Source organism: Clostridium sp. ATCC BAA-442 (assembly GCF_964239415.1).
GTDB lineage: Bacteria > Bacillota > Clostridia > Oscillospirales > Oscillospiraceae > Flavonifractor > Flavonifractor plautii.
The window spans coordinates 25,533-82,355 of sequence record NZ_CAXSQB010000012.1 but is presented as its reverse complement, the minus strand read 5'-3'; the positions used below and the strand labels follow the sequence as shown (position 1 = coordinate 82,355).

Genomic DNA, 56,823 nt, shown 5'->3' with positions numbered 1-56,823 from the left:
CCACTGTCTCATGACTGGCCCGGCCCTGTATGTCCACCACGGCGCCAATGCCGCAGGCGTCATGCTCGAATTCCGGGCGGTACAGCCCTCTCCCTTCAGCCGCTTTTTCCCTCATGCGTCTCGCCTCTTTCCATAAAAACGGCGGCGGTCCGTCTCCCGACCGTCGCCGTGAGACCACCTCGTCTCCGCCTCTATTCCATCGTTTTGCTGTCCAGCACCAGCCGGGCGGTCTGGGCCAATTTTGTCCTGCTGTCCATACTTTTTTTCTGCAAATAGTAATGGGCCTGCTCCTCTGTTATGCCATGGCGGTCCATGAGCAGGGCCTTAGCCCGGTCGATGAGTCTCCGATCCTCCCCACTGTGACAGGGGCGCCCGTACCGCTCCAGCCTGCGCCCCACTTGCAGCAGCAGCCGCACCGCAGCCAGCAGATCCCCACGGCTTACCGGGGATGGCAGGCGGAAGATGTCGTCATTCCCCAGAAGATCCAATCGGTCCTGGTGAGCCAGCACCAGCATGGCGCAGGAGGGGGGCAGGTCCTCAAAGAACAGCTCCGCCGTCTGATCCCCCAGCTTGTAGCCGCACACCACCGCCGGCACTGGCAGCTTGTTTATGGCCCGCCGCACCTGGTCGGCGGTGCGGCACACCAAGCAGGCGGCCGCGCCGCCCCCCTCCAGCAGTTCCTTTACACGCAGGGCGGTCTTTTCGCTCTCAAAGGCCACAATGATCTTTTCCATGTGCGTTCACTCCCCTGTTGGGATGGGATCGCTTTAATAATTGATGATGTACTTCTCCCGTTCCCAGGAGGAGACGCGGGTGCGGTACTCCTCCCATTCCTTCCGCTTGCCCTCAATATAGTTGGCTGCCACATGCTCTCCCAGGGTGTCCAGCACCAAGGGATCGGCCTCCAGAGCGTGGATGGCCTCCTCCAGGGAGTCGGGCAGAGAGTCGATGCCGTGAGCTTTTCGGGCGGCGGCATTCATGTCGAAGATGTTCTCGGTGACCTCCGGGGGCGGGGTGAGGCCCTTCTCGATGCCGTCCAGCCCGGCGGCCAGACAGACAGCCAGCTCCAGGTAGGGGTTGCAGGCCGGGTCGGGAGAGCGGAGCTCCACCCGGGTGGACTGCCCCCGGGCGGCGGGGATACGGATAAGGGCGGAGCGGTTGGAGGCAGACCAGGCCAGGTAGCAGGGAGCCTCGTAGCCGGGCACCAGCCGCTTATAGGAGTTCACCAGGGGGTTGGTCACCGCCGCCATGCCCTTCACGTGGGCCAGCAGACCGGCGATGAATGAATATGCCTCTTTAGACAGGCCCTTTGGGTCATCCGGGTCGTAGAAGGCATTTTTCCCGCCCTGGAACAGGGACATGTTAGTGTGCATCCCCGAGCCATTGATGCCGAAGATGGGCTTGGGCATAAAGGTGGCGTGGAGGCCATTTTTCTGGGCTAGGGTCTTGACTGCCAGCTTGAAGGTCATAATGTTGTCCGCGGTACGCAGGGCGTCGGCGTACTTGAAGTCGATCTCGTGCTGGCCCTGGGCTACCTCGTGGTGGCTGGCCTCGATCTCAAAGCCCATCTGCTCTAGGGCCATGCAGATCTCCCGCCGGGTGCCCTCCCCGTGGTCCAGGGGGCCCAGATCGAAGTAGCCCGCCTCGTCGTTGGTACGGGTGGTGGGCTTGCCCTCGTCATCAGTCTGGAAGAGGAAGAATTCCGCCTCTGGACCTACGTTGAAGGCATCAAAGCCCATCTCCTCCGCCCTTTTCAGAGCCCGCTTGAGGACGTGCCGGGGGTCGCCCACGAAGGGTTTTCCGTCCGGGTCATGGACGTCACAGATGAGCCGGGCTACCCTGCCGTGGCTGGGCCGCCAGGGGAAGATGGCGAAGGAGTCCAGGTCGGGGTACAGGTACTGATCCGACTCGTCGATGCGGACAAAACCCTCGATGGAGGAGCCGTCGAACATGACCTGGTCATTCACCGCCTTCTCAATCTGAGATGCGGTGATGGCCACGTTCTTGAGCTGACCGAAAATGTCGGTGAATTGAAGGCGGATGAACTCCACATCCTCTTCTTTTACCATACGGATGATGTCTTCCTTGCTGTACGACATGCAGGACACTCCTCTCATTCTTTCAAGTAAAGTTAAAATAAAAAGAGGACAAAGGCAGGCCGACCTGTTGGTTCGGAACGCCTTTGTCCTAAACTATGGGCAAATTATACGCGAACCGCAATTCCATGTCAAGATGTTTTTGCAAGTTCAACTCAATTTTGCTTCGCCACTAAGACAAATAGCCAGACGGCTCTCCATATTTGTGCAGGAAGTATAAAATAGACTTTCATAAATGAGCTATCTGCACCGCCGGTATGGGGAGCTCTTGACAAAGGGGCGGCAGGCACATTTATTTCGCCCGGCCGGACTCCATGCTCTGCGGTCAGTCCGTCTATGAGGCCCGGCGGCGGGCAGGCCGGCTGCTGGCTCAGACCTGGCCGGTGGAGGCGGATGTAGTCATCGGCATCCCAGATTCCGGTCTGGACGCAGCCATGGGTTATGCGGAGGAGTCGAGGATTCCCCTATGGAGTGGGTCTGGTCAAAAACCGCTATATCGGCTGCACTTTCATTACCCCGGATCAGCGCAGCCGGGAGCAGGCGGTGCGCATTAAGTTGGGGGCGCTGCGCAGCTGTGTGGAGGGGAGGCGGGTGGTGATGATCGACGACTCCATCGTCCGGGGCACCACCTCCCGCCAGATCGTAGTCCTGCTGCGGGAGGCCGGCGCCGTGCAGGTCCACCTGCGCATCTCCGCACCGCCCTTCATCGCCCCCTGCTACTTCGGGACGGACATTCCGGACAGTGAGCACCTGATCGCTCATGACCGCTCCCCGGAGGAGATTTGCGCCCTCACCGGCGCGGACAGCCTAGGCTTTCTGCCGCTGAAGATCCTACATCAGATCGCCCCGGACGCTGGCTGCGGCTTTTGCGACGGATGCTTCACTGGCAACTATCCCATCCGCCTCTGAGGGAAATTGGGGACGCCCGCCGAAAGTTTTTCTTGACAATGGGGGCGGCGGTCACTATAATATCCCATAACAGCAAGGGCGCTGTGGCATGGACCACAGCGCCCTTGTCCGTTTTTTCAGGCAATACCGTTAAACGCAATGAGGGAGAAGAGTACTGCGGGGACTCAGTCCCAGCGAGCGGGGGATGGTGAAAGCCCCGCACAGGAGGCCGCGGGAAGAACACTCCGGAGCGGAAACCCGAACGCACCGCGCCAGTAGGGGGAACGGGCTGCGACCGTTACATCGCGCCGACTTGTCAGAGCCGGAAAAGGGGCCGCCGTCCGGCGGCAAATTAGGTGGCACCGCGGAGCGCAGCATTCGTCCTAATCAAGAGGACGAGGGCTGCGCAAACATTTTTGGAGGTGCTTTCTATGTGCGTGATCGTGGGATTTACCCAAAAGACCAGGGGGCGGGAAGAGGTCTTGGCCTGTCTGGACCGGGCCTATACCAGGGGCCCTGACATGGCCCGGGTGGCGGAAACCGCCTCCGGCTGGCTGGGCTTTCGCCGTCTGTCCATTATGGGGCTGGACGAGCGTGGGATGCAGCCCTTCGCCCTGGGGCCTGACCAGGTGGTGTGCAACGGGGAGCTCTACGGCTGGCGGAGGCAGCGCGCAGAGCTGGAGCAGAGGGGCTACACCTTCCGCAGCGGCAGCGACTGCGAGCTCCTGCTGCCCATGTACCGGGAGTACGGGCTGGACATGTTTGCCCGGCTGGACGCGGAGTTCGCCCTGATCCTCTACGATGGGGAGGCGGACGAATACGTTGCCGCCCGGGACCCCATTGGCATCCGGCCCCTCTTCTATGGCTGCGATCCTGACGGCGGCATTCTCTTCGCCAGCGAGGCCAAGCAGCTGGTGGGCCTGTGTGAGCAGATCCTCCCTTTCCCTCCGGGACACTACTGGTACCGGGGACGGTTTGTCCGCTACGCCAACCCCGCCCGTCCCGGCCTCAGCCGGTCCGACGACATGGACACCGTCTGCCAGAACATCCATGACAAGCTTATCGCCGCGGTGGACAAGCGGCTGGACGCCGATGCCCCCCTGGGCTTTCTTCTCTCTGGCGGACTGGACTCCAGCCTGGTGTGTGCCATCGCCGCCCGGCTGCTTGGAAAGCCTATCCGCACCTTCGCTATCGGCATGGACACCGACGCCATCGATCTGAAGTACGCTCGGAAGGCAGCGCAGTTCATCGGGGCGGACCACACGGAGGTGATCATCACCCGGGACGACGTGATAGCCGCTCTGCCCAAAGTGGTGGCCGCCCTGGGCACCTGGGACATTACCACCATCCGGGCCAGCGTAGGCATGTACCTGTGCTGCAAGGCCATCCGCGAGACTACCGACATCCGGGTGCTCCTCACCGGGGAGATCTCCGACGAGCTCTTCGGCTATAAGTACACCGACTTTGCCCCCTCTCCCGCTGCCTTCCAGGCTGAGGCGGAAAAGCGGGTGGAGGAGCTCTACATGTACGATGTGCTCCGGGCGGATCGGTGTATCAGCGGCTGGTCCATGGAGGCCCGGGTGCCCTTCGGGGACCTGGACTTTGTGGAGTATGTCATGTCGGTGGACCCGGCGTTGAAGGTCAACCGTTGCGGCAAGGGCAAGTATCTGCTCCGCCGGGCCTTCCAGTCCGATGCTCTGCTGCCTGACGAGATCCTGTGGCGGGAGAAGGCGGCCTTCTCCGACGCGGTGGGCCACTCTATGGTGGATGATCTGAAGGAATATGCCAGAGCGCAGTACAGCGACCTAGCTTTCACTCGGGGCTGCGCCCAATACCAGTACCGCCCGCCCTTCACCCGGGAGAGCCTGCTCTATCGGGACCTGTTCGAGCGGTACTACCCCGGCCAGGCCCGGATGATCAAGGACTTCTGGATGCCAAATCGGGCCTGGGAGGGCTGCAACGTGGATGACCCCTCCGCCCGGGCACTGAAAAATTACGGGGCCAGCGGGTTCTGACGCGTCAAAATTTGAACTTCCAACTTACCCAAGGGAGGGATCGGTATGGCAAAGTATATCTTCATCACCGGCGGGGTGGTATCCGGCCTGGGGAAAGGAATAGCGGCGGCCTCTCTGGGACGGCTACTGAAGGCCCGGGGGCTGAAGGTGGCCCTCCAGAAGTTCGACCCCTACCTGAACATTGACCCGGGCACTATGAACCCCTATCAGCACGGGGAGGTGTTCGTTACCGAGGACGGGGCGGAGACCGACCTGGACTTGGGCCATTACGAGAGGTTCACCGACGAAGATTTGACGGTGGACTCCTCCATCACCTCCGGAAAGGTCTACTGGTCCGTCCTCAGCCGGGAGCGTGAGGGGGCCTTCTTGGGGGGCACGGTCCAGGTCATCCCACACATCACCGGTGAGATCAAGGAGCGCATCTACCGGGTTGGCCGCCGGGAGGAGGTGGACGTGGTCATCACCGAGATCGGCGGCACGGTGGGAGACATCGAGTCCCAGCCCTTCCTGGAGGCCATCCGTCAGGTGGCCGCTGAGGTGGGGCGGCAGAATGTGCTTTACCTCCACGTCTCCCTCATCGTCTCCATTCCCGGCACCGGGGAGCCCAAGAGCAAGCCCACCCAGCATTCTGTAAAGGAGCTGCTGGGCCTGGGCATCCAGCCGGATGTGATCCTCTGCCGCTGCGACGGGCCGGTGTCCCAGAAGGTGCGGGACAAGATCGCCCTGTTCTGCAATGTGCCGCCGGAGCGGGTCATCTCCAACGAGACCGCCCCCATCCTCTACGAAGTGCCGCTGATGCTGGAGGAGGCCGGGTTGGCAAAAGCGGTGTGCGAGGTATTGGGACTTCCCGTCAGTAAGCCCCACCTGGAGGAGTGGCGTGCCATGGTGGAGCGAGCCAAACGCCCGGCGGGCCGGTTGGAGATCGCCCTGGTGGGGAAATATGTGGCCCTCCACGACGCCTATATCTCCGTGGTGGAGGCGCTGACCCACGGTGGGATCGAAAACGGGGTGCAGGTGGATGTCCGTTGGGTGGACTCCGAGGACATCAACGACAGCAATGCCGCGGAACTGCTGGCTGGGTGCGCTGGGATCATCGTGCCCGGCGGTTTTGGGAACCGGGGAATCGAGGGGATGATCTCCGCCGTCTGTTGGGCCCGCGAGAATCAGGTTCCCTATCTCGGCATCTGCCTGGGGATGCAGATGGCGGTGGTGGAGTTCGCCCGCCATGTGGCCGGTCTGACCGATGCTCATTCCAGTGAACTGGCAGCCACCGCCCATCCGGTCATTGACCTGATGCCCGACCAGCAAGGCATCACTGACAAGGGCGGGACCATGCGTCTGGGTGCTTACCCCTGTTATATCACGACGCATGACACCAGAGCCTATCAGGCCTACGGTGCGGAGGATATCTCCGAGCGCCACCGCCACCGCTATGAGTTTAACAACGACTTCCGTTCCCTGCTGACGGAGAAGGGGTTGGTCCTGTCCGGCCTGTCCCCCGACGGGAAGCTAGTGGAGATGGTGGAGCTGCCGGATCATCCCTGGTTCCTGGCCGTCCAGTTCCACCCGGAGTTCAAGTCCCGGCCGAATAGGGCCCATCCCCTGTTCCGGGACTTCGTCGCCGCGGCAAAGGATTACAGCGGGGGTGGGGCCAGAAAAGAGATGAATAGCTCAAATTCTGCGGGGGGATAAAATAAAGAGAACGGCTTTCTCCCCGGGTGGAAAGTGATACGCCGTAACCTAGGGTGACTCTGACCATGAGGCACGCCGACAGTGAAAAACTGCTGGGCTATGAGATCCGCCGTAACGGCAAGGCCATCGGCTTTACCACCTCGGATACCTACACGGATGATCTGGGCGCGGCCAACAACCTGACCTATAGGTATAGCGTGGTACCCGTAGACAAGCTGGGCAACCTGGGTGTTGAGGCCAGTAGCAATGAGGTCCGTGTGTCCTATGACAAGACCATCAGTGCCGACCTGTACGACCAGAAGTGGGAGGACGGGACCATTACCATCACCATGAAGCGAGGTGCCTCCGTCCCCGTCATCATCATCAAGGTCACCGGCGCCGAACTAACCGGCAGCTATACCCTGAGCGTGAAGGCCGATGCCGGAGCAGCGGAGTGGAGCGCCGCCAAGACGGGCGAGCTCTCCGGCGACAGTGTGGTGGCATACTTCACCAAGCCCGGCGCGGAGCCCTTCTTTGTGGACGTGGTATCCGGGGCCTGGTATGAGAGCGCAGTGCGCTACGCCGCCGAAGCGGGCCTCATGGCCGGCACCGGCGACGGACGATTTTCCCCGGAGGTGACTACCACCCGGGGGATGATCGTGACCATCCTCCACCGTATGGAGACGGGCGTTTCGGACCAAGGGACACCATCACCCGGGAGCAGATGGCCGCCATCCTTTACCGCTACGCCCGCAGCCAGGGCCGCGATGTGTCAGCTAGGGCAGATTTGTCCGCCTATGCGGATGCAGAGAAGATCAGCCCCTATGCCGTGGGCCTATGCCGGCGGCCTCATCAGCGGGGCCGGTCCCGCTGCCCTGAAGCCCGGCGGTGGGGCGACCCGGGCCCAGGCGGCCGCCATTCTGGTGCGCTTCTGCACAGGTGCGGCCTGACCACTGACAACGCAAGCCCGGACGCAGAGACGGGGGGGGGGGGGGGGGGCCCGTCTTTCAGTATGAGAGCTCCCGTGCATTTCTTTCGGCAAACTGCTGCGCAGGCTGGGGCGGCCGTTTACCGGGCGTCCCAGCCCATCAGGAGACAGAGGACGGCCTTCTGGGCGTGGAGGCGGTTCTCCGCCTCGTCGAAGATCTCGCCGGCGTGGGCCTCAAAGACCTCGGCGGTGATCTCCTCCCCCCGGTGGGCGGGCAGGCAGTGCTGCACCATGCAGCCGGGATCGGTGACGGCCATCAGGGCCTCGTTGACCTGGTAGCCCCGGAAGGCGGCCCGCCGCTGGGCGGCCTCCTCCTCCTGGCCCATGGAGGCCCACACGTCGGTGAACACCACGTCGACCCCCGCCGCGGCCTCCAGGGGATCCCGCACCAGGGAGAACCCGTGGCCCGCCTCCCGGGCGAAGGCCAGCACATCGGGGTGGGGGTCATAGCCCTCGGGGCAGGCCACGGACACCTCCATGCCCACCTTCAGGCAGCCCACGATGAGGGAGTTGACCATGTTGTTGCCGTCGCCGATGAAGCACATCTTCAGCCCCTCCAGCCTGGCCTTGCGCTCCCGGATGGTCATGAGGTCGGCCAGCACCTGGCAGGGGTGGGCGAAGTCGGTGAGGCCGTTGATGACGGGGATGTCGGCATACCGGGCCAGCTTCTCCACCTCCTCCTGGGAGTAGGTGCGGATCATGATGCCGTCGCAGTAGCGGGAGAGCACCCGGGCGGTGTCCTCCACCGGCTCGCCCCGGCCGATCTGGCTCTCCCTGCCGGAGAGGAAGAGGGCGTGGCCCCCCAGCTGGAACATGCCGGTCTCAAAGGAGACCCGGGTGCGGGTGGAGTTCTTCTCGAAGATCATGGCCAGGGTCTTGCCCTGGAGGCGGGGGTGGGGCAGGCGGTGCTTCTGGTCGTACTTCATCTGGTCAGCCACGTCCAGGATGCGGACGATCTCCTCTCTGGAGAGATCCAGCAGCTTCAGCAGGTCTTTCATCTCGTTCACCTCATACAAAAATGGCGGGCGCAACCCGGGGTCACTCCAGGCCCCGGTCCAGGATGGCCAGGCCCTGGTCCATCTCGCCCTTCGTGATGGTCAGGGGGGGCAACAGCCGCAGGGCGGGGCCGGCGGTGAGCACCAGCAGGCCGTGTCCGGCCAACCGGGCGGCCAGCTCCCTGCTGCTCCAGCCGGGGCGGACCTCCACCCCGATCATGAGGCCCAGGCCCCGGGTGGCACCCAGGCATTGCTTGCCCATTGCCTCGATGTGTTCCCGAAGATAGGCCCCCTTCTCCCTGACCCGGTTCAGGGCCGCCTCGTCCAGGATGTCCAGCACCGCCAGGGCGGCCGCGGAGCAGACGGGGTTGCCCCCAAAGGTGGAGGCGTGGCTGCCGGGGCCCAGCACCGGCCGGCACTTCTCGTTCACAAGGAAGCCGCCCATGGGCAGGCCGCCGGCGATGCCCTTGGCAAAGGAGACGGCATCGGGCCGGATGCCGTACTGCTGGAAGGCGAAGAGGGTGCCGGTGCGGCCGATGCCGGTCTGCACCTCGTCCACCAGCAGCAGCCAGTCCCGCTGCTCGCACAGGCCGGCCAGGGCGCGGACGAAGTCCCGGTCCATAGGGAGCACGCCGCCCTCGCCCTGGACCAGCTCCAGCAGCACGGCGCACACGTCCTCCCCGGCCTGGGCCTCCACGTCGGCCAGATCGTTGGCGCCGGTGTGGCGGAAGCCCTCCGGGAAGGGGAAGAAGTGTTGGTGGAACACGTCCTGGCCGGTAGCGGCAAGGGTGGCGAGGGTGCGGCCGTGAAAGGAGTTGCGCAGGGTCAGGATGGTGCCGCGGCCGGCGCCGTACTTGTCGTGGCTGTATTTGCGGGCCAGCTTGAGAAGCCCCTCGTTGGCCTCCGCGCCCGAGTTGCCGAAGAAGGCCGCCGCCATGCCCGACCGGGCGCAGAGGGCGCCGGCCAGCCGGGCGTAGGGCTGGGAGTAGAACAGGTTGGAGATGTGGCCCAGGGTGAGGGCCTGGTCGTAGATGGCCCGGGCCCACTTCTCGTTCCCGTAGCCCACCGAGCACACCCCGATGCCCGAGGTGAAGTCGATGTATGTCCTGCCGGCCAGGTCCCAGAGGGTGGCCCCCTGTCCGTGGTCCACGTCCACGTCGAAGCGGCCGTAGGTCTGGAGGGTGTGGGCGTGGTCCAGCGCCTTGAGTTCGTCAAAGGTCATGTCTGCGCCTCCTTACAGGATCATGGTGCCGATGCCCTCGTCGGAGAGCAGCTCGATGAGAATGGAGTGGGGGATGCGGCCGTCCAGGATGTGGGTGCGCTCCACGCCAGAGCGCACCGCCTCCACGCAGCACTCCACCTTGGGAATCATGCCTCCCTGGATGACCCCCTCCCGCACCAGCAGGGGCACCTCGGACAGGCCCACCTTCTGGAGAAGGGTGCTCTCGTCCGCCGGATCCCGCAGCAGGCCGTGCACGTCGGTGAGGAGGATGAGCTTCTCTGCCCCCAGAGCCACCGCCAGCCTGGCGGCAGCCGTGTCGGCGTTGATGTTGTAGGCGTTTTCGCCGTCCACCCCCTGAGCCACGGTGGACACCACGGGGATGTAGCCAGCCGTCAGGCAGTCCCGGACCGGGGCGGGGTCCACCCTGGCGAGCTCGCCCACCAGACCGTACTTCGCGTCCAGCAGTCTGGCCTGGAACAGACCGGCGTCCAAGCCGCACAGGCCGATGGCCCGCCCGCCCCGGCGGTTGAGGGTGGCCGCCAGGTTCTTGTTCACCTTGCCGCAGAGCACCTGCTGCACCACGTCCATGGTCTCGGTGTCGGTACAGCGCAGGCCGTCCACGAAGCGGGACTCCTTGCCCAGCTTCTTCAACATGGCGGAGATCTCCGGCCCGCCGCCGTGGACCACCACCACATGGATGCCCACTAGGCTGAGGAGAATGACGTCGCCGATGACGGCTTCCCGCAGCTCCCGGGAGATCATGGCGCTGCCGCCATATTTGATGACGATGGTCTTTCCGTAATACTTCTGGATGTAGGGCAGGGCCTCGGCCAGCACCTGGGCCCGCAGGGTCACGTCGGACATGGGGTTCGCCTCCTTGGGGAGAGGGGCGCGGGCTGCGCCTCTCATGTTCTGTAATCGCCGTTGATCTTCACATATTCGTACGTCAGGTCGCAGCCCCAGCAGGTGGCCTCGTGCTCTCCCTCGTGGAGGTGGACGTCGATGACCACCTCGTCCTGGGAGAGGATGCTCCGGGCGGCCTCCTCGTCGAAGTCCAGACCCATGCCGCCCCGGCAGACGGCCACAGCACCCACGGCGGAGGAGAAGGAAATGTCCACATACTCGGGGCGGAAGGGGGCCTTGGAGTAGCCCATGGCACACAGCACCCGGCCCCAGTTTGCGTCGGCGCCGAACATGGCGGCCTTCACCAGGGGGGAGCCCACCACCGCCTTGGCCAGGCGCTCGGCGCTCTCCTCGCTGCGGGCCTCCCGCACGGCGCAGGTGATGAGGCGGCTGGCCCCTTCGCCGTCCCCGGCGATGGCCCGGGCCAGCTCCTGGCAGAGCTGGCGGAGGGCCTTCAGAAAGACGGTGTAGCCGTCATCCTTCCACTCGATGAGGGGATTGCCCGCCATGCCGTTGGCCAGCACCGCGCACATGTCGTTGGTGGAGGTGTCCCCGTCCACCGTCACCCGGTTGAAGGTGCGGGGGACCACCTCGTGGAGGGCCTCGGCCAGCATCTCCCGGGTGATGGCGCAGTCGGTGGTGACGAAGCACAGCATGGTGCCCATGTTGGGGTGGATCATGCCGGAGCCCTTGGCGATGGCGCCGAGTGTCACGGTCCTGCCGCCGATAGAGCAGGCGAGGGCAAGCTCCTTCTTCACCGTGTCGGTGGTCATGATGGCGCGGGCCGCCGCGTCGGAGCCTTCCGGCCCGGCGGTGAGGCCCGCCGCCGCCTCCGGCATCCCCGCCCGGATGGCGGCGATGTTGAGGGTCTGGCCGATGACGCCGGTGGAGGCCACCACGAAGTCGGCGGGTGCGCGGCCGGTGGCCCGGGCGGCCAGCCGGGCCATCTCCTCGGCGTACTCGTGGCTCATGGGGCAGCAGGCGTTGGCGTTGCCGCTGTTGGCCGCCACGCCCCAGGCGGTGCCGTCCTCCAGGTGTTCCATGGTGACATAGAGGGGGGCGGCCTTGACCCGGTTCATGGTGTACACGGCCGCCGCCGCGCACTCCTGGTCGGAGAGGATGAGGGTCAGGTCCTTCTTGTCTGCCTTTTTGCTCTTGACGCCGCAGTGGACCCCCCAGGCCCGGAAGCCCTTGGGGGCGGTGACGCCGCCGGGTATCTGCTTCATGTTCGCTCACTCCTTGCTGAGGCGGGACTGCCCGCCGGTGGGGTTTCCAGGGCCAGGCCCGCCGTCATCTCAAAGCCCAGCATCAGGTTCATGTTCTGCACCGCCGCGCCAGAGGCGCCTTTGCCCAGGTTATCGAAGAGGGCGGTGACGATGGTCTGCTCCTCGTGGCCGCACACCACCAGCTCCAGCCGGTCGGTGCCCGCCAGAGCGTTGGCGGGGAGGGTGGGGGCATCCCCGCCCCAGCGCACCGAGACCAGGGGCTGGCCGGCGTAGTAGGCCGCCAGGATGTGGCAGATCTCCCGGGCGGTGGGCTGGCCCCGCAGATAGCGGTTGTGGAGTTGGATGGTGGTAGCCATGCCCTTGTAGTAGTCGTCCACCACGGGGCAGAACACCGGGGGCTGCTCCAGCCCGGCCACCTTCTGCATCTCGGTCAGGTGCTTGTGGCGCAGGCCGGTGCCGTAGAGCCGGGGACTGAACAGCTCGGCCGGCTTGTCGGGGGCCTCATACTGGGCGATCATCTTTCTGCCTCCGCCGGAGTAGCCAGTGAGGGAGAAGCAGGTGAGGGGGCAGTCCCGGAGCAGAATATGGAGGGCGGACAGGGGGGCTGCCGAGGCCAGGAAGCCGGTGGCGTGGCAGCCGGGATTAGCCACCCGACGGGCCTGTCCGATGATGCGCTCTGGGTCCTTGTACAGCTCCGGGAAGCCATAGACCCAGCCGGAGGCGGTACGGTGGGCGGTTGAGGCATCGATGATCCGGGTGTGCCCGTTCTCAATGAGCCCCACCGCCTCCCAGGCGGCGGCATCGGGCAGGCAGAGAAACACCAGGTCGGCCGCGTTGAGGTATTTTTTCCGCTCCGCCGGGTCCTTGCGCCTGGCCTCGCCGATGCGCAGCAGTTCGAGATCGGTCCGCCGGGAGAGCCGCTCCCAGAGCTGAAGGCCAGTGGTGCCCTCCCGGCCGTCGATAAAGACCTTCGGCTTATCCATGTCTGCGTGTCTCCACGAATTCCCTGATATGTCCGATCTGCACCCGGACGCTGTCCGCCGCCGGGCCGCCGCAGACCTTGCGGCCGTTGACGCAGGTCCTGAGCTCCAGGGCCTGGTACACATCCTCGTCAAAGGCCTTGGATACGGCCTTGAAGTCCTTGAGGGACAGGGTGTCCAGGGTCTCACCGGCTCTGATGCACTGGCTGACCAGTCGGCCCACGATCAGGTAGGCCTCCCGGAAGGGCATCCCCTTCTTCACCAGGTAGTCAGCGCAGTCGGTGGCGTTGATGAAGCCGCCGGCGGCCGCCCGGCGCATGTTCTCCTTCCGCACGGTGAGGGTGTCCAGCATGGCGGTGAACACAGGTAGGCAGAGCTCCACCGTGTCGATGGCGTCAAAGACGCACTCCTTGTCCTCCTGCATGTCCTTGTTGTAGGCCAGGGGGAGCCCCTTCATGACGGTGAGCAGGGTGATGAGGGAGCCGTACACCCGCCCCGTCTTGCCCCGCAGCAGCTCGGCCACATCGGGGTTCTTCTTCTGGGGCATGATGGACGAGCCGGTGGAGTAGGCGTCGTCCAGCTCCACGAACTTGAATTCCCAGGAGCACCATAGAATGATCTCCTCGGAGAAGCGGGACAGATGCATCATCAGAATGGAGCAGGCCGAGAGAAACTCCAGGGCGAAATCCCGATCGGACACCGAGTCCAGCGAGTTGTCGGTGGGCTTGGAAAAGCCCAGAGCCTGTGCGGTCTGGAACCGGTCTACCGGGTAGGTGGAGGTAGCCAGGGCCCCCGCCCCCAGGGGGCACTCGTCCATCCGCGCCAGACAGTCCTCCAGCCTTGTCACGTCCCGCTTGAACATGTTGGCGTAGGCCATCATGGCGTGGGCGAAGGTGGTGGGCTGGGCCCGCTGGAGGTGGGTGTAGCCGGGCATGACCGTGTCCAGATTGGCCTCGGCCTTCCTGACCAGCACCTTCTCCAGGTCCAGGATCAGGCCGATGATGGCCTGGATCTCCTTGCGGACATACATCCGGAAGTCCACCGCCACCTGATCGTTCCGGCTGCGGGCGGTGTGCAGCCGCTTGCCCGTGTCCCCGATGCGTTGGGTGAGGATGGTCTCGATATTCATGTGGATATCCTCGTTCTCCAGGGAGAACTCCACCTGTCCGGCCTCAATGTCGGCCAGGATGGCCTTGAGGCCGTCGATGATCTTCTCGGCCTCGTACTCCTTGATGATCCCCTGCCTGCCCAGCATGGCCGCGTGGGCGATGGACCCGGTGATGTCCTCCCGGTACATCCGGGCGTCAAAGGAAATGGAGGAGTTGAAGTCGTTGACCAGGGCATCCGTCTCCTTTTGGAACCGTCCGGCCCACAGTTTCATAGTATCGCTCCTTTTGCCTCGCGGAGTTTTGCCGTCCGCAGGCGGAAAAAGATATCAGACAGGGTCTCCGCTCAGAGCTTTCCCTGCTCCCGCAGGGCCTGGACCTTGTCGGGCAGGCCCCACAGGTTGATAAAGCCCTGGGAGTCCGTCTGGTCGTAGTCGCTCTCCCCGAAGGTGACCAGATCCTCGGAGTACAGGGTGCAGGGGGAGGAGATGGAGGCGGTGATAAGGTTGCCCTTGTAGAGCTTGAGCTTCACGGTGCCGGTGACGTACTTCTGAGTGTCCGTGGCGAAGGCGGTGAGGGCCTCCCGCAGGGGGGTGAACCACTTGCCGTTGTAGACCAGGTCGGCGAAGTCTACCGCCAGCTTCTGCTTCATGTGCTTGGTGTCCTTGTCCAGGGTGATCTGCTCCAGCACCTCGTGGGCCCGGTAGAGGATGGTGCCGCCGGGGGTCTCGTACACGCCCCGGTCCTTCATGCCTACCAGCCGGTTCTCCACGATGTCCAGCAGGCCGATGCCGTTGGCGCCGCCCAGCTCGTTGAGCCTGCGGATGAGGTCGCTGGCCTTCATCTTCACTCCGTCCACGGCCGCGGGCCAGCCCTTCTCAAAGTCGATGGTGACATAGGCGGGGGCGTCGGGGGCCATGGCGGGGGAGACCCCCATCTCCAGGAAGCCGGGCTTGTCGTACTGGGGCTCGTTGGCGGGGTCCTCCAGGTCCAGGCCCTCGTGGGACAGGTGCCACAGGTTCTTGTCCTTGGAGTAGCTGGTCTCCCGGCTGATCTTCAGGGGGACGTTATGGGCCTCGGCGTAGTCGACCTCCTCGTCCCGGCTCTTGATGTCCCACTCCCGCCAGGGGGCAATGATCTTCATTTCGGGGGCAAAGCGCTTGATGGCCAGTTCGAAGCGGACCTGATCGTTACCCTTTCCGGTGCAGCCGTGGCAGATGGCGTCGGCGCCCTCCTGCTTGGCGATCTCCACCAGCCGCTTGGCGATGATGGGCCGGGCAAAGGCGGTGCCCAGCAGATAGTCCTCGTACTTGGCCCCCATCATCATGGAGGGGATGATGACCTCGTCCACCATCTGGTCGGTCAGGTCCTCGACGTACAGCTTGGACGCACCGGTCTTGATGGCCTTCTCCTCCAGGCCGTCCAGCTCGGCCCCCTGTCCCACGTCGCCGGAGACGGCGATGATCTCGGGGTCGTTGTAGTTCTCCTTCAGCCAGGGGATGATGATGGACGTATCCAGACCGCCGGAGTAGGCCAGGACGACTTTCTTGATCTCAGACATGTTGATGACCTCCTGTGGGGCGGCGAGGCCGGCCGCCCAGCTGATGTGTTCCCAGTATAATACAACCCGTATAAAAATGCAATAGTCATTCTGTATAAATATTCATAATATCGGATCCATAACAGTTAATAATTTTTATATATTCGTTATAAGAATAGCATAGTGAATAAATAGCCAATTTAAACAGACGGAACAGGAGCCGGAAGCATTCCGCAGGCGGAACGGCAGGGGGGGGGGGGGGGGGGGGGGGGGGGGGGGGGATGAGCGGCGCTCATCCCGGTCCGCTCTGCGGTATTTACTTCAGCAGGGGATCCTCAAGATCCCGGAGCATCCGGTCCAGCGCGGTGATGCCGCCCTCGGCGGTGTACCACACGGCGGGATGGGCCAGGTAGACGATCCTGCCGTCCCGGTAGGCGGCGGTGCCCTTCATCAGCTCGTTCTCCACCACTTCCTGGGCCAGCTTGGCCCCGTCGGTGCCAATGGCGGCATCCCGGTCCAGAACAAAGAGATAGTCGGGGTCCTTGTCCACGAGGAACTCGAAGCTGGCCTCGTTGCCGTGGGTGGAGGTGCCGGGCTGGGCGTCCGCCCCCACGTTGGCAAAGCCCGCTTCCCGGCCGATGAGGGAGCAGCGGCCGTCGTTGCCCAGCACATTGAAGCCGCCGCTGGTAACCAGGCCCACACAATGGCGGTTCGGCCTTCGGAAAAGGAGGCCAGGGCCGCCACGCGGCTGTCAAAGCCGGTCATGAGTTCCCCGGCCGTGTCCTCCAGGCCGGCCTCTTTGATGGTGCCCAGGCAGGACACCTCGCCGCCGACGTAGTTTGGAGATAGTCCAGGCTGGTGTCGGCGGCGCCCACCACCCGGCCGCCCACCCCCAGGGCATCCAGGATGTCCAGGGTGGCCATATCCAGAACGGCGATGCGCTGGGGATCATAGGGGACCGCTACCTCGGCGGGCTCCTTTTGGGCGTTGAGGGCGGTAAGGGTCACCGTATCCCCCTGGGGCTGTGGAGCGGCTCCTGTGCCGCAGTCCGCCAGAGACAGGGCCAGGGCAAGGACCAGTGAGAGCGCGCGCGGGGTTTTCTTCTTCATGTGGTGGTTCTCCTTTTCGACAAAAGTACTGAAAACTCGGAGGCTTCAATAGTAGATGGACAGAGGCCGGCCCGCGATGGTCATGATCTTGAAGTCCACCTGGTAGAGCTCCGACAGGGTTTCTTTGGTCATTACCTCCTCCACAGTGCCGAACTTGGCGACCCTGCCGTCCTGAAGAGCGCAGATGTAGCCGGAGTAGAAGGCGGCCTAGTTGATCTCGTGGAGAACCAGGATTACCGTCTTGCCCAGCTCGTCGCACAGCCGCCGGACGATCTTCATGAGATTGGTGGCGTGGTGGATGTCCAGGTCGTTGGTGGGCTCGTCCAGCAAGACATACTCGGTGTCCTGGGCAATGACCATATTCAGGGCAACGGGACTTTCCCTTTCCGGGGCCAGCACCTGCGTCACCTCCCAGGGAAGCATGACAGCCTCATACCGGATGTTGGCCGTGCCCAAGTCCAGGCCGGACTGCTGTATGCCGCGCTTGAGCTACTGCTCAGAACAGGGCAGGGTCAGCCATGTGGTCTCGCTTGATCCCTCCGGCGCATTCTTCGGGAAAATACCCACCACCAGCATGGCGGGCTGACAGAGATAGCATGGGAAGTGCTGGCCATCGTAGTGGTGTTCCAGCTTCATGTCGTTGTCATAGACCACGCCGCAGGGGGTGACGCAGGTGCTTTCACTGTTGAGGATCAGATCCAGCGCCGCCTTGCGGGCATCCAGCCGTTCCAGCTCCTCAGTGCTGCAGCTCCCGCCGTTCAGGGGCATATAGTGCCGGCGGCCAATGTCCTCCAAATCGGAAAAGTCTGTGATGATCGTGGCCTGCTGACACCAGAAGGTCAGGTTGATTAGGTCAGTCATCTCGAACAGGCCCCATTTCACTGTCATCGCCTGGAATTTGGCGGCTTCATTGATGTCAGAGCTGTCCAGCCGCTTGGCCAGATAGTCCAGCTCGTCCACGTTGACCGCTACCTTCTCCAGCCGCTTCAGGATGAGAAAACTGCTGTTGAGCTCATCCACCCGGCAGTCCCGGCCGACCGGGTCACCGATACCCAAAGAGGCCAGGGCTGCCACCGTGTCGTCATAGGCGCCCCGGGAGATGGGAAAAGGGACTGTGAGCTGGCCGTACTCCGGGTGCCGCGAATTACTCAGGACTGCGTGCGTCATCCGTTTTCCCTCCCGTATGGATTTTTTCATCCTAGTCCGCATGCATTCCCCGGCGGTGCTCCAGCAGAGGAAGCCATGGGCTGGGTAGGGGCAGCCCAGGCACAGGTCTGAGCGGGTGCACACCGGCACGGGCGGAGCGTCCGCCGGATGATCCGGGGCGTACAGCTTGTGGGTACAGGAGGCAAATAAATGCCGGGCATAGTAAAAGGGGGCGCCTTTGTCGGCGCCGCCTTCACATAGACTGTTCAATGCTTGGTCCCTCTTTTTGTATTTGATTTTGCTTCGGTTCGGGTAACTGGTATCGAATCTGGTCCAGAATGCGCTGGCACCGGAATTCCTGCCGGTAGGAGGCGGGGCCCTCGCCGCATAGGAAGCCCTGTGCCGCCTGGCGCAGCTCCTCCAACCGCTCCCGGTCAAAAACCTGCTCCCTGGCCATCAGCCCGGAGCGGAAGGTGAAGTCCTCCTTGGCGGTTTGGTAGTCCTCCATGTAGTAGTGGCCGTTGCTGACGCCTCTCCGGTCATAGTCCCAGGCCCAGGTGACGAATTGAGCCCCCAGCAGGGTCTTTTCCCCGGCCAGTACCGTACCGTTGAATTCTGCCAGCACCCGGTAGCCGTCTGCCAGGCTCTCCGCCTTCAGCGGCGGGGCCGTCTCCAGGAGCTTCATGTACTTCATTATCGTCCCCGCCGCCTCCGTGACCTAGGCCAGGGTGGCCTTTGCCCCGTCTGTGTCCACCTAGTTGGGGTCATACCGGGCAGCACCGCGCTCCGTGACCCGGCACAGGGCGCGGCCGTTCCACTCCACTGGGAGCAGGCCGTCCTCCTCCACCGGCCGGGGTAGCAGCTCCCGCCGCCGCAGGGCGAAGGACAGCTCCTCAAAATAGGTTTCTTTGGTCATGCGCTTTTACCTCCTTCTCCGTGCAAAACGCCCTTTTTCAATGGCCGCTCCTGAGCTGCTGCTTGTGAACGCCATCATGCCATCTTATCCACGAAAAAGCTATTCAGCAAAGCGGACATAAAAGTGTGTGCCCTTTTTGAATTCGCCGGGCAGCAAAAAAGCGCCGGCCTACTGGTTGACGAAACCAACAAACCGGCGCACTAATTTTTGTATATCATTTTTTCGGATTTTTGTGCCCTGACTGTGTTCAAATAGGGCGCTGATTCCTGTTGGGGGCTCGGAAACTGGGACAAGCCAGGGGAAGGTCCCTCCGAGGCCCCGGAATACCTCGAAAATATCTTTTTTAGAACACAAATTTCAGGAAAATAAAAAAGCCGCACCCTCTGATACTCTAAGCGTCCCGCTTAAAATATCCAGATTGGTGTGGCTTTATGGAGCTGGAAACGTGACTTGAACACGCGACCTGCTGATTACGAAGTGTGCAAAAGACCTCCAACCGGCCCTAAACCGGCCTTTTTAACCGTTTCCGCTACCTCTTCACATTGTCTATGACACTTTCTTTTCCACTGTTTCCGTCCACGCTTTTCCCCATGTGGGTCAGGGTGTGGGTCAACTAAGAAACACTTTCATGGGATGTGGCAGACATCTTTTGTGATCCGCTCAGATTTTGCATATCAGTAAACAAGAAAAACAAACTGCGATAAAGCGTCAACAAAACAAGTGCCGCACACATGGTAACCGCATTTTCTTAAATTGAATTTGTGAAAGTATTCTGGTAAAATTAATCATATGAACTTTCGATAATACCAAATTATCAAAAACATTGCTGAAGTTAGGAGGGCGCATATGAAATCTAACTTTGAATTTCTCAACAGATATTGGCCTGCATTGGCAGAGATTGGTGCAACAGCGGAGAACTATGTCTATTCTGATGCTAACGCCTGTCTGTACAAACTGGGCATGTTTGGTGAGCGCCTGGTCCTGGAAATCTTTGCTTTTGAGCATATCAAGGAGCCAACCATCGATAATACCCACGCAAACCGAATTCGTCTGCTGAAACGGGAAGGTCTGCTTCCCAAGAAAATCGACGACATCCTGTATGCGCTTCGCAAAACCCGAAATGACGCTGTCCATGCGGGCGCCGACTCCGTAGAGGACGCCAAAACTCTTCTCACCATGACCTACAACCTCGCGGTTTGGTTCATGGAGGTATATGGCGACTGGGGATATATTGCCCCTGATTTTGTCATGCCTGAAAATGTAGTGCAGCCGGACTATGAGGCGATTATCAAAGAGCAGGAGGAAAAGATCGCCGCGCTCTCCAAACAGGTCGAGGCAGTATCCACTGCGGCATCTTCTAAGACCTCCAAGGAGCGTGCAGAGAAAGGCGAAACCGCATCCGAGAGCATGGAGCTTTCCGAGGCCGAGACCCGCTATCTGATTGACGAGCAGCTTCGCAAATATGGTTGGGAAGCCGACACCAACAATCTGCGTTATTCCAAGGGGATCCGGCCTCAGAAAGGCAGAAATCTCGCCATTGCCGAGTGGCCGACTGACTCTACTGCAGGCAAGAACGGTTATGCGGATTACGCTCTGTTTGTGGGCTTGAGGCTCGTGGGCATTGTGGAAGCCAAGAAAGCGGTTTTTGATATTCCATCTGTCATTGACCATCAGTGCAAGGAGTACGCCAGGGGAATCAAGGCTGAGCACGAGGAGTATATCATCACTCAGTGGGGAGCATACAAAGTACCCTTCGTTTTCGCTACTAATGGCCGAAAATATCTCAAGCAGATTGAAACCAAATCTGGCATCTGGTATCTGGATTTACGGAGCGGAACCAATGCACCCAAAGCCCTGCAAGGCTGGATCAGCCCCGAGGGATTGATGGAACAGCTCGAAAAGGATATTGCTGCCGCAAATGCCGCACTTCAAAATACGCCGTTCGATTTGCTCCGCGACCCGGATGGACTGAATCTGCGTAAATATCAGATCAATGCCATTGAAGCCGCGGAGCGGGCTGTTATTGATGGGAAACAGACTGTGCTTCTTTCCATGGCTACCGGCACAGGCAAGACCCGTACCATTCTTGGTATGATCTATCGTTTCATCAAGAGTGACCGATTCAAGAGGGTTCTGTTTCTGGTAGACCGTACTGCGCTTGGCGAGCAGGCCGAAGATGTGTTCAAGGAAGTCAAAATCGAGGAATTGATGACCTTGGATTCCATCTATAACATCAAGGGACTGAATGAGAAGGAAATCGACAGAGAAACGAAAATACATATCGCAACGGTTCAGAGTCTCATCAAGCGCATCTTATATCCCGAAAGCGATACGATGCCCTCTGTAACTGACTATGATTTGATCGTGGTCGATGAGGCACACCGCGGATACATCCTGGATAAGGAAATGAGCGAAGCCGAAATGCTCTACCGCAACCAGGATGACTATATCAGCAAATACCGCGCCGTTATCGAATACTTTGACGCTGTAAAAATTGCATTGACTGCAACCCCCGCACTGCACACCACCGAGATTTTCGGAAAGCCTGTTTTCAATTATTCATACCGGGAAGCCGTTATTGACGGCTATCTGGTTGATCACGATGCACCTCACAATATCCGCACAAAACTGCGTGTTGAGGGTATCAATTACAAGAAAGGCGAACATCTTGTCATCTATGACCCCGTTACCGGAGATGTTCTCAACGGTGACGAACTGGAAGACGACATGAAGTTTGAAATCGATACCTTCAACCGACAGGTCATTACTGAGAATTTTAACCGGACTGTTTTTGAGGAAATCGCTTGGGATTTCAATCCGGATGGTCAGGGCAAAACCCTCATCTACGCTGTTGATGATAACCACGCCGACCTTATCGTGAAGATTTTGAAAGAAATCTATGCCGAAGGCGGGGTTGATAACGACACGGTCATGAAAATCACGGGCAGTGTTGCAGGCGGCAACAAGAAGAAAATCTCTGAAGCTATCAAGCGTTTTAAGAATGAATCCCTGCCCAAGGTCGTGGTCACGGTCGACCTTCTGACCACAGGTATCGATGTGCCGGAGATCACCACGCTGGTCTTCATGCGCCGTATCAAATCCCGTATTCTGTTTGAGCAGATGCTGGGCCGTGCCACCAGGCTGTGTCCTGCCATTGGCAAAACCCATTTTGAGATTTATGATCCTGTGGGCGTTTATGAATCCTTGCAGGATGTCAGCAACATGAAACCCGTTGTCACCAACCCCTCTGCCAGCTTCAAGGATCTAATCAAGGGACTGGAAGTAGCAGCAACCGAGGAACAGCTTGCCTATCAGATCGATCTCATCGTTGCCAAACTGCAGCGCAAGCGCCGCAATGTCAGTCAAAAGGCCTTGGAACATTTTATCCACCTCACTGGCGGCAAGGATCTCTCTGCCTTTGCGGAACACCTCAACAGCAGCACTATTGAGGAAGCAACCGCAGAACTGATCAGTCACCGTGAAGCCTTCTCTGTGCTGGATAAGGATAAGACCCACCACAAGCGCCCGGTGGTCATTGATGACCATGAGGATGAACTGATCGACCACACTCGTGGTTACGGCGAAGGTCAAAAGCCTGAAGACTATCTGGAATCGTTCAAGGAGTTCATCAACAACAATATGAACGCCATTGCAGCTTTGCGTACAGTCTGCACCAAGCCTTCTGAACTCACCAGAGAAGCCCTCAAAAGCCTGAAGCTGGAACTTGACCGCCATGACTTTACGGAGAAGCAGTTGAATTCCGCGTGGAACGAGATGACCAATCAAGACATCGTGGCCGACATCATTGCTTTTATCCGTCAGCAGGCTCTGGGCTCTGCCCTTGTCAGCCATGAGCAGAGAGTAAAGCATGCCTTTGCGAAACTGCGGGTCAATCATGATTTCAACAAGACCCAGCTCGACTGGCTCAAGCGTATCGAAAAGGTGCTTCTGGAAGAAAGCGTGTTGGACGAACAGCTCTTTGAGGTTGGAGCATTCAAAAATGCGGGCGGCTTTACTATCATTGACCGCCGCTTCGGCGGCAAACTCCGTGAAATCATGACGGAACTGAACGAGTATCTCTATGAAGATGGAGGAAACATCGCGTGAACAATCAGGAAATCGTAGCAAAACTCTGGAATCTCTGCAATGTACTGCGGGATGACGGCATCACTTATCATCAATATGTTACGGAACTGACGTATATCCTGTTCCTGAAAATGTGTAAGGAAACCGGTACGGAAAGAGCTATCCCTGAGCAGTATCGCTGGGACAAGCTTCTTGCCAAACAGGGCATAGAGCTGAAGAAGTTCTACAAGGAACTGCTGGAACATCTGGGAGAATCCTGCACCGGCCGTGTCCGTGAGATCTATCAGGACGCACAAAGCAATATTGACGAGCCCAAGAATCTGGAGAAGATCATCCAGACCATCGACCAGTTTGACTGGTATACCGCCAAGGAAGAAGGTCTGGGCAACCTGTACGAAGGCCTGTTGGAGAAGAACGCAAACGAGAAGAAATCTGGCGCCGGCCAGTATTTCACCCCTCGCGTTCTCATCAATGTCATGACCCGGCTTATTGCTCCCCAGCCCGGAGAGCGGTGCAATGACCCCGCCTGTGGCACATTCGGTTTTATGATCGCAGCCGACCGTTATGTGAAAGAGCATACTGACGACCTGTTTGAGCTGCCTGTGGATCAACAGGAGTTTCAGCGCACTCAGGCTTTTTCCGGCTGTGAACTGGTACACGACACCCACCGTTTGGCCTTGATGAACGCTATGCTGCACGATATCAGTGGCCCCATTTATCTCGGCGACACCCTTTCCAACTTCGGAAAAGAGTTGAAGGGCTATGATGTTGTCCTGACCAACCCACCTTTTGGTACGAAGAAAGGCGGCGAACGTGCCACCCGTGATGACTTTACTTTCCCAACCAGCAATAAGCAGCTGAACTTCCTCCAGCATATCTACCGCAGCCTGAACAAAACAGGAAAAGCCCGTGCGGCTGTTGTTCTGCCGGATAATGTTCTGTTTGCTGATGGCGATGGTGAACGAATCCGCCGCGACCTGATGGAAAAGTGCAACCTCCATACCATCTTGCGCTTGCCTACCGGTATCTTCTATGCTCAGGGCGTCAAGACCAATGTACTGTTCTTCACCCGTGGCTGTGAGGACAAAGGGAACACCCGTGAGATTTGGTTCTATGACCTGCGTTCCGATATGCCCTCCTTCGGCAAGACCAATCCTCTGAAAGAAAGTCATTTTGACGAGTTCGTTGAATGTTATAAGGAGGGAGATTTGTCCGCTCGTACCGAAACCTACAGCGAGGATAATCCAAACGGCCGATGGCGTAAGTTTACCTATGATGAAATCCTGGCCCGCGACAAGACCAGTCTGGATATTACATGGATGAAGTCTGACAACGGAATCGAGGAATATACTCTCTCTGAACTGCTGAACCAGATCAAGGAGAAGTCTGCCAACATCGCCAAGGCTGTGGCTGAGCTGGAAGAACTGATCGGCGAGGTGGATGAATAATGGATACAAAGGCATTGCGGCAGAAGGTTCTTGACCTTGCTATCCGCGGCAAGCTGGTTCCGCAGGACCCAAATGACGAACCGGCATCCGTTCTGTTGGAGCGCATCCGCCAGCAGAAAAAGCAGATGGTCAGAGATGGAAAACTCAAACCCAAGGATATTAAAAACGATACCATCATCTTCGTTGGTGAGGATAATTTACATTATGAGAAGTTCGCTGACGGCAGCGTAAAATGCATTGAGGATGAGATCCCGTTTGACCTGCCGGAGGGGTGGGAGTGGTCAAGACTTGGTACAGTTGCAGAAGCGATTGGCGACGGTGATCACCAACCTCCCCCGCAAACATCTTCCGGTGTTCCTTTTCTTGTGATTTCAAATGTTTCTGGTGGACAGTTATCTTTTGAAAACACGCGTTTTGTCAGCGAAGAATATTTCAGCCAACTACCCGAAACTCGCAAACCACGAAATGGTGATTTACTTTTTACGGTTACTGGATCCTATGGGATTCCGGTCTTGGTAGATACAGATGATAAATTCTGTTTCCAGCGGCATATTGCAATAGTTCGTCCGTGCATCATTTCGAACCGTTATTTCTATGTCGTACTTGGGTCATCATATGTAAAGTCTATCTGTGATGCCAAGGCTACCGGCACGGCACAAAAGACGGTTGGACTTGCGACGCTAAGAGAACTTCTCATTCCCGTAGCGCCCTATAAGGAGCAGATGCAGATTTACGCGCAGACGCAAGATGCGCTAAGTATCGTTGATAGCATATCCTCAGATAAAGAAGATTTGCTAAACATAATTGAGAACACAAAAGCGAAAATCCTCAATCTCGCTATCCGTGGCCAGCTTGTCCCTCAGGACCTGAATGACGAGCCTGCCTCTGTCCTGCTTGAACGTACCAGATCAGAGAAAGAAGAACTGATCCGCCAGGGCAAAATCAAGCGTGATAAGAAGGAATCTGTCATCTTCCGAGGTGAGGATAACTCTTATTATGAGAAGATTGGGACTGAAGTCCGGTGCATTGATAATGAACTACCGTTTGATTTGCCTGCTTCATGGACATTTGCGAGATTAAAGCATATTGGTGAAATCGTTGGCGGAGGAACACCCAAAACCAACATTGCTGAATACTGGGACGGAAACATTCCGTGGCTGACACCAGCAGATTTTAGTGGGTATGAAAAAATGCATATTTCTGCCGGTGCCAGAAAAATCACTGAACTCGGTTTAAAATCTTCCTCAGCACAAATGTTGCCGAAGAATTCGATCTTGTATTCAAGCCGTGCGCCAATAGGCTATATCGCAATTGCGGCAAACCCTGTTTCAACGAATCAAGGGTTTAAGTCCGTCGTACCGTATGACTCAGCTATGAGTCTCTATTTATTTTACTGCCTTAAGGCCAGAACGGATGATATCGTTCAGCGAGCAACTGGTACGACATTCAAAGAAATCTCGGGTTCTGAGATGGCAGAAACAATAATCCCACTGCCTCCAAGCAATGAACAACAGCGGATTTTTAACAAGGTAACGCAATTGTTTGAAGCCATAACCGCAATAGAAAAGAGCCTCAATTGAGACTCTTTTCTATTACTTCAAGGAGGGTAAACAGCTCATTTATTCGTTCTGTAATTCCGATTTGTTCTTGATATGGCGGAATAAAAACTGGATATTTCTTAACCGACTCAGGCTGTGCTCTCATCAGAGAACCACCGACACCAGAAACATTTGAAAGTATTAATTCGCGAAACCGCGGTGAAGAAAAATAGTATCGTAAATATGGAGCAAATAGCAAATGATTCCTAAAAACAATCCACTCAGACGAACCGAGAAGCTGATAGGGTGTAATATGGCCCGTGATCCAGACCCTATTAATGCGAGGATTGATTTTGCAGACAAGCACATCATGCTCACAAATAGACTGCTTGGATGATCCTATTTCTCTACCACAGATGATTTCAGGCACACCTTCCTCAAAGTTAGGCACACTGTATAGTTCAAACATTTCATCAGGAGAAGCGCTTGGATTAATAGTTTCGGGGGCAAACAAGTTGCACTGTGAGAAAGAACCAACGCCCCACCCCCAAGGAAGTTCATCTACATCATATTGGGTAACCTTGTCACTAATCTTCTCATAATAAGAGATAGTCACATTTTTCCCCTATAATATTGGCGCGATAAACTCGCAAAAATATTATTGGGAGGTGCCTTTTTTATGAGGACAAACGAAACATTTGAGCAGCACCTGCGAAAGAGCAATCTTTCGGAAAACACCATCCATTCCTATCTCTGGACAGTCAACTTCTACCACGCCCACTATGATGAGGTCAACAAGGAAAACCTTCTGGCCTACAAGGGGTATCTGATGGAGTTCTTCAAACCCAAGACCGTCAATCTGCGTATCCAGGCGATGAACAAGTATCTGGAATTTCTGCACAAGGATCGTTTGCGGTTGAAAGCTGTGAAGGTGCAGCAGAAGAACTTTCTGGAGAATGTGATCAGCAATGCTGACTACAATTTCTTGAAAAAGCAGCTCAAGAAGGACGGCAATATGGAATGGTACTTCGTGGTCTGGTATCTGGCTGCGACCGGGGCGCGTGTAAGCGAACTAATCCAGATTAAAATCGAGCATGTGGAACTCGGCTATTTTGACTTGTACACCAAGGGAGGAAAACTGCGCAGGCTGTACATACCAAAAAAGTTAAGGACAGAAACTCTTGAATGGCTGGAGGAAACAAACCGTTCCTCCGGCTATTTGTTTTTGAACCGCTATGGTGAGCGAATTACCACCCGTGGTATTTCACAGCAGCTCAAAAACTATGCAGACAAATACGGACTGGATAAAAAGGTGGTGTACCCGCATTCCTTCCGACATCGCTACGCCAAAAACTTCTTGGAAAAGTACAATGACATCGCTCTTCTGGCAGATCTGATGGGTCATGAGAGTATTGAGACTACCCGCATTTACCTCCGCAGGACTGCCAGCGAACAGCAGGCACTGGTGGATAAAATCGTCACATGGTAAAGGAACAGCCGCCTTCTTTAGAGGGCGGCTGTTGGTTAGGTTAATGCATCGGAAATGGATTTGAGATGCACAAAGGCTGTTTCAATGGCTGAAACAATGCGCTTTTGCTCAGCAAGAGGTGGGAGAACACAAACATACTCCATTGCAGCGGAAATGGTAATTGTATCTACTGTAGTACCTTTAGAGTTGTCTTTCATCTGAGCCTGCATGAATTCTGATTCAAGCATATATCGGGCAAATTGTGAGTCAATCACGCCTGTCCTGTTTTCAAAGCAAAGCACACTGGCATCCTTGTAGTAAAATCGGTCATCGGAGTTTACCACATAAACCTTACCGATAGTGCCTACACCGGAAACCATCAAATCCCCCGGTTCAGGAACGCCACATTCAGCCTTAACTCGTATATAGTGTTCTTCAGAAATAAAGAGATCGTTGTCAACGAAACCGTTATCCGATAGTTTTACAATTTCGCGTGCTCTATAAAACGGGACCCCCTCTGTTCGCCAGTCTGATTGACGAACTCGTTTCGCAGAGCAAACATTGAAAAGTTCTTTTAATGGGCATAGTGCCCAACCATCTGGAATGTCGAAATAATAAGAGTTATCCTCACCACGAAAGATGACAGATTCCTTCTTATCCCGCTTGATTCTACCTTGGCGGATCAGTTTTTCTTTCTCTGTGCGGATGCGTTCCAGAAGGACCGAAGCAGGCTCATCATTTGGGTCCTGTGGGACAAGCTGGCCACGGATAGCGAAATCGAGAATTTTGGATTTGGCCTTTACTACATAATCAGCCAATGCTGTTTTATTATCTTCGATAGTGGTAACGACACACTCGGCCCTACCAGTAGAAGATACTATTTTATTGATTTGCTCGACAGGAGGAATCGGAAGCAAGACCTTTTGAAATTCATCAAAATTTACATTCTCAACGGTTGTACCTGACTTGGTATATTTGAGCAACAATTGTGTCTCCATACCTTTTAGACACATATAGATATATTCTACAAGTTGCGGCATGTACAGAACGATAGCTTTCAAATCCTGATTAATTGTTGCGCATTCTTTGAGAATAGCTACCGGCAATGTATGTCGTAGAATTCCACTGCGAGTGACCAATAGCAATGTGTTTGGTGGGTACATCTGCATTTGCTCTGCACCTAATGAACTTAAGCGCAACTGCGAGGAGGTTATGTATTTGCTTTTCATGTCTTTTGATGTTACCCAAAGAGTATCTCCATCCCAATATTCCCCATGAGAAGTAGAAGGTGTTTTTCCCCCAGAAAAGTATGCGAGATTTGATAATCGTTCCCACTCCCACCCCTCCGGCAGGTCAAACGGGATCTCATCCTCAATGCATTTTACGCTGCCGTCAGCGAACTTCTCATAATGTAAATTATAAGTCTAATAATTGAAGTGCAGTAAACAAAAGAGCATGTTTTGTGTCCTTGATGGTAACCCTCAAAGGATATTGAAAAATGAAGATTTTGCTTCTTAAGTACCTTTGAAACTCGGCTTAGTAGTGAAGGGAAACAATTCGTGTTCATCTTCCGGCATGTGAAACGGACAGAAAAAGAACAAGGATGTGGGTAGAAAATGTTTCATTCAGCGATTTGACACAGAGGTAATTCTGTGATTTTCGTACCCAGTTCACTGCAGCAAGCGAATAAAGGATGATCTGGGACAGTATCTCGTCAGAAAATTTATCAAAATATTTGATCTGGATATATCTCTAAAATTTATTTTAGGGTTATTAAAATGGCTGTTTTGTCCCCTATACACATGGGAAGTACTTTATGACAAAAACAAAGGAGACGCAAATGAAAGAATCTGTTTACAAAAACTACGACGACCTGCCGCTATTTCTAAACTCTGAAACCGTGGCAAAGGTACTGGGTATAGCCCCATCGTCGGCCTATGAGCTCATGCACGAGCCGGGATTCCCGGTGCTGAAGATTGGCAGTCATATGGTGATCCCCAAGGAACAGTTTATCCAGTGGGTGAACGAGCACACGGGAGGTGGAAAATGAAATACCGCAGTCATGGGAATTTTTTCTCTCTGCCCAATGAAATTTTCCTCTGGGGGCTGAGTTCCGGTGCATTTGCCGTGTATAGTTTTCTGCGGCGGTGCGAGGATCGCAAGACCCGCCAATGCTGGCCCAGTATCAAAACTATTGGGAAAGCGGTAAATATGAGTGAGAACACGGTACGCAAGTACATCCGTCAACTGGAGGAGCGTGGCATCATCACCACCGAACCTACGGAGATTATTACCAAGGCTGGAGAAAAGCGAAATGGCAATTTGCTGTTCACACTCCGTCCCATACAGGAGGTGATCGATGAGCACTATGCACGCCAGATGGACGAACTGGAGTTGACGGCGGAGCGGCAGCGGGTGGCGAAACTCCTGGCGAAGCGGGAAAGCCCCGCTTGACCGCCTGTGTGCCGCTGTGCAGCCCTTTAACCGGCACGGCAACACCGGTGCCACCAGCTGGCTTTTAGCGCCGTGTTGGGGCTGTGTGGCGGAAATTGAAGGAGCAAAGGAGTAAGCGGTTTTTACCCCGGCAAAAGATGAACCGAGGGGTCGAAAATAGTGCAGGATAAAGGCCGGGGGTCGCAAGCGCCCTCCGGCCGGGTCACACCGCCCCGCAACGCGGGACGGGACAGTGGTTTGCGGGGGTCCGCCTGCGGGGGTCACAGATGGTAGGTTTGGCTCACTTCGGGGGTCACGAGTGGTTGGAATCAGAGGGTTGCGCCCTCAAACCCGCATGAAATCAGGGTTGTAAGGGTGAACACGCGGGGTTCAGCTTTGGGGTATCGGTCGGTTTTAATGCGAATCCAGACAATGAACATTCAGCCTATTGCCCCTCAAACATTGCGCCGCAAAACAAAGAGAAAACCTTCTTCTCCGCAAGGCAAGAATTTTGGGAAATGTGAATTATCTGATAACTCTGCACCGTACCCCCTGGATAATTTTTTCTTTCTGCGGTATGTTGTGTTGCTGCAAAGGAGGTGCGTCTATGGCAAAGAAACGAGCCAATGGCGAGGGAAATATCCGCAAACGGTCGGATGGGCGCTGGGAAGGGCGATACACCGCCGGCTACGATCCGCAGACTGGAAAGCGAATCATCAAGAATGTGCTGGGGAAAACCCAGGCGGAAGTCAAGGCCAAATTAACAAAAGCATTGGAGGACTGCAAAGAACTGGATGTCGTCCGAACGGATGAGTACACGGTTGCGGAGTGGCTGCGGCTCTGGTATGACCTTTATGCCGAACCCAATGTCCGGCCAACAACAGCAGCTTCTTACCGCCGGAGCATCGAACTGCATGTGATTCCACGCATCGGGGACATCAAACTGAACAGGCTTACCAGCCGGGAGATCCAGAAGCTCTACAAAGATCTGCTGGAAAACGGCAGGCTGCGTGAAGTACAGAAAGAGAAAAATCCGGGACTGAGTAACAGCACGGTACGAGGCATCCACATGATGCTGCATAACGCATTGGACCGTGCGGTGAAGGAGCGCCTGATCCTGCGCAACCCTACCGAGGATTGCATCATTCCAAAGCTGGAGAAGAAAGAGATGAAAATCCTGCACCCAGAGGACATAAAAGCCTATCTGACTGCGGCAGAGCGCCGGGGCGTCCTGCCCATGTTCTATCTGGAGCTGGTCAGCGGCGTCCGTAAGGGAGAGTTGGTGGCTCTGCTATGGGATGACTTGGATATGGAGCGGCGCACCATTTCAGTGAGTAAGCAGGCGCTGAGTCGACCGGGCGGGGAGATCGTGGTGAACCGACCGAAGACGGAGAACTCCATTCGGGCTGTCTCCATCCCACAGGAGGCGGTGGATCTGCTGGTCGAGGAACACAAGAAACACCCGGACAACCCGTATATGTTCCCGTCCCCTAAAACCGGAGGAATGTACTATCCCGATTCAGTAGTCAACCTCCATAAGAAGCTCCTTCAAGACGCCGGATTGGAGCATATCAGATTCCATGATCTGCGGCACACCTTCGCAACGATGGCTCTGCAGAACGGCGTGGATGTCAAGACTGTATCCTCCATGCTGGGCCACTATGACGCAGGCTTTACACTGCGCACCTACACCCACGCCACCCGGCAGATGCAGGAGCAGGCGGCGGAGAAGATGGGCAGTTTTATGACACAGGTCATGTGAGCGCAGAAAAAGGCACCGGAGAAAGGGCAAATTCCTTTTCTCCGGTGCTTTCCGTTTCTTTCGGCGTGTGGGTCACGGTGTGGGTCTTGCCCGACGCAGTGAGGCGTGGGAAAGCGGGAAACGACAATCCCCCGCTCATTCCAGGAAAAACAAAAGCGCAATAAAAATGCAAAAAATCCTGAATATCAGTCGATATCCAGGATTTTTTGGAGCTGATGGTGGGAATCGAACCCACAACCTTCTCATTACGAGTGAGATGCTCTGCCATTGAGCCACATCAGCATATTTGATTGTCTTTGCCTCATCTGGTAGTTACGAATCAGCTGCTCTACCGACTGAGCTATTCCAGCATATATTTGTTACCGACAGTATAGGATAATACCATATTTTTAGACCAGCGTCAAGTCAAAAATACCTCTTGTGATTTTCTCAACCTTTCGGTATAATAAATAAATACATATTATGTTTGACTCGTCTATTGGAAAGGAGTTCCCAGATGGCTCGCTACGGCTTTATCCACGACAAGCTGGACATTAAATTTTTGATCCTCTATTTTATGGCCCGGGTCGCGGCGCCCATCGACTTTCCGACACTGACGGAGCTGACGGTCTGCGATGACGGCATTGGCTACTTTGAGTTTGCCGAGGCGGTTTCTGAATTGGTGGAGAGCGGCCATCTGACACTGGAGGACGGGCTCTATTCGATCACGGAAAAAGGCCGTGAAAACGGCGCAGCCTGTGAGAGCAGCCTCCCCTACTCGGTCAAGCGCAACTGTAGCGCCCAGTTGGTAAAACTCAACGGGATTCTGCGGCGCAATGCTCAAGTACGTGCGGAGACGGAGCCCCGGCCGGAGGGCGGGTACTCAGCCCGGATGTTTCTGGACGATGACGGGGGCAATCTGTTCACCCTGGAGCTGTTCTGCGGCTCCCAGGAGCAGGCCAACCGCCTGGCGGAGAGCTTCAAGGCCGAGCCGGAGCGGATTTACAATGAGGTTCTCTCCGCACTGCTGGAACACGAGGAGAAGGATTGAAGCGGAATAAGGCCGCCCCCTGTGGGGGGCGGCCTTATTTTGTCACAGCAGCGGGGCCAGCACCCGCAGAATGGAGCGGAAGAGGCGGCGTATCCAGGAGTGGCCGAGGCACTGCTCCAGCGTCACCGGCTGGCTGCGGAACTGCGTGTTGATGAAATCCCGCTTGATGTCGAGTACCGTGGGGTCGTGGTAGAGCAACACCGCGTCCTCAAAGTGGAGGAACATACTGCGGTAGTCCAGATTGATAGAGCCTACCACTCCGCAGCAGTCGTCCGTGACCATGACCTTGGCATGGACAAAGCCGGGCGTATACTCAAAAATCTGTACGCCCGCCTCCAACAGGGACTCGTAGTGGGAACGGGTTAGCTCAAAAACCAATGCCTTGTCCGGGATATGCGGGGTGATGATGCGCACGTCCACCCCCGACTTGGCCGCGTTGCACAGGGCCGTATTGACGCTGTCACTGATGATCAGATAGGGCGTCATGGCGTACACATAGCGCTCGGCCTTGTTGATAAGGTTGAGGTAGACCGCCTCCCCCACCGCCTCCTCGTCCAGAGGGTTATCCGCGTAGGGCTGGACATAGTACCCCGCTCCCTGCGCGGCCTCCGGCGGCAGCTTGTCCGGCCGGAAGCGGCGGTAGTCCTCCTCCACGTCCCGGGTGTACTCCCACATGGTCAGGAACATGACGGTCATGCTCCACACCGCCTCCCCCTTGAGGAGAATGGCCGTGTCTTTCCAGTGGCCATACCGCAGCTTTTGGTTGATATACTCGTCGGCCAGGTTGATGCCGCCGGTAAAGGCGGTGTGGCCGTCGATGATACAGAACTTCCGGTGGTCCCGGTTGTTCATGCGGATGGAAATCACCGGCTTGAAGCGGTTGAAGCAGCAGCAGGGGATGCCGGTTTCCGCCTCAAATTTTCTGGCGTAGTTCATAGGCAGGGTGTTCAGGGAGCCCACATCGTCGTAGATCACCCGCACATCCACCCCGGCGGCATGCTTCTCCTTCAAAATCTCCACCATAGAATCCCAGAATATGCCGGGGCTAATAATGAAGTATTCCAGGAAGATATACTTTTCCGCCTTCCGCAGCTCCTCCAGCATGGCGGGAAACACATCATCCCCCAGGGGAAAATAGTGGGTATAGGTGTTGGTATAGACCGGGCAGCGGGCGTAGTGCTCCAGGTAGCGGGCCTGGTTCACCGCGTCGGCCCCAAAGGGCCTCAGCTCCTCCGCCTTGTAGTCCCGCTCCAACTGCTCCAGCATGGTGCGGTCCATACCCTGCATCTTCCGGCGCTTGCGGGCGGAGAGCTTGTTGCCACCGCAGAGCAGATACACCAGCCATCCAAAGGCCGGGAACAGCAGAATGGGGATGATCCAGGCGATTTTATACCCCGGGTCGGTCTGGCGGCTGACGATAATCAGCACCGCCAGAATGGAGAGCACCACACACCCCCAGTACACATAAATGAAGTCGCTGGAAAACCAGAGCATATAGAGCAGCAGCATCGCAGCCTGGAGGAAGATCAGCAGGGCCACAATCACCGACCGCTGAAAGAGCAGGGAGGCCAGTTTTTTAATATTCATCTCATCGGCTCCCCTCTCCGCACGACCACATTCTCCGCGCCCAGCAGCTCGTTCAGCTCCTGGATCAGCGCGGGATGGACCAGGCAGACCGTGCCCAGCCGCTTTCCGGTATCCTCACACTTGACCACCATCTGTTCCGTGCCGGGAAACATGGTGAGCACCAGCTTGATCCTCTCCCAGCGGGGGTCGTCCAGGCTGGGTATGCGGATATAGAGCTTCTTGGCCCTCTCCTCCCCCTCCACCGGAGGCAGGTTTCCCTTCACCTGATCCAAGGGGCGTACCCGGTCGCACATGAGCTGGGGCGCCTTTTCATCCCGAACGGAGATGCGTCCCTCGGCCAGGACGGCCACCCCCTCCTTCAGGTAGGGGCCTGCCTCCCCCAGCACCCGTGCGAACACAAGCATCTCCATGGAGGCGGTGTCGTCCTCCAGCGTCACATAGGCCATCAGGCTGTTGTTGCGGGTGGTCTTGGTGCGGGAGGCGGTGATGACCCCCGCCAGGGTGACCCGCTGCTCGTCGTGGTAAATGGCCGGTCCCCCCTCCTGGGCGAAGTCCGACAGGATCGCCCCCATAGAGGCCGCCTTGCACTGCTTGACCACGTCCCGGTATTCGTCCATGGGGTGGCCGGTGAGGTAGAGTCCAGTCGTCTCCTTTTCCATGGTCATGAGCTCGTGCCGGGTAAACTCAGGGATATTTTTGACCTGGAGCTCCGGGGCGCTCTGCATCTGATCCCCACCGCCGCCGAACAGATCGAACTGGCCCGCCAGGTTCTTGCGCTTGTTCTGGGCGATGGAGTCCACTAGCTGCTCGTAAGCCTCCAGTAACCGGGAGCGGTAGATACCCATACTGTCAAAGGCGCCGCAGCGGATCAGATTCTCCAGCACACGCTTGTTCAGCTCCGCGTCGAACATCCGCTGGCAGAAATCAGGGAAGGAGACAAAGGGCCCTCCCCTGCCCCGCTCAGCCAGCACAGCGTTGATAAAGCCCCGGCCCACTCCCTTGACGGCCACCAGGCCGAAGCGGATGTGCTCGCCGGACACGGTGAAGTCGGCCTCCGACTCATTGATGTCGGGGGGCAGCAGATGGATGCCGCAGTCCCTGCACTCGGCGATATACTCAGCCACCTTCTCGCTGGAGTCCAGCACGGAGGTGAGCAGGGCGGCCATATACTCCTTGGTGTAGTGGCACTTGAACCAGGCCGTCTGGTAGCACACAATGGCGTAGGCCACCGCGTGGGCCTTGTTGAAGGCGTAATTGGCAAAGGCGTAAATTTCATCATAGATGTCCTTTGCCACGTCCTCCGGGACGCCGTTGGCGATGCAGCCGGCAATGGCCCGCCCGGCGTCGCCGTAGACGAAGGCCTGCCGCTCCCGCTCGATGTCCTTGACCTTCTTCTTGCTCATGGCCCGGCGCACCATGTCGGCCTGTCCCAGCGTGTAGCCCGCCAGCCTGCGGAAAATCTCGATGACCTGCTCCTGGTAGACGATGCAGCCGTAGGTGACGGAGAGGATGGGCTCCAGCATGGGGTGCTTGTACTTCACCTTGTCCGGGTTGTGCTTGCAGGCGATGAAGCGGGGAATGGAGTCCATGGGGCCGGGGCGGTAGAGGGCGATGATGGCGGTGATGTCCTCGATGTTCTGGGGCTTGAGGCCCACGCAGACGCCGGTCATGCCCGCCGACTCCATCTGGAACACGCCGGAGGTCCTGCCCTCGGAGAGCATCTGGAACACCGCCGGGTCGTTGTCCGGGATGTCTGCCAGAGAGAAGCTGGGGCGGCTCTTCTGCACCAGGCGCACCGTGTCGTCCAGGATGGTCAGGTTGCGCAGGCCCAGGAAGTCCATCTTTAAGAGGCCCAGCTCCTCCAGGGTGGTCATGACGTACTGGGTGACCACCGACTCATCGTTCTTCGCCAGGGGCACATAGTCCACCACCGGCTTCCGGGTGATGACCACGCCGGCGGCGTGGGTGGAGGCGTGGCGGGGCATGCCTTCAATGGCCTTGGCGGTGTCGATGAGGGTCCTGATCCGCTCGTCCCCTTCATAGGCGTCCCGGAGGGGCTTGGACAGCTTGAGGGCCTCGTCCAGGGTGATATGGAGTGCACCCGGGCCGCTGGGCACCTGCTTTGCCACCACATCCACGTCGGCATAGGGTATGTTCAGCGCCCGGCCCACATCCCGGATGGCGCCCCGGGCGGCCATGGTGCCGAAGGTGACGATCTGGGCCACGTGGTCGGCACCGTATTTATTCTGGACGTACTCAATGACCTCCTGCCGCCGCCGGATGCAGAAGTCGATGTCAATATCCGGCATGGTGACCCGCTCGGGGTTGAGGAATCGCTCAAAGTAGAGGGAGTATTTCATCGGGTCCACGTCGGTGATGGCCATGCAGTAGGCCACCATGGAGCCGGCCGCCGAGCCCCGGCCAGGGCCCACGGGGATGCCCCGCCCCTTGGCATAGCCGATGAAATCGGAGACGATGAGGAAGTAATCCACAAACCCCATCTGGCGGATAATCCCCATCTCGTAGGCCAGCCGCTCCCGGTACTCCGCCGGGGCGCCGGGGTAGCGGCGCGCGAAGCCCTCCTCGCACAGCTTCTGGAAGTAGGCGTCCCCGTCGGTGTAGCCCTCGGGCAGCTTGAACTCGGGCAGGTGGTGGACGCCGAACTGGAAGTCCATATTGCACAGCTCCGCGATTTTGACCGTGTTCTCCACCGCCTCCGGGTAGTCGGGGAACAGAGCGGCCATCTCCTCGGTGGATTTGACATACAGCTCGCTGGTCTCCATCCGCAGGCGGTTGGGATCGTCCACCGTCTTGCCCATCTGGATGCACATGAGGGTGTCCTGCATCTCCGCGTCCTCCCGGCGGAGATAGTGGGCGTCGTTGGTCACCACCAGGGGGATGCCCGTCTCCTGGTGGATGCGGATGAGCCCCTGGTTGATGGCCGGGTCGTTGGGCAGCTTGTGATCCTGGAGCTCCAGATAGTAGCCGTCCTCTCCAAACAGCGCCCGCATCTCCAGCGCCGCCGCCTTGGCCCCCTCGTAGTCCCCGGCCAGTAGCTTGCGGGGCACCTCGCCGGACTGGCAGGCCGACAGGGCGATAAGCCCCTCGGCGTGCTGGCGTAAGAGTTCCTTGTCAATGCGGGGCCTGATATAAAAGCCCTCCGTAAAGGCCGCCGAGTCCAGGAAGCACAGGTTGCGGTAGCCCACCTCGTTGCGGCACAACAGAATCAGGTGGTACATGGCCGCGTCGTACTCGTGTACCTTGTCGGTGCGCTTCCGGGGGGCCACATACACCTCGCAGCCGATGATGGGCTTGACTCCCTCCGCCTTGCACGCCTTGTAGAAGTCCACCACGCCGTACATGACGCCGTGGTCGGTGATGGCCACGGCGCTCTGGCCCAGCTCCTTCACCCGCTTGACCAGCAGGGGAATGCGGCAGGCCCCGTCCAGCAGGGAATATTCGGTATGGACATGCAGGTGGACAAAGGACATTAGGAGTACCTCCTCTTTCTCTATTTGGTGAGCATGGCTCCACAGTAGTGGCAATGGTCAATACCTATCCTCAGTATGGCCCCGCAGAGAGGACAGCGGGGCGCAAAGGCGAGTACCGTAGGCAGTAGCAGCACCCGCCTGGTCTTTCGGGCGTCTCTTCTCTTTTTCATCTCATTTCATCTCCAGCTTCCGGCCGCACTTTGGGCAGGCAAAGGGGATGCCCTCCTGCGCCCGCATGGCCTGGTGGTACACCGAGCCGCCGCAGGCAGGACACCGGAGCTTGATCACAGCAATACACAGACCCGTGCAGAATACCACAGCCGCCAGAACGCCCAGCCCCAGAAACAGCGCCGGCTCCAGCGTCAGCACCAGGCCCGGCGCCAGCAGCGCAACAGCCGCCGCCGTAAGGCCCCAGAAAATCAGCTTCCAGCGCTTTTGAACCACTTGCTTCTCCATGGCAATCTACCCTTTCTTTTCTTTCCCGCCCTACGCCCTGGCCATCTCCATCAGCTTGCGCAGGCGGTGGTTGAACGCGGATTTGGAGACGGGCGGTTCGCACAGCTCCGCAAGCTGGGCCAGGGTGAGCTCCGGGTGGGCCACCCGCAGATCCACCGCCTCCTTGAGCTTGTCGGGCAGCTCCTCCAGCATGCCGCGCTCCTCCAGCCTGTAGATGGCCTCGATCTGCCCCTGGGCGGCGTCCACCGCCTTGTCCAGATTGGCCGCGTCGCAGTTGACCCGGCGGTTGATGCTCCCCCGGAGATCCTTCTCCGCCTTGGCGTTCATGATCTCCATGGCCGCCAGGGGCGCGCCGATGGCGGTGAGAAAGTCCTCAATGGCCTCGCTCTGCTTGAAGTAGGTGATGGAGTTGGCCTTGCGGGTGGTCTCCTTGGGGGTGAAGCCACACTCCAGCAGGAGGGCCCGCAGCTCCCGGCTGACACTCAGATGGGGGGTGGACAGCTCCAGGTGGTAGCGCTTGGCCGGGTCGGTCACCGAGCCGCCCGCCAGAAAGGCCCCCCGAAAAAAGGCCAGGCGGCAGTGCTCCTCCTCCAGCACGGCAAAGTTAATGTGATGGGCCAGGGTGCCCGCCGGCTCATGGCCGAACGCCGACCAGAGGGCGGACAGCTTGTCCGGCTCTGTGATGGAGAAAATCTGCTTGGACGCCCCCTTCTCCGGCGTGCGGTCAAAGGAGAGCTGAAAGGCCCTGTGGAACAGGGCGGGCAGCCGGGCGGCAAAGGCGGTGGACTCGGTGCTGATGCGCACCTGTGAGGCGGTGAACTGGTTGCAGTAGAGCAGCACTCCGTAGGCCTCCGCCTGGGCGCAGCAGCGGCGGGAGAGGGCCGTCCGGCACAGCTCCGCCTTGACCTCAGAGGAAAACGACATAGTGCCCCCCTCCCTTTCTCAAAAAATCTTGGTGTCGGCCCGCTCGTTGTAAAGCTCCATCACCGCCTCGGCCAGGCGGGCAAAGGAGTGGCGGGCGTAGTTAAGGGTCTCGGAGGCCAGGGGCCGGGTGACGGCCTCCACCCCCAGGGCCTCGATGGCCGCCCGGTCCACCACGATGGGGGCGGCGTCCTCCTCCCTGTACCGCTCCACCAGGCCGGGGCGCACCGGCGCGGAGTTGCACAGGCACAGATCCACCAGCCCCGGCCCGGAGTGGTCGAGCAGGGCCTTTACGTGGTCAGAGGCGGTCATGCCCTCGGTCTCCCCGTCCTGGGTCATGATGTTGCAGATGTAGATCTTCAGCGCGTCGGAGGCACGCACCGCGTCGGCAATGCCGTCCACCAGCAGGTTGGGGATGACGCTGGTGTAAAGGCTGCCGGGGCCCAGGAGGATCAGCTCCGCCTCCCCGATGGCCCGCACCGCCTCCGGCAGGGCCTTTGGGTGCTCCGGCAGCAGGCGGACGCTCTCAATGCGGCAGTCCTGCTCCTTCTTGAAGGCGCTGATCTTAGACTCCCCCAGCACCCGGGTGCCGTTCTCGAAGGTGGCCTCCAGCGCCACGTTCTCATTGGTCACAGGCAGCACCCGGCCGCTGATGGCCAGCACCTCGCTCATGCGGGCCACCGCCTGGTCGAAGGAGTCGGAGATGCCGTTGAGGGCGGCCAGAATCAGGTTGCCGAAGGACTGCCCCGTCAGGTTGCCGGAGCCCTCCGGGAATCGGTAGGTCAGAAGCTGCTGCATCACCGGCTCGGCGTTGGCCAGGGCCTCCATGCAGTGGCGGATGTCCCCCGGAGGGGGCATACCCAGATCCTGCCGCAGCATGCCCGAGCCGCCGCCGTCGTCGGCCACGGTGACGATGGCCGTCAGGCTGCGGGTGCGGCTTTTCAGCCCCCGCAGCATGGTGGACAGCCCGGTGCCTCCTCCGATGGCCACAATCCTAGGGCCCGCTCCGCCGTTCCATTCCGTCATAGTGTCCACCTCCTTACGCCCGCGTCATGTCCCGGTGGTTCTCCGTGGCCTGATAGCCCTTCTGCTTGATGAAGTCGGCCAGGGCCTTGGTAATGGCCACCGAGCGGTGCTGCCCGCCGGTGCAGCCGATGCCGATGACCAGCGCCGCCTTTCCCTCCTCCACATACTGGGGCAGGAGGAAGCCGATGAGGCTCTCCAGGTGGGCCATGAAGTCCTTGGTCTGCTGATAGCCAAAGACAAAGCTGTATACCCCCTCGTCCAGCCCGGTCTGATGGCGCAGCTCGGCGATGTAGTAGGGGTTGGGCAGAAAGCGCACGTCGAACACCAGGTCGGCCTCGATGGGGATGCCGTACTTGAAGCCGAAGGAGATGACGCTGACACTCATGGCCGGGGTACTCCCCCCATCCCCGAACAGCCGCAGCACCTCCCCCCGCAGCTTGGCGGTGGAGAGGGCCGAGGTGTCAATGATGTACTCCGCCCGCTGGCGGACGGGGGCCAGGACGGTGCGCTCCTGCCGCACCGCCTCGTCCAGCGAGCGGGAGGTCGAGGACAGCGGGTGCATCCGCCGGGTCTCCTTGTAGCGCTTGATGATGGTCTCTACGCTGGCCTCCACAAAGAGGATTTTATACGCACAGCCCATGCGGTGCAGCTCGTGGAGGGCGTCAAACAGCCCATCGAAGGTCTGGCCGCCCCGGATATCGGTGACCAGGGCCACCCGGTCATAGCGGCCCGGCCCGGCCATGCACAGCTCGGCAAATTTGGGCATCAGCGGGGCGGGCATGTTGTCCACCACGTAGAACCCGATATCCTCCAGAAAGGAGGCCACCTTACTCTTTCCCGCACCGGACAGGCCGGATATAATGATAAATTCCATTGCAATCTCCTTTTTCCGCGCCCCGTCAGAACCCCAGCAGCCGGACCTCCGGCTCCAGCGCCACGCCGGTCTCCCGCAGCACCGTCTCCTGAACCAGCGCCATCAGCCGCCGCACATCGTCCGCCGTGGCGCCGCCCCGGTTGACCACGAAGCCCGCATGCTTTTCCGACACCTGGGCTCCACCGATCCCCACGCCCTTGAGGCCGCACCCCTCGATCAGCGCGGCGGCGAAGTGGCCCTCCGGCCGCTTGAAGGTACTGCCCCCGCTGGGCCACTCCAGGGGCTGCTTCTCCCGCCGCTTGGCGGCCAGTTCGTCCATGCGGGCCCGGATGGCCTCTCCATCTCCTAGCCGAAGCTCCAGCTCCGCCTCCAGGACAAGCCAGTCCGGGCGGTCGGAGAACCGGCTGTGCCGGTAGGTCAGGGCGCACGCGGCGGCGGGCAGGGTGTGCTCCTCCCCCGCCCCGTCCAGGTAGGTGACGGCAGTGAGCACCTGCACCATCTCCCCGCCGTAGGCCCCGGCGTTCATCACCACGGCCCCGCCCAGTGTGCCGGGGATACCGTGGGCAAACTCCAGGCCGGTGAGCCCCCGGCCCAGGGCAGCGTTGGCCAGCCGGGCCAGGGTGATACCGCTCTCCGCCCGCAGCCGGTGGTTGACTTCCCGCACCTGATCCAGGCCGCACGCCTTGAGCACAAAGCCCTCATAGCCGTGGTCGGCCACCAGCAGATTGCTGCCGTTTCCCAGGAAAAAAGGGGCGATTCCAGCCTCTGTGGCGGCCTGCACGGCGGCGGCGGCCTCCTTCCGGCTCCTGGGCAGCGCCATCAGCCGGGCCGGGCCGCCGATGCGGAACGTGGTGTGCCTCTTCATGGGCTCGTTTTCCCGCACCTCCAGGCCGGGTATCCGCCGCAGGGCACCCGCCAGTCTCTCAAATCGGTCCATAGCGACCTCCCACACGCAAAATACATTGGTTTATTATTATACCAGAATTCCGGCGGAAATAGAAGAGGACAGGCGTTTTTTCTCGCCTGCCCCCGTCCGGTCTATCCAAACCGCTCAAATTCCGCCCGGCTACCCCGGAAGATGTTCAGATCAATGCGCCGCTGGGTCCCGTAGTAGCCCTCCAGCTCGGCGGAGTGGGAGTACTGCCAGAAGTCCCAGCCGGGCACCAGCGGGAACACCGTGGGGCTGGAGCACCAGATGGGGTAGTCCCCGTAGCCGCCCCCAGCGATATAGCGGTAGTAAGAGCGGTAGGTCACGTAGAGGATGGGCTTGACGCCGTAGTGGGCCTCCAGCCGCTCCAGCAGGGGGTCCAGAATGGCCCGCACCCGCTCCTTCTCCGGCGGCGTGTCCAGATATTCCCCGTAGAACTCGATATCCACCACCGGGGGCAAGGCCCCCTCGGTCACCGGAACCGCAGCGATAAAATTGTCCGCCTGGGTCTCGCCGGGGCTGTCATAGCTGAGGAAGTGATAGGCTCCCGCCCGCACTCCGGCCGCCGCCGCTCCGGCCCAGTTGGCGGCAAACCGCCTGTCCTGGAGGAGGGAGCCCTCCGTGGCCTTAATGAATGCAAAGTCCACCCCCTGCTCCGCCAGAACGGGCCAGTCCACCTCCCCCTGGTAGGAGGACACGTCCACGCCGAAGACCTCCCACTCGTCGGGGTCCGCTTCGTCGGGCAGAAGGATCAGGCCCCGCCAGCGCAGCAGGCCCAGGGTAACCAGCGCAGCGGCGGCTAAAAACAGGAGCGCCAGAAACAGCCGCCCCAGTACCCGAAGCAATTTTTTCAAAAGGCATCACCAGCCTCCATCATACGGCACTTTGCGCCTAAAGGCAATCAAAATTTTGCGATCCCGGGCCGGTTCGTTCGGGAAAAGGACCGCCAGCCGGGCCTCCGGCCTTGTCAGCCGGGGCGGAACGTGGTATGATTTGCTCCTGAACACAGGACAGAGGTCCCTGCTCCGCCGGGGCGCCTCTGGGGCGCTTAGGAAGGAGGTACCTATGCTTATTCGCAGAGCAGAGGAGAGAGACATCCCCCGCATCCATGGGCTTTTGGCTCAGGTGGCTCAGGTGCATCACACCGGGCGGCCGGGTCTCTTCCGGGCCGGAGGCAGAAAGTACACGGATGCCCAGTTGAGTCAGAAAATAAACGATGAAAATGCACCCATTTTTGTGGCCGTGGACGGCGGGGAGCGGGTGCTGGGCTACGTCTTCTGTCAATTTGAGCAGTATGTCAATCACAACATCCTGACGGATGTAAAAACTCTTTACATTGATGATCTGTGTGTGGACGAGGCGCTTCGGGGGCAGCACATCGGCGGGGCCCTCTATGCCTACGCGGCGGAATTCGCCCGGAAAAGCGGGTGCTATAATCTGACGCTCAATGTATGGAGCTGCAATCCCTCCGCCCTGAAATTTTACGAATCCTGCGGTCTGAGGCCGCAAAAGGTCCATCTGGAAGCCTTCTTGAGTGCCGATGGGCCGGGCGCGGGGTCCGCAGAGGCGGCACCCATGATCCGGCCGGCGCGGCCCGACGATCTGCCCGCTCTGGGTCCCGTCTACGGCGCGGCCCGCCGCTTCATGGCCGAGCACGGCAACCCCACCCAGTGGAGCGACCGCTACCCCCTCCCGGAGGATCTGGAGGCGGATCTGCAGCGGGGTGAGCTGTACGTCTTTGACCAGGACGGAGTCATCCACGGGGCCTTTGTCCTCCGCCTGGGGGATGAGCCCAACTACCGCGTCATCGAGGGGGCCTGGCGCTCCGGCGCCCCCTACGGCACCATCCACCGGGTGGCCGGCGACGGCACGGTTCACGGCCTGTTTGCCGCCTGCATGGCCTTCTGCAAGGGGCGCATGTCCCACCTGCGCATCGACACCCACGAGAACAACGCCGTCATGCGCCATCTGATCGCCAAGCACGGATTCCAGCCCTGCGGCACCATCTATGTGGAGGACGGCACCCCCCGCCTGGCTTTCGACTGGCTGGCAGAATAAAATGGCCCCCGGGCAACGCCGGGGGGCCGTTTTTATGATATGCGGGACGGGTAAAAGAACACCCGCAGGGAGCCGTCCCGTCCGGTGAGCACCTCCGCCTCCACCTCGTACACCTCCCGCAGAAAAGCGGGGGTAAGGAGCTCTTTGGGCGCGCCCTCCCCCACGATCACCCCGTCCTTCAATGCGTAGAGCCGGTGGCAGTAGGCCGCGGCCAGATTGAGATCGTGGATGGCGGCCACTACGGTACATCCGCTCCCCCGCACCAGCTCCATGAGCTGGAGCTGGTACTTGATGTCCAGGTGGTTGGTCGGCTCGTCCAGCACCAGCACCGCCGTCTGCTGGGCCAGGGCCCGGGCGATAAGCACCCGCTGCTTCTCCCCGCCGGACAAGGTGGAGAACCCCTGCTCCCGCAGGGAGGCCAGCCCGGTGCGCGCCAGGATCTCCCCTACCAGCGCCCGGTCCTCCCGGCTGTCGGTCTCCAGCAGCCGCTTGCGGGCCTGCCGCCCCATCATGACCACCTCCTCCACCGTGAAATCGAAGGCGGCCTCCTGCTCCTGTACCATGACGGCAAGCCGCTGGGCCATCTCCCGGTTGCTCATGGCCAGCAGATCGTCCCCCATGAGGGTCAGCTCCCCCGCCTGGGGGCGGAGCACCTTGTAGACGTTTTTGAGGAATGTGGATTTGCCGCTGCCGTTGGGGCCGATGAGCCCGACGAACTCCCCCTTCTCCACCCGGAAATCCACGCCCCGGAGGATCTCCCGGCTGCGGATGCCGTACCGGACCTGTTTTGCCTCTATCATGGCGCGGCCCCCCTACTGGAATTCATAGCGGCGCACCTTGATCATCCACAGGAACAGGGGTGCGCCCAGGAACGCCGTCAGGATTCCCACGGGGATCTCCGCCGGCGGCTTGATGATCCGGGCTCCCACGTCTACCCAGATGAGAAAGATGGCCCCGAACAGAGTGGCCAGGGGAACCAGCTTCCGGTGATCCGGCCCCACCACCGAGCGAACCAGGTGGGGGATGACCAGCCCCACAAAGCCGATGCAGCCGCTGACCGCCACCGAGGAGGCGGTCAGCAGGGCGGTGACGCCGATGAGCACATTGCGCACCACCGTCAGGTTGACTCCCAGGGTGACGGCGGAGCTATCCCCCATCATCATGGCATTGAGGGGCTTGGCCAGGGCCAGCATCAGCAGGAGGGCCGGAGGCACCAGGCCGGCCAGCAGTGGCACGTCGGCCCACTCCGCGCTGCCCAGTCCTCCCAGCATCCAGAAGGTGGCCTCCCGGACGGCGGCGTCGTCCGGGGCGGTATAGACGATGTAGTTGGTAAATGCCTGGAACATGGCGGATACCGCCACTCCCACCAGGATCAGCCGGATCGGTGTCACCGCATTTCGGGTGCGGGCCAGAAGGTACACCAGGAGGATGGACACCAGAGCCCCGGCAAAGGCGCCGGCGGACACCGACAGGCGGCCCAGCACAGGCAGGGACACCCCCAGCAGCATAGCCAGCACCGCGCCTAGTGATGCGCCGGAGGAAATGCCCAGCACATAGGGCTCGGCCAGCGGATTCTTGGTGAATGCCTGCATCCCCACGCCGGAAAGGGTGAGGGCCGCCCCCACCAGGGCCCCCAGCAGCACCCGCGGGGCCCGCAGGAACCAGACGATGTTCTGGGTGCTCTCCCGCACCCCCTCCAGGGGGAGCTCCGAGCCGGTCAGCAGGCCGCCCAGCCGGTGGAACATCACCCGCCACACCTCGGCAAAGGGGATGGCCACCGGCCCGGTGCCGATGCCGATGATGATAGATGCCAGGAGCACCGCTGCCAGCACCAGACAGGTCAGAAAGGTGTGAGTCTTCACCAGCCTGCAAAACTGCTTCATACCGCCCTCTTACGCGAAGCAGTCGGGGTGGAAGGCACGGGCAAACTTCTCCACCGTGTCGCCCGTCATGGAACTGGCAAAAGACTCGCACAGCGTCACGGAGATAATGCGGTCGTTCTGGATGGCGGGCACCGTGGCCAAGGCAGGGTTCTCCTTGAGCTGGGCAATCTTCTCCTCCAGAGAGGTATCGCCGTAGTCGTCGATGATGATCACCTCGGGGGCCCGCTCCACCACGGTTTCCCAGCTCACGGTGGCCCAGGTGGTGTCCAGATCGTTGAAGATGTTGACGCCGCCCGCGTGCTCGATGAGCTTGGAGGTGAAGTTGTTGCCGCAGGTGTAGGCGCCCTCCTCCTGGGCCATGTCAAAAACGAACACCGGGATGGCCTCCTGGCCCGTCACCGCCTCCTCGGCGGCGGCAATCTGGGCCTGCATGTCATTCACCAGCTCCTCCGCCCGTTCTTCCACTTGGAAGATGCGTCCCAGGTTATAGAAATCCTGATATACGTCCTCCAAATCAGCCCCCAGCTTGTAGCCCTCGATGGAGGACAGGGACATAATTCCGTACTGGGAGAGGGTGTCATGTTCCGTGTTATATTTCTCACTGAAGGCGCTGGAGCGGCCGTAGACAAAGTCGGGCTCCAGCGCCAGGATGGTTTCCAGGCTCGGCTTATCCGCCATCTGGGGAATGACCTCGTATTCCGCACGGTACTCGGGTGCCACGCGGGTATTGTTATTGGCTGTGTAAATGATCCTGTCCCCCAGCCCCAGGGCCATCAGTTGATCGCCCGTGTTCACATTCGTACAGAGAACCTTCTCGGGCACGTGGGTAAATGTGACCTCCGCGCCGTCCTTGGTGGTCAGGGTAAAGGGAAATCCCTCGGTGTTTGCCGGGGTTTCCGCGCCCTGGACATCCCCCGCAGGAGTGGGGCTGGCCGCCGGGGCCGGATTCTGGCCGGCGGTGCCGCAGGCCGTCAGGCCCAGGGCGAGGGCGAGGGTCAGGGGTACGAGCTTTTTCATGATAATCCTCCTTTTTTGTGCTGTGGACAGAAAAATCCCGCTTTCCGACGGAAAGCGGGACTGCTCATCGCCATGGGCACAATCGGACCACACGGCGGCAAACAGACAGGCTACTTTCTGCGGAAGACACCTATCCTTCTGCACAGACAGCAGGTTTCCTGACTTACGGCTCTCCGCCGGGCCGCGCCTTCTCGTGTCTCCACAATGGCGTCTGCGGCCGGCTCCCCGCTTACAGTGACCGGATCGTTCGGGATTTGCACCCGATTCCCTTTTACCCGCCCCGGAGGGCGGCACTGTCCATGCTATCAAGTTGTCAAAAGACATACTACGCCAATTTTTCCCCTTTGTCAAGGGGCGGGACGCTCCTCGTCCAAGAGCATCCGCGCCGCGTCTGCCAGGGGGATGCGGCGGTCCATGCTCCGCCGCCGGAGGGCCCGGTGGGCCTCCTCCTCGGTCATGCCGCTGCGCGCCATCAGCCGCTCCTTGGCCCGCTCCACTACCTCCCGCTCCTCGCTGCTCCGCCGGGGCGGCAGGAGGGCTCCGGCCTCCTCGCCCAGCCGAAGCAGCTCCTCCACCGCGGCGAGCAGCTCCCGCCTGCCTGCGGGGGCGGAGAGGCGGAGGAGTCCAGGGCGCTCCGGCACCAGCTCCAGCAGGCCGCGGGGGGCCAGCAGCAACACCGTGCAGAAGCCGGGCAGCTCCCCGGCCAGCTCCTCCGCCGTCCCATCCGGGAACTTATAGCCGCACACCACGGCGGTGAGCCGCTGCTGGCGGACCAGGCGCTTGACCTGATCCGCGGAGCGGCAGAGCAGGCAGGCGGCCGTCCCGGAGCTCTCCAGCAGCTCCTTGAGTCTCCGGCCGTTTTTCTCGCCCTCAAAGGCGACGACCACCGTCTCCACGGGGCCTTAATAGTTGATGATGTACTTCTCCCGCTCCCAGGAGGACACGCGGGTGCGGTACTCGTCCCACTCCCGCCACTTGCCCGTCAGGTAGTTGGCGGCCACGTGCTCCCCCAGGGTGTCCAGAATCAACTGGTCGGCCTCCAGGGCGCGGAGGGCCTCCTCCAGGGAGCCGGGCAGGCTCTCGATGCCGTGGGCCTTCCGGGCGGCGGCGTCCATGGCGTAGATGTTCTCGGTGATCTCCGCCGGGGGCGTCATACCCTTCTCGATGCCGTCCAGTCCGGCGGCCAGGCAGACAGCGAAGGCCAGGTAGGGGTTGCAGGAGGGGTCGGGGGAGCGCAGCTCCACCCGGGTGCCCTGGCCCCGGCTGGCGGGGATGCGGATGAGGGCGGAGCGGTTGGACGCCGACCAGGCCAGGTAGCAGGGGGCCTCGTAGCCGGGCACCAGCCGCTTGTAGGAGTTGACCAGGGGGTTGGTCACCGCCGCCATGCCCCGCACATGGTGGAGCAGTCCGGCGATGAAGCTGTACGCCTCCTTGGACAGGCCGCGGGGATCGTCGGGGTCGTAGAAGGCGTTTTTGCCGTTGCGGAACAGGGACATGTTGGTGTGCATACCGGAGCCCGCTATCCCGAAGATCGGCTTGGGCATGAAGGTGGCGTGGAGGCCGTTGCGCTGGGCCAGGGTCTTGACCGCCAGCTTAAAGGTCATGATGTTGTCGGCGGCGTGGAGGGCTTCGGCGTACTTGAAGTCGATCTCATGCTGGCCCTGGGCGCACTCGTGGTGGCTGGCTTCGATCTCAAAGTCCATCTGCTCCAGCGCCATGCAGATCTCCCGCCGGGTGGACTCCCCGTGATCCAGGGGGCCCAGGTCGAAGTAGCCCGCCTCGTCGTTGGTCTGGGTGGTGGGCTTGCCCTCCTCGTCGGTCTTGAACAGGAAGAACTCCGCCTCCGGGCCCACATTGAAACGGTCGTAGCCCATGTCGTTGGCCTTCTGGATCACCCGCTTGAGCACATAGCGGGGGTCGCCCACGAAGGGGGTTCCGTCGGTGTTGTATACGTCGCAGATCAGCCGGGCCACTTTACCGTGGCTGGGCCGCCAGGGGAAGATACGGAAGCTCTTCAGATCCGGGTAGAGGTACTGGTCAGACTCGTCAATGCGGACGAAGCCCTCAATGGAGGAGCCGTCGAACATACACTGGTTGCTGACCGCCTTTTCAATCTGGGACGCGGTGATGGCCACGTTTTTGAGCATGCCGAAAATGTCGGTAAACTGCAGGCGCACGAACTCGATTTCCTCTTCCCGAACGATGCGGATGATGTCCTCTTTGCTGTAGACCCCCATGGTCTGCCGCCCCTTTCGCTTTAAAAATGAAGGCGCTCCGCCCTTGGGGTCGGAACGCCTTTGTTCACAACGATTGTCGTAAGTATACCGTGTTCCGCCTCCCTCTGTCAAGGGCTTTGGGCCTCCCTTTCCGCACTTTGTGACAACTATCCGGGCCCTCTCCCCCTTCCCACGCCCCCTTTTATGCAATTTTCTCCGCCCTTCTGGAAAAAATATGCCGGAATGTCCTCCCTCTCTTGCTTTTTCCCGCTGTTCAGGGTAAAATAAGAGTTCGTATCGAGATAAAGGAGTGAATTTACATGCCAGAAGAGCTGAAACCCACCATGACGCAGAACTTCATCCATGATTTCATTGACGAGGACATCGCCCAGGGTGGTCAGTTCCAAGGCATGACCGTCCACACCCGGTTCCCGCCGGAGCCCAACGGCTACCTGCACATCGGCCATGCCAAGGCGATCTTCGTGGACTTCGGCACCGCCGAGAAGTACGGCGGCCTGTGCAACCTGCGCATGGACGACACCAACCCCACCAAGGAGGACGTGGAGTACGTGGAGGCCATTCAGGAGGACATCCACTGGCTGGGCTACGACTGGGGCGGCCGCTTCTTCTTCGCCTCCGACTATTTTGAGAAGATGTACGAGTACGCCGTGGAGCTCATCAAAAAGGGCCTGGCCTACGTGTGCGAGCTGACCCCCGAGCAGTTTAAGGAGTACCGCGGCGACGTGAACACCCCCGCCCGCTCTCCCTTCCGCGACCGGCCCATCGAGGAGTCCCTGGATCTCTTCGCCCGGATGCGCGCCGGCGAATTCCCCAACGGGGCCATGACCCTGCGGGCCAAGATCGATCTGGCCAGCGGCAACTTCAACATGCGCGACCCGGTGCTCTACCGCATCAACCACATGCACCACCACCGCCAGGGGGACAAGTGGTGCATCTACCCCATGTACGACTTCGCCCACCCCCTGGAGGACGCGCTGGAGGGGATTACCCACTCCCTCTGCTCCCTGGAGTTTGAGGATCACCGCCCCCTCTATGACTGGGTGATCGCCAACTGCCCCGTCCCCGCCAAGCCCCGGCAGATCGAGTTCGCCCGCCTGGGCATCAACTACACCGTGATGAGCAAGCGCAAGCTCCGCCAGCTGGTGGAGGAGGGCCGGGTGTCCGGCTGGGACGACCCCCGCATGCCCACCCTGTGCGGCCTGCGCCGGCGGGGCTACACCCCCCGGGCCATCCGCAACTTCTCCGAGCGCAACGGCGTGAGCAAGGCAGCCTCCACCGTGGAGTACGCCTTCCTGGAGCACTGCCTGCGGGAGGATTTGAACGAGACCGCCCAGCGGCGCATGGCGGTGCTCCGCCCGGTACGCCTCATCATCACCAACTACCCCGAGGGACAGAGCGAGACCTTCTCCGTGGAGAACAACCCCAACCGCCCGGAGGACGGCGCGCGGGAGGTCACCTTCTCCCGGGAGCTGTATATCGAGGCGGAGGACTTTCTCCCCGCGCCGGTGCCCAAGTACAAGCGCCTCTACCCCGACGGGCCGGAGTGCCGCCTCAAGGGCGCCTATGTGATCAAGTGCACCGGCTATGAGACCGACGCGGCGGGCAACGTCACCGCCATTCTGGCCGAGTACGATCCGGACAGCCGGGGGGGCGATCCCGCCGACGGCCGCAAGGTGAAGGGGGCCACCATCCACTGGGTGGACGCCGCCACCGCCGTGGACGCCGAGGTGCGGCTGTACGACAACCTGTTCACCGACGCCGAGCCGGACGCCGGGGACAAGAACTTCCTGGACTGCCTCAACCCCAGCTCCCTGGAGGTGCTCCCCCACGCCAAGGTGGAGGCGGGCCTGGCCGGCGCGGAGGCCCCCGCCTCCTTCCAGTTCCTGCGCCAGGGCTACTTCTGCGTGGACAACAAGGACAGCGCCCCCGGCCATCTGGTGTTCAACCGCTCGGTGAGCCTCAAGGACTCCTTCAAATTTTAGGCCACAGAACGGCGGCGGGCGACCGCAGGTCACCCCGGCCTGCGGCCGCCCGCCTTTTTCGCAAAACAACTGGAGGTATGCGTGATGAAAAAGTATCTCTTCCGCAACGACTACTCCTTCGGCGCCCACCCCAAGGTTCTGGAGGCGGTGTGCGCCGTCAACCTGGAGGGCAACCACGGCTACGGCGACGACGGGTACACCGCCCGGGCCAAGGAGCGCATCCGGGAGGTGTGCGGCTGCCCCGACGCCATGGTGGAGTTCCTCATCGGCGGCACCCAGACCAACGTGGTGGCCTGCTCCTTCCTGCTCAAGCCGTGGGAGGCGGCCATCTGCCCCGACTCCGGCCACCTGAACGGCCACGAGGTGGGCGCGTTTGAGGCCACCGGCCACAAGATCCTCCCCGTGCCCGTGGGCGGCGACGGCAAGATCACCCCGGAGATGCTGCCTCCCCTGCTGGCCCTCCACCAGGACCCCCATCTGACCAAGCCGGGCCTGGTCTACATCTCCAATGCCACCGAGAACGGCGCGGTGTACACCAAGGCGGAGCTGACCGCCCTGTACGCCTTCTGCCGGGAGAACGGCCTGCTCCTCTTCGTGGACGGCGCCCGTCTGGGGGCCGCCCTCACCTCCAAGGCCAACGATCTGACCCTGCCTGAGTTCGCCCGCCTGTGCGACGCCTTCTACATCGGCGGCACCAAGAACGGCGCCATGTTCGGCGAGGCCCTGGTGATCACCCGGCCCGAGCTGACCGACGGCTTCTTCCGCATGAAGAAGCGCATGGGCGCGGTGATGGAGAAGGGGTGGATTCAGGGCGTCATGTTCCAGGCCCTGTTCACCGACGACCTCTACTTCCACATGGCCCGCCACGCCAACGAGATGGCCGCCCGCCTCCAGGACGGGCTGAGGGCCAAGGGGTGGACGCTGTGGGTGGACTCCCCCACCAACCAGGTGTTCGCCGTGGTGGACAACGCCCTCAAGCCCCAGCTCGACGCGGTGTGCGATTACGAGGACTGGTGCCCCTATGACGGGAGCCATACCGTGGTGCGCTTCGTCACCTGTTTCCAGACCTCCCAGGAGGACGTGGACGGCCTGCTCGCCGCCCTGCCCGACTTGCACTGAGCTCCTTTTCTTCCCCGAGGCCAGGCCTCGGGGAAATTTTTTTGCCTGTTCCGTAACCAAACCGCCCCCGCTTCGTATATACTGATAGAACCGGTTCTTGGAGAGGAGGGGGACAAGCTGGACGAGATCACGCTGGCAAAGAAGCTCCGGCAGGGCAGCCGCCTGGCCCTGGAGCGGGCCATCGACCGCTTCACCCCCTATGTGAGCGCCGTCGTGGTGCGGGTGCTGGCCGGGCAGGGCGCCCGGGAGGACGTGGAGGAGCTGACCGCCGACGTATTCCTGGCCCTGTGGGCCCACGCCGGGGAGCTGAACCCGGAGCAGGGCCTGCGGCCCTGGCTGGGGACGGTGGCCCGGAACAGGGCGGCGGACTGGCTACGCACCCACAAAGAGGCCGCCCCTCTGCCGGAGGACACCGCCGCCCCCGGCGGCGCGGACCCCCAGGCCGAGGCGGAGCGGCGGGAGTGGGCGGCCCGGCTGTGGGACGCGGTGGAGGGGCTGGACGAGCCCGACCGCACCCTGTTCCTGCGCTATTACTACTGCGGCGACAAGCTCAAGGACATCGCCCGTGCCCTGGGCCTGACCCAGACCGCCGCCAAGCAGCGGCTGTTCCGGGGGCGGAAGACCCTGCGGGATACATTGACGAAAGGAGGGGTGGAGGCGTGAGAGACCGGATGCAGGAGCTGTGGGACGGCGCAGTACCGGTGGGCGTGCCCTGTCCCCAGGCCGACCCGGCGGCGGTCAAGCGGCGGGTCAACGCCGCGCTGAACGCCGTCCCCTCGGAAAGGAGAGCCTATATGAGACAGAAACTCCGATTTGCCGCGGCGGCGGCCGCCATCGCGGCCCTGCTGGCCGGCTCCGCCCTGGCCGTAGCCAGCCGGTGGAACGTGCTGGACTTCTACTTTGAGGGGGACAATACCCCGGTTGAGGACTACGTAAGCCATGAGACATATTCCATCCGTGACGACAACTACACCCTGTCGGTGATCAGCTCGGTGGCGGACACCAGCTCCGCCTATCTGCTGGTCACCATTGAGGCCAAAAATGACGCGGCAGCAGCCGCCCTCATGGCGGATGACTTCGAGAACATGGACACCTTCTCTGTCCGTGCTCTGGAGAACGAGGCCGTCAAGCCGGAGCCCACTCCTACCGGAAACGGCCCTGCCGTCGAGATGCCCGTGGCAGGTGGATTCAGCTATGGGGAAAAGGAGGCGCTGCGCACGGAGACCTCCCGCACCTACAGTATGAGAGTCGATGAGCTGAATGCCGCCGTCTACGCCGTGCAGCTCCGGCTGGGCCTTATGAAGGAGGGCTCCTACGTGGAGATTCCCGTGGAACTGGTAGAGCCTGTTACCGTGGAGGTTAATGCTGAGGGTACCGGTTCCGGCACCTTTGATCACATTGAGGGTGGTGCCCCTGTTACCCTGGAAACCGTGAGTCTGTCTCCTCTCTCCATTCAGATGGAATACTCCTTTGCCGACGCGGACGGCGACGCTTTCCCCCTGCTTTTCTTCCGCATGACCGACGGCTCCCTGTGCGGCTGGGGGCAGATCGTGGGCGACAATTTGCTTGGCCCCACCTCCTGGAACGATCGAGGCACAATCCATTGCGACTACGCCCATCCGCTCCGCTCTGTGCTGGAGCTCTCCCAGGTGGATGCGGTAGTGTTCAACGGCATGGCCTATCCCCTGGACGGCGGCAGACCAGAGCCTGTAGAGATAGATCCCGCCCTCTATCCCTTCCAGATCCCGTTGATGGACCGCCTGTCGGAGGGCGGCGGCTACAGCGTCCCCGTCCGGGCCCTGTGTGAAGGGCTGGGGGTGGACTGCGTATGGAGCAACGAGGCCCAGACCGCCGCCATGACCTACCGGGGCGTCACCATCATTCTGACGCCGGGCAGCACCACCGCTCTGGTAGACGGACAGCCGGTGGAGATGCTTGAAGCCCCCGCCGCCCAGGACGGGAAGCTGGCCGCCTGCTACGCTGTGTTTGAGGATGCCTGGCAGGTCTCCATGAGCGCGGCCTATGACAACTGGCCCTCCGACAACGCCCAGCGGGTAGCCTGGCTGGTGATCCCCTGAGCCGGGCGGACAAAAAACGGAGCCCGGCGCGCTTTGTGCGCCGGGCTCCGTTTTCACATTTTCTCACAGCTCCAGGCTATCCACCACGCCCCGCAGGGTGGCGGCGGAGTCCCGCAGGGCCTCCCGCTCTGCCGGGGAGAGGGGGATCTCCAGGGTGTCCTCCACCCCGTTCCGGCCCACCACGGCGGGTATGCTCATGCACAGGCCGTCGATGCCGTACTGGCCCTGGAGCAGGTTGGACACCGGGAGCACCGAGTGCTCGTCCCGCACGATGGCGCGGACGATGCGCTCCACCGCCATGGCCACGCCATAGTAGGTGGCCCCCTTGCGGCGGATGATCTCATAGGCGCTGTCCCGCACCTCCCGCTGGAGCCACTCGTCGGCCTTGTCGTGCTCGTAGTAGCCCCGCAGCTCGCAGAAGTGATCCAGGGAGATGCCGGACACGTTGGCCCCGCTCCACACCGCCAGCTCGCTGTCGCCGTGCTCGCCGATGATGAAGGCGTGGACGCTGCGGCTGTCCACCCCCAGGCGCTCCCCCAGCAGGTACTTGAGCCGGGCGGTGTCCAGCACCGTGCCCGAGCCCAGCACCCGGTTGGCCGGGTAGCCGGACAGCTTCCACGCCGCCCAGGTGAGCACGTCCACGGGATTGGACACGATGAGCAGGATGGCGTCCCTATTGCGCCGGGCGATCTCCGGGATGATACTCCTGAAAATGGCCACATTCTTGTGCACCAGATCCAGCCGGGTCTCCCCCGGCTTCTGCCCCGCACCGGCGGTGACGATCACCAGGGCGCAGTCGGCCACGTCATCGTAGTCCCCCGCCCGGATGTCCATGGGGTGGGTGAAGGGCAGGCCGTGGGACAGATCCATGGCCTCCCCCTCCGCCTTGTCCCGGTTGGCGTCGATGAGCACCAGCTCGGAAAAGATGCCGCTCTGCATCAGCGTGAACGCAATGCTGGAGCCTACAAAGCCGCAGCCGATGACGGCCGCCTTCTGAATGTTATTCAACCTGCATGCCTCCTTTGGAAACCAGTATGCCCACTTTCTTTCCCTTTCTATATTATACTATTCCTATATGTTTTTCAAGTATTACTTCCACTACAGATGCCGCAAACCGGCCCGGTAACGGCGCAGGGCGTCCTCGTGCTCCGGGCGGCAGGCCCGCGCCAGCTTGGCGGCCACGGCGTCCCGCTCCTCCGGCAGAAAGCCGTGAACCGAAACCGCGTTGGACGCGCCCAGGGCCGCAAAATAGAGGGGCCGCTCCAGGTGCTCCACCAGGGTTTTCAGCTCCTCCAGCTTCTCCACCTCCCCGGCCTCCGTCCACCGGCCGGCCTGCATCTCCGAAAAAAGCCGGGACTGGGGATAGACCGTCAGCATGGAGCTGCCCAGGATGCGGGGGCTGGTCTGATTGAACACCGACGCGCTGGCCAGGGCCGCCGCCTCTCCGCGTCCGGCCCCGGCAATTCCGGCCAGATAGAAAAAGTGATAGGCGATGCCCGCCTCGTCCAGCCGGTGCGCCTGTTCCACGATGTCCCGCGCCTGATAGCCTTTGTCCATGAAGAGCAGCGCCGGATCGTATCCCGTCTCCACGCCGATGGTCAGGCCGTCGTACCCCAGGCGGCGGAGCTCCCGGAGCGCTTCATCGGTTTTCCGTCCCACATCGGTCACCCGCGCGAAGCAGCCGATGGTCCGGCACTCCGGGAAGTACTTGCGGATGCGCCCCGCGATGGCCTTCAGCCGCTCCGTCTGAAGCGCAAAGGGGTTTGCCCCCACCAGAAAGACCCGCTGTACGAGCTGTCCCCGGAGCAGCTCCTGGGCCTCGGCCAGATCCGCCTCAATGTCCTCCAGGGGAGAGAGCCGGAAGCGGAAGGGCAGCTCGTCGTAAAGCGTGCAGAACTTGCAGCGGTGGTGGGTGCAGCCGGCGGCCGCCTCCAGCAGCAGGGAGCCGGATTCATAGGGCGGACGCCAGATGGTGCCTGTGTAGTGCATGGCAGTTTGCCTCCTTGTGGTTTGTCCCGTTCAGCATAGCCCGCCCCCGCCCGTTCTTCAAGTACGGTCTTTTTTGCGCCCCGGTATCTTTTTTGATCCTGTCTTGCTTTTTTCCGGTTTCCCGCTATAATGTCAGGACAGGGAGGGAACGCAATGGCAGACAACAAATTCCAGACGCCGGAGGCGCTGGCCCGCTGCCTTCCCATGAGCCGCCTGCAGGCGGTGCTCAGCGGGAAGTGGAAAATCCTGATCCTGTGGTATGTGGCCTTCTACCGGGTACAGCGCTTCGGGGCGCTGCTGCGCCGCCTGGACGGCATCACCCAGTCCACCCTGACCCGGCAGCTCCGCGAGCTGGAGGCCGACGGCTTTCTCCACCGGGAGGTCTATCCCGAGGTTCCGCCCCGGGTGGAGTACACCCTCACGGCCATGGGCGAGAGCTTTCTGCCTGTGCTGAACCACATGCTGCTGTGGAGCGAAACGCACCTCTGCCCGCCGGATTACGTCAACCCCTACCAGGACGGGGGGCGCGGCCCGCTCCCCGGAACCGAGGCATAGGAGACGCAGCGGGGGGGGGGGGGGGGGGGGGGGGGGGGGGGGGGGGGGGGGGGGGG

At 60.4% G+C, this 56,823-nt stretch carries 50 protein-coding genes, 1 tRNA gene, 3 pseudogenes, 1 riboswitch and 1 other annotated feature (1 of these 56 cut by a window edge); of the genes and pseudogenes, 19 read left to right on the top strand and 35 right to left on the bottom strand.

Annotation, left to right across the window (positions count from 1 at the left end; translation table 11 throughout):
* The 3 genes from gltB to glnA (ACESY8_RS07535) form a co-directional block, all read right to left on the bottom strand.
* Positions 1 to 115, bottom strand: the 5' portion of a protein-coding gene (gene gltB, locus ACESY8_RS07545; protein WP_434307971.1) for a glutamate synthase large subunit. 4,424 nt of this gene lie to the left of the window's left edge; 115 of the gene's 4,539 nt are visible here — the first part of the coding sequence; its start codon is at positions 113 to 115; its stop codon lies off the left edge, out of view.
* A 76-nt stretch (positions 116 to 191) separates the two neighbouring features.
* Entirely contained in the window at positions 192 to 734 is a 543-nt protein-coding gene (locus ACESY8_RS07540) for an ANTAR domain-containing response regulator (RefSeq protein WP_009259629.1), read from the bottom strand.
* Positions 735 to 767: 33 nt separating this feature from the next.
* Complete coding sequence (gene glnA / locus ACESY8_RS07535) at positions 768 to 2,099, bottom strand: type I glutamate--ammonia ligase (RefSeq protein ID WP_054338447.1); 1,332 nt, start codon at positions 2,097 to 2,099, stop codon at positions 768 to 770.
* Between the two features lie 284 nt (positions 2,100 to 2,383).
* Between glnA (ACESY8_RS07535) and ACESY8_RS07530 the strand changes: the two are divergent.
* From ACESY8_RS07530 to ACESY8_RS07510, 5 genes and pseudogenes are all read left to right on the top strand, one after another.
* Positions 2,384 to 3,005 (top strand): annotated as a pseudogene (locus ACESY8_RS07530) (amidophosphoribosyltransferase); the annotation flags it as partial.
* Positions 3,006 to 3,134: 129 nt separating this feature from the next.
* Positions 3,135 to 3,373: a binding site (T-box leader), on the top strand.
* Positions 3,374 to 3,415: 42 nt separating this feature from the next.
* Positions 3,416 to 4,999 carry an asparagine synthase B gene (gene asnB, locus ACESY8_RS07525; protein WP_009259626.1) on the top strand — a complete coding sequence of 528 codons (1,584 nt, stop codon included), beginning with the start codon at positions 3,416 to 3,418 and terminating at the stop codon, positions 4,997 to 4,999.
* A 45-nt stretch (positions 5,000 to 5,044) separates the two neighbouring features.
* Positions 5,045 to 6,691: a CTP synthase gene (gene pyrG, locus ACESY8_RS07520; protein WP_054338446.1), complete on the top strand. Its 1,647-nt coding sequence runs from the start codon at positions 5,045 to 5,047 to the stop codon at positions 6,689 to 6,691.
* A 65-nt stretch (positions 6,692 to 6,756) separates the two neighbouring features.
* Positions 6,757 to 7,266: pseudogene (locus ACESY8_RS07515) on the top strand (hypothetical protein); the annotation flags it as partial.
* Positions 7,267 to 7,292: 26 nt separating this feature from the next.
* Positions 7,293 to 7,376, top strand: a pseudogene (locus ACESY8_RS07510) (hypothetical protein); the annotation flags it as partial.
* 362 nt (positions 7,377 to 7,738) lie between these two features.
* Here ACESY8_RS07510 and argF read toward each other — a convergent pair.
* The 13 genes from argF to ACESY8_RS07445 form a co-directional block, all read right to left on the bottom strand.
* A complete protein-coding gene (gene argF, locus ACESY8_RS07505) occupies positions 7,739 to 8,656 on the bottom strand; it encodes an ornithine carbamoyltransferase (protein WP_054338445.1) in 918 nt (305 codons plus the stop codon).
* Between the two features lie 40 nt (positions 8,657 to 8,696).
* A complete protein-coding gene (locus ACESY8_RS07500) occupies positions 8,697 to 9,875 on the bottom strand; it encodes an aspartate aminotransferase family protein (protein WP_009259622.1) in 1,179 nt (392 codons plus the stop codon).
* Between the two features lie 12 nt (positions 9,876 to 9,887).
* On the bottom strand, positions 9,888 to 10,739 hold the full coding sequence (gene argB / locus ACESY8_RS07495; RefSeq protein WP_054338444.1) for an acetylglutamate kinase: 852 nt from the start codon (positions 10,737 to 10,739) through the stop codon (positions 9,888 to 9,890).
* A 41-nt stretch (positions 10,740 to 10,780) separates the two neighbouring features.
* Positions 10,781 to 12,004, bottom strand: coding sequence for a bifunctional glutamate N-acetyltransferase/amino-acid acetyltransferase ArgJ (argJ, locus tag ACESY8_RS07490; protein WP_054338443.1), 1,224 nt, complete (start codon positions 12,002 to 12,004; stop codon positions 10,781 to 10,783).
* Positions 12,001 to 12,987, bottom strand: coding sequence for an N-acetyl-gamma-glutamyl-phosphate reductase (argC, locus tag ACESY8_RS07485; protein WP_024723158.1), 987 nt, complete (start codon positions 12,985 to 12,987; stop codon positions 12,001 to 12,003). Before argC ends, argJ begins: the two co-directional genes overlap by 4 nt.
* On the bottom strand, positions 12,980 to 14,365 hold the full coding sequence (gene argH / locus ACESY8_RS07480) for an argininosuccinate lyase (RefSeq protein WP_054338442.1): 1,386 nt from the start codon (positions 14,363 to 14,365) through the stop codon (positions 12,980 to 12,982). The genes argC and argH overlap by 8 nt, the downstream gene beginning before the upstream one ends.
* Positions 14,366 to 14,436: 71 nt before the next feature.
* Entirely contained in the window at positions 14,437 to 15,651 is a 1,215-nt protein-coding gene (locus ACESY8_RS07475) for an argininosuccinate synthase (RefSeq protein WP_044939685.1), read from the bottom strand.
* A 295-nt stretch (positions 15,652 to 15,946) separates the two neighbouring features.
* Complete coding sequence (locus ACESY8_RS07470) at positions 15,947 to 16,330, bottom strand: ABC transporter substrate-binding protein (protein ID WP_021629705.1); 384 nt, start codon at positions 16,328 to 16,330, stop codon at positions 15,947 to 15,949.
* Positions 16,331 to 16,391: 61 nt separating this feature from the next.
* Complete coding sequence (locus tag ACESY8_RS07465) at positions 16,392 to 16,739, bottom strand: hypothetical protein (protein WP_054338441.1); 348 nt, start codon at positions 16,737 to 16,739, stop codon at positions 16,392 to 16,394.
* A 207-nt stretch (positions 16,740 to 16,946) separates the two neighbouring features.
* Positions 16,947 to 17,162, bottom strand: a complete 216-nt coding sequence (locus ACESY8_RS07460) for a hypothetical protein (protein WP_404827063.1) — start codon at positions 17,160 to 17,162, stop codon at positions 16,947 to 16,949.
* A gap of 66 nt (positions 17,163 to 17,228) precedes the next feature.
* On the bottom strand, positions 17,229 to 17,906 hold the full coding sequence (locus tag ACESY8_RS07455; protein WP_054338494.1) for a hypothetical protein: 678 nt from the start codon (positions 17,904 to 17,906) through the stop codon (positions 17,229 to 17,231).
* A gap of 232 nt (positions 17,907 to 18,138) precedes the next feature.
* Positions 18,139 to 18,579: a hypothetical protein gene (locus tag ACESY8_RS07450; protein WP_434307970.1), complete on the bottom strand. Its 441-nt coding sequence runs from the start codon at positions 18,577 to 18,579 to the stop codon at positions 18,139 to 18,141.
* A 60-nt stretch (positions 18,580 to 18,639) separates the two neighbouring features.
* Complete coding sequence (locus ACESY8_RS07445) at positions 18,640 to 18,801, bottom strand: hypothetical protein (protein WP_434307969.1); 162 nt, start codon at positions 18,799 to 18,801, stop codon at positions 18,640 to 18,642.
* Between the two features lie 846 nt (positions 18,802 to 19,647).
* Here ACESY8_RS07445 and hsdR point away from each other — a divergent pair.
* The 3 genes from hsdR to ACESY8_RS07430 are packed head-to-tail and all read left to right on the top strand — an operon-like array spanning position 19,648 to position 25,915.
* Positions 19,648 to 22,908: a type I restriction-modification system endonuclease gene (gene hsdR / locus ACESY8_RS07440; RefSeq protein ID WP_054338440.1), complete on the top strand. Its 3,261-nt coding sequence runs from the start codon at positions 19,648 to 19,650 to the stop codon at positions 22,906 to 22,908.
* Complete coding sequence (locus ACESY8_RS07435) at positions 22,905 to 24,335, top strand: N-6 DNA methylase (protein ID WP_054338439.1); 1,431 nt, start codon at positions 22,905 to 22,907, stop codon at positions 24,333 to 24,335. Before hsdR ends, ACESY8_RS07435 begins: the two co-directional genes overlap by 4 nt.
* Positions 24,335 to 25,915 carry a restriction endonuclease subunit S gene (locus ACESY8_RS07430; protein WP_498794684.1) on the top strand — a complete coding sequence of 527 codons (1,581 nt, stop codon included), beginning with the start codon at positions 24,335 to 24,337 and terminating at the stop codon, positions 25,913 to 25,915. Before ACESY8_RS07435 ends, ACESY8_RS07430 begins: the two co-directional genes overlap by 1 nt.
* On the opposite strand, the gene ACESY8_RS07425 is transcribed toward ACESY8_RS07430, so the two are convergent.
* Entirely contained in the window at positions 25,908 to 26,489 is a 582-nt protein-coding gene (locus ACESY8_RS07425; protein WP_434307966.1) for a restriction endonuclease subunit S domain-containing protein, read from the bottom strand. The genes ACESY8_RS07430 and ACESY8_RS07425 overlap by 8 nt on opposite strands.
* 63 nt (positions 26,490 to 26,552) lie before the next feature.
* Here ACESY8_RS07425 and ACESY8_RS07420 point away from each other — a divergent pair, with 63 nt between their 5' ends.
* Complete coding sequence (locus tag ACESY8_RS07420; protein WP_054338437.1) at positions 26,553 to 27,362, top strand: tyrosine-type recombinase/integrase; 810 nt, start codon at positions 26,553 to 26,555, stop codon at positions 27,360 to 27,362.
* A 35-nt stretch (positions 27,363 to 27,397) separates the two neighbouring features.
* Here the strand turns inward: ACESY8_RS07420 and ACESY8_RS07415 are convergent, their stop codons facing one another.
* Entirely contained in the window at positions 27,398 to 28,693 is a 1,296-nt protein-coding gene (locus ACESY8_RS07415) for a restriction endonuclease subunit S (protein ID WP_243427548.1), read from the bottom strand.
* A gap of 488 nt (positions 28,694 to 29,181) precedes the next feature.
* Between ACESY8_RS07415 and ACESY8_RS07410 the strand changes: the two genes are divergently transcribed.
* The 3 genes from ACESY8_RS07410 to ACESY8_RS07400 all read left to right on the top strand — a co-directional run bounded on the left by ACESY8_RS07410 (position 29,182) and on the right by ACESY8_RS07400 (position 31,536).
* A complete protein-coding gene (locus tag ACESY8_RS07410; protein ID WP_054338435.1) occupies positions 29,182 to 29,391 on the top strand; it encodes a helix-turn-helix domain-containing protein in 210 nt (69 codons plus the stop codon).
* Entirely contained in the window at positions 29,388 to 29,795 is a 408-nt protein-coding gene (locus ACESY8_RS07405; protein ID WP_054338434.1) for a helix-turn-helix domain-containing protein, read from the top strand. The genes ACESY8_RS07410 and ACESY8_RS07405 overlap by 4 nt, the downstream gene beginning before the upstream one ends.
* 586 nt (positions 29,796 to 30,381) lie before the next feature.
* The gene (locus ACESY8_RS07400; protein WP_054338433.1) at positions 30,382 to 31,536 is read left to right on the top strand and encodes a tyrosine-type recombinase/integrase; all 1,155 of its coding nucleotides are present in this window, start codon (positions 30,382 to 30,384) and stop codon (positions 31,534 to 31,536) included.
* Here ACESY8_RS07400 and ACESY8_RS07395 read toward each other — a convergent pair.
* Positions 31,529 to 31,771: a hypothetical protein gene (locus tag ACESY8_RS07395; protein WP_204681203.1), complete on the bottom strand. Its 243-nt coding sequence runs from the start codon at positions 31,769 to 31,771 to the stop codon at positions 31,529 to 31,531. The two genes, ACESY8_RS07400 and ACESY8_RS07395, sit on opposite strands and share 8 nt — an antisense overlap.
* Positions 31,744 to 31,818, bottom strand: a tRNA-Thr gene (locus ACESY8_RS07390). Before ACESY8_RS07390 ends, ACESY8_RS07395 begins: the two co-directional genes overlap by 28 nt.
* 214 nt (positions 31,819 to 32,032) lie before the next feature.
* Here ACESY8_RS07390 and ACESY8_RS07385 point away from each other — a divergent pair.
* Positions 32,033 to 32,566 (top strand): DUF4364 family protein, encoded by a 534-nt coding sequence (locus ACESY8_RS07385; protein ID WP_007489631.1) that lies wholly within the window; start codon positions 32,033 to 32,035, stop codon positions 32,564 to 32,566.
* A gap of 42 nt (positions 32,567 to 32,608) precedes the next feature.
* Here the strand turns inward: ACESY8_RS07385 and cls are convergent, their stop codons facing one another.
* The 8 genes from cls to ACESY8_RS07345 all read right to left on the bottom strand — a co-directional run bounded on the left by cls (position 32,609) and on the right by ACESY8_RS07345 (position 42,703).
* Positions 32,609 to 34,153 (bottom strand): cardiolipin synthase, encoded by a 1,545-nt coding sequence (gene cls / locus ACESY8_RS07380; RefSeq protein WP_089413468.1) that lies wholly within the window; start codon positions 34,151 to 34,153, stop codon positions 32,609 to 32,611.
* A complete protein-coding gene (locus tag ACESY8_RS07375; protein ID WP_054338431.1) occupies positions 34,150 to 37,644 on the bottom strand; it encodes a DNA polymerase III subunit alpha in 3,495 nt (1,164 codons plus the stop codon). Before ACESY8_RS07375 ends, cls begins: the two co-directional genes overlap by 4 nt.
* Before the next feature lie 171 nt (positions 37,645 to 37,815).
* Complete coding sequence (locus ACESY8_RS07370; protein ID WP_009259597.1) at positions 37,816 to 38,100, bottom strand: zinc ribbon domain-containing protein; 285 nt, start codon at positions 38,098 to 38,100, stop codon at positions 37,816 to 37,818.
* 30 nt (positions 38,101 to 38,130) lie between these two features.
* Positions 38,131 to 39,024 carry a DNA-binding protein WhiA gene (gene whiA, locus ACESY8_RS07365; protein ID WP_054338430.1) on the bottom strand — a complete coding sequence of 298 codons (894 nt, stop codon included), beginning with the start codon at positions 39,022 to 39,024 and terminating at the stop codon, positions 38,131 to 38,133.
* Positions 39,025 to 39,042: 18 nt separating this feature from the next.
* On the bottom strand, positions 39,043 to 40,047 hold the full coding sequence (locus ACESY8_RS07360) for a gluconeogenesis factor YvcK family protein (RefSeq protein ID WP_007489625.1): 1,005 nt from the start codon (positions 40,045 to 40,047) through the stop codon (positions 39,043 to 39,045).
* A gap of 13 nt (positions 40,048 to 40,060) precedes the next feature.
* The gene (gene rapZ, locus ACESY8_RS07355; protein WP_007489624.1) at positions 40,061 to 40,921 is read right to left on the bottom strand and encodes an RNase adapter RapZ; all 861 of its coding nucleotides are present in this window, start codon (positions 40,919 to 40,921) and stop codon (positions 40,061 to 40,063) included.
* A gap of 25 nt (positions 40,922 to 40,946) precedes the next feature.
* Positions 40,947 to 41,858, bottom strand: a complete 912-nt coding sequence (gene murB, locus ACESY8_RS07350) for a UDP-N-acetylmuramate dehydrogenase (RefSeq protein ID WP_204681207.1) — start codon at positions 41,856 to 41,858, stop codon at positions 40,947 to 40,949.
* A 101-nt stretch (positions 41,859 to 41,959) separates the two neighbouring features.
* Entirely contained in the window at positions 41,960 to 42,703 is a 744-nt protein-coding gene (locus tag ACESY8_RS07345) for a glycoside hydrolase family 25 protein (RefSeq protein WP_009259594.1), read from the bottom strand.
* A gap of 211 nt (positions 42,704 to 42,914) precedes the next feature.
* Between ACESY8_RS07345 and ACESY8_RS07340 the strand changes: the two genes are divergently transcribed.
* Complete coding sequence (locus ACESY8_RS07340; protein ID WP_498794683.1) at positions 42,915 to 43,907, top strand: GNAT family N-acetyltransferase; 993 nt, start codon at positions 42,915 to 42,917, stop codon at positions 43,905 to 43,907.
* A gap of 32 nt (positions 43,908 to 43,939) precedes the next feature.
* Here ACESY8_RS07340 and ACESY8_RS07335 read toward each other — a convergent pair whose 3' ends face one another.
* From ACESY8_RS07335 to glnA (ACESY8_RS07315), 5 genes are all read right to left on the bottom strand, one after another.
* A complete protein-coding gene (locus ACESY8_RS07335) occupies positions 43,940 to 44,707 on the bottom strand; it encodes an ABC transporter ATP-binding protein (protein WP_007489618.1) in 768 nt (255 codons plus the stop codon).
* A gap of 12 nt (positions 44,708 to 44,719) precedes the next feature.
* Complete coding sequence (locus ACESY8_RS07330) at positions 44,720 to 45,790, bottom strand: FecCD family ABC transporter permease (protein WP_055180501.1); 1,071 nt, start codon at positions 45,788 to 45,790, stop codon at positions 44,720 to 44,722.
* A 9-nt stretch (positions 45,791 to 45,799) separates the two neighbouring features.
* Complete coding sequence (locus tag ACESY8_RS07325) at positions 45,800 to 46,807, bottom strand: ABC transporter substrate-binding protein (protein WP_196011732.1); 1,008 nt, start codon at positions 46,805 to 46,807, stop codon at positions 45,800 to 45,802.
* Positions 46,808 to 46,938: 131 nt separating this feature from the next.
* A riboswitch (cobalamin riboswitch) is annotated at positions 46,939 to 47,120 on the bottom strand.
* Between the two features lie 34 nt (positions 47,121 to 47,154).
* Positions 47,155 to 47,694, bottom strand: a complete 540-nt coding sequence (locus tag ACESY8_RS07320) for an ANTAR domain-containing response regulator (protein ID WP_289027449.1) — start codon at positions 47,692 to 47,694, stop codon at positions 47,155 to 47,157.
* Positions 47,695 to 47,709: 15 nt separating this feature from the next.
* Positions 47,710 to 49,044, bottom strand: a complete 1,335-nt coding sequence (gene glnA, locus ACESY8_RS07315) for a type I glutamate--ammonia ligase (protein WP_055180494.1) — start codon at positions 49,042 to 49,044, stop codon at positions 47,710 to 47,712.
* 299 nt (positions 49,045 to 49,343) lie between these two features.
* Here glnA (ACESY8_RS07315) and ACESY8_RS07310 point away from each other — a divergent pair, with 299 nt between their 5' ends.
* From ACESY8_RS07310 to ACESY8_RS07295, 4 genes are all read left to right on the top strand, one after another.
* Positions 49,344 to 51,026: a glutamine--tRNA ligase/YqeY domain fusion protein gene (locus ACESY8_RS07310; protein ID WP_055180492.1), complete on the top strand. Its 1,683-nt coding sequence runs from the start codon at positions 49,344 to 49,346 to the stop codon at positions 51,024 to 51,026.
* Between the two features lie 84 nt (positions 51,027 to 51,110).
* Complete coding sequence (locus tag ACESY8_RS07305) at positions 51,111 to 52,145, top strand: threonine aldolase family protein (RefSeq protein ID WP_054338427.1); 1,035 nt, start codon at positions 51,111 to 51,113, stop codon at positions 52,143 to 52,145.
* Positions 52,146 to 52,223: 78 nt separating this feature from the next.
* Complete coding sequence (locus ACESY8_RS07300) at positions 52,224 to 52,808, top strand: RNA polymerase sigma factor (RefSeq protein WP_319017625.1); 585 nt, start codon at positions 52,224 to 52,226, stop codon at positions 52,806 to 52,808.
* On the top strand, positions 52,805 to 54,223 hold the full coding sequence (locus tag ACESY8_RS07295; RefSeq protein ID WP_226916628.1) for a copper amine oxidase N-terminal domain-containing protein: 1,419 nt from the start codon (positions 52,805 to 52,807) through the stop codon (positions 54,221 to 54,223). The genes ACESY8_RS07300 and ACESY8_RS07295 overlap by 4 nt, the downstream gene beginning before the upstream one ends.
* Before the next feature lie 63 nt (positions 54,224 to 54,286).
* Here ACESY8_RS07295 and ACESY8_RS07290 read toward each other — a convergent pair whose 3' ends face one another.
* Positions 54,287 to 55,231: an L-lactate dehydrogenase gene (locus ACESY8_RS07290; protein WP_024723171.1), complete on the bottom strand. Its 945-nt coding sequence runs from the start codon at positions 55,229 to 55,231 to the stop codon at positions 54,287 to 54,289.
* Positions 55,232 to 55,321: 90 nt separating this feature from the next.
* Positions 55,322 to 56,212: a radical SAM protein gene (locus tag ACESY8_RS07285; RefSeq protein WP_054338426.1), complete on the bottom strand. Its 891-nt coding sequence runs from the start codon at positions 56,210 to 56,212 to the stop codon at positions 55,322 to 55,324.
* Positions 56,213 to 56,365: 153 nt separating this feature from the next.
* Here ACESY8_RS07285 and ACESY8_RS07280 point away from each other — a divergent pair, with 153 nt between their 5' ends.
* Positions 56,366 to 56,767, top strand: a complete 402-nt coding sequence (locus tag ACESY8_RS07280) for a winged helix-turn-helix transcriptional regulator (protein WP_009259578.1) — start codon at positions 56,366 to 56,368, stop codon at positions 56,765 to 56,767.
* The last annotated feature ends 56 nt before the right edge of the window (positions 56,768 to 56,823 follow it).

Excerpts from the sequence above, each read along its gene's own strand:
- ACESY8_RS07540 (WP_009259629.1), bottom strand. The coding sequence starts at position 734 with ATGGAAAAGATCATTGTGGCCTTTGAGAGCGAAAAGACCGCCCTGCGT.
- glnA (WP_054338447.1), bottom strand. The coding sequence starts at position 2,099 with ATGTCGTACAGCAAGGAAGACATCATCCGTATGGTAAAAGAAGAGGAT.
- asnB (WP_009259626.1), top strand. The coding sequence starts at position 3,416 with ATGTGCGTGATCGTGGGATTTACCCAAAAGACCAGGGGGCGGGAAGAG.
- pyrG (WP_054338446.1), top strand. The coding sequence starts at position 5,045 with ATGGCAAAGTATATCTTCATCACCGGCGGGGTGGTATCCGGCCTGGGG.
- argF (WP_054338445.1), bottom strand. The coding sequence starts at position 8,656 with ATGAAAGACCTGCTGAAGCTGCTGGATCTCTCCAGAGAGGAGATCGTC.
- ACESY8_RS07500 (WP_009259622.1), bottom strand. The coding sequence starts at position 9,875 with ATGACCTTTGACGAACTCAAGGCGCTGGACCACGCCCACACCCTCCAG.
- argB (WP_054338444.1), bottom strand. The coding sequence starts at position 10,739 with ATGTCCGACGTGACCCTGCGGGCCCAGGTGCTGGCCGAGGCCCTGCCC.
- argJ (WP_054338443.1), bottom strand. The coding sequence starts at position 12,004 with ATGAAGCAGATACCCGGCGGCGTCACCGCCCCCAAGGGCTTCCGGGCC.
- argC (WP_024723158.1), bottom strand. The coding sequence starts at position 12,987 with ATGGATAAGCCGAAGGTCTTTATCGACGGCCGGGAGGGCACCACTGGC.
- argH (WP_054338442.1), bottom strand. The coding sequence starts at position 14,365 with ATGAAACTGTGGGCCGGACGGTTCCAAAAGGAGACGGATGCCCTGGTC.
- ACESY8_RS07475 (WP_044939685.1), bottom strand. The coding sequence starts at position 15,651 with ATGTCTGAGATCAAGAAAGTCGTCCTGGCCTACTCCGGCGGTCTGGAT.
- ACESY8_RS07465 (WP_054338441.1), bottom strand. The coding sequence starts at position 16,739 with ATGAAGAAGAAAACCCCGCGCGCGCTCTCACTGGTCCTTGCCCTGGCC.
- ACESY8_RS07460 (WP_404827063.1), bottom strand. The coding sequence starts at position 17,162 with ATGCTTCCCTGGGAGGTGACGCAGGTGCTGGCCCCGGAAAGGGAAAGT.
- ACESY8_RS07455 (WP_054338494.1), bottom strand. The coding sequence starts at position 17,906 with ATGACGCACGCAGTCCTGAGTAATTCGCGGCACCCGGAGTACGGCCAG.
- ACESY8_RS07450 (WP_434307970.1), bottom strand. The coding sequence starts at position 18,579 with ATGAAGTACATGAAGCTCCTGGAGACGGCCCCGCCGCTGAAGGCGGAG.
- ACESY8_RS07445 (WP_434307969.1), bottom strand. The coding sequence starts at position 18,801 with ATGACCAAAGAAACCTATTTTGAGGAGCTGTCCTTCGCCCTGCGGCGG.
- hsdR (WP_054338440.1), top strand. The coding sequence starts at position 19,648 with ATGAAATCTAACTTTGAATTTCTCAACAGATATTGGCCTGCATTGGCA.
- ACESY8_RS07430 (WP_498794684.1), top strand. The coding sequence starts at position 24,335 with ATGGATACAAAGGCATTGCGGCAGAAGGTTCTTGACCTTGCTATCCGC.
- ACESY8_RS07420 (WP_054338437.1), top strand. The coding sequence starts at position 26,553 with ATGAGGACAAACGAAACATTTGAGCAGCACCTGCGAAAGAGCAATCTT.
- ACESY8_RS07410 (WP_054338435.1), top strand. The coding sequence starts at position 29,182 with ATGAAAGAATCTGTTTACAAAAACTACGACGACCTGCCGCTATTTCTA.
- ACESY8_RS07405 (WP_054338434.1), top strand. The coding sequence starts at position 29,388 with ATGAAATACCGCAGTCATGGGAATTTTTTCTCTCTGCCCAATGAAATT.
- ACESY8_RS07400 (WP_054338433.1), top strand. The coding sequence starts at position 30,382 with ATGGCAAAGAAACGAGCCAATGGCGAGGGAAATATCCGCAAACGGTCG.
- ACESY8_RS07385 (WP_007489631.1), top strand. The coding sequence starts at position 32,033 with ATGGCTCGCTACGGCTTTATCCACGACAAGCTGGACATTAAATTTTTG.
- cls (WP_089413468.1), bottom strand. The coding sequence starts at position 34,153 with ATGAATATTAAAAAACTGGCCTCCCTGCTCTTTCAGCGGTCGGTGATT.
- ACESY8_RS07375 (WP_054338431.1), bottom strand. The coding sequence starts at position 37,644 with ATGTCCTTTGTCCACCTGCATGTCCATACCGAATATTCCCTGCTGGAC.
- ACESY8_RS07370 (WP_009259597.1), bottom strand. The coding sequence starts at position 38,100 with ATGGAGAAGCAAGTGGTTCAAAAGCGCTGGAAGCTGATTTTCTGGGGC.
- whiA (WP_054338430.1), bottom strand. The coding sequence starts at position 39,024 with ATGTCGTTTTCCTCTGAGGTCAAGGCGGAGCTGTGCCGGACGGCCCTC.
- ACESY8_RS07360 (WP_007489625.1), bottom strand. The coding sequence starts at position 40,047 with ATGACGGAATGGAACGGCGGAGCGGGCCCTAGGATTGTGGCCATCGGA.
- rapZ (WP_007489624.1), bottom strand. The coding sequence starts at position 40,921 with ATGGAATTTATCATTATATCCGGCCTGTCCGGTGCGGGAAAGAGTAAG.
- murB (WP_204681207.1), bottom strand. The coding sequence starts at position 41,858 with ATGGACCGATTTGAGAGACTGGCGGGTGCCCTGCGGCGGATACCCGGC.
- ACESY8_RS07340 (WP_498794683.1), top strand. The coding sequence starts at position 42,915 with ATGCTTATTCGCAGAGCAGAGGAGAGAGACATCCCCCGCATCCATGGG.
- ACESY8_RS07335 (WP_007489618.1), bottom strand. The coding sequence starts at position 44,707 with ATGATAGAGGCAAAACAGGTCCGGTACGGCATCCGCAGCCGGGAGATC.
- ACESY8_RS07330 (WP_055180501.1), bottom strand. The coding sequence starts at position 45,790 with ATGAAGCAGTTTTGCAGGCTGGTGAAGACTCACACCTTTCTGACCTGT.
- ACESY8_RS07325 (WP_196011732.1), bottom strand. The coding sequence starts at position 46,807 with ATGAAAAAGCTCGTACCCCTGACCCTCGCCCTCGCCCTGGGCCTGACG.
- glnA (WP_055180494.1), bottom strand. The coding sequence starts at position 49,044 with ATGGGGGTCTACAGCAAAGAGGACATCATCCGCATCGTTCGGGAAGAG.
- ACESY8_RS07310 (WP_055180492.1), top strand. The coding sequence starts at position 49,344 with ATGCCAGAAGAGCTGAAACCCACCATGACGCAGAACTTCATCCATGAT.
- ACESY8_RS07305 (WP_054338427.1), top strand. The coding sequence starts at position 51,111 with ATGAAAAAGTATCTCTTCCGCAACGACTACTCCTTCGGCGCCCACCCC.
- ACESY8_RS07285 (WP_054338426.1), bottom strand. The coding sequence starts at position 56,212 with ATGCACTACACAGGCACCATCTGGCGTCCGCCCTATGAATCCGGCTCC.
- ACESY8_RS07280 (WP_009259578.1), top strand. The coding sequence starts at position 56,366 with ATGGCAGACAACAAATTCCAGACGCCGGAGGCGCTGGCCCGCTGCCTT.